General features: G+C 72.9%; 53 protein-coding genes, 2 tRNA genes and 1 pseudogene (1 of these 56 cut by a window edge). 33 read left to right on the top strand and 23 right to left on the bottom strand.

What is annotated here, in order from left to right; genetic code table 11:
• A protein-coding gene (lepA, locus tag MWU57_RS10685; RefSeq protein ID WP_106268423.1) for a translation elongation factor 4 crosses the window boundary here: on the top strand, nt 1-271 show its 3' end. 1604 nt of this gene lie to the left of the window's left edge; the window shows 271 of its 1875 coding nt (coding positions 1605-1875); its start codon lies beyond the left edge, outside the window; the stop codon is at nt 269-271.
• A 1-nt stretch (nt 272) separates the two neighbouring features.
• A complete protein-coding gene (hemW, locus tag MWU57_RS10680) occupies nt 273-1556 on the top strand; it encodes a radical SAM family heme chaperone HemW (RefSeq protein ID WP_106268421.1) in 1284 nt (427 codons plus the stop codon).
• A gap of 3 nt (nt 1557-1559) precedes the next feature.
• Here hemW and MWU57_RS10675 read toward each other — a convergent pair whose 3' ends face one another.
• Nucleotides 1560-2018 (bottom strand): DUF4870 domain-containing protein, encoded by a 459-nt coding sequence (locus MWU57_RS10675; RefSeq protein ID WP_106268419.1) that lies wholly within the window; start codon nt 2016-2018, stop codon nt 1560-1562.
• 120 nt (nt 2019-2138) lie between these two features.
• Complete coding sequence (locus tag MWU57_RS10670) at nt 2139-2537, bottom strand: DUF4870 domain-containing protein (RefSeq protein WP_106268417.1); 399 nt, start codon at nt 2535-2537, stop codon at nt 2139-2141.
• A gap of 118 nt (nt 2538-2655) precedes the next feature.
• On the opposite strand from MWU57_RS10670, the gene MWU57_RS10665 reads away from it, so the two are divergent.
• Nucleotides 2656-3192 carry a DUF4282 domain-containing protein gene (locus tag MWU57_RS10665; protein WP_106268415.1) on the top strand — a complete coding sequence of 179 codons (537 nt, stop codon included), beginning with the start codon at nt 2656-2658 and terminating at the stop codon, nt 3190-3192.
• On the opposite strand, the gene MWU57_RS10660 is transcribed toward MWU57_RS10665, so the two are convergent.
• Both MWU57_RS10660 and MWU57_RS18110 read right to left on the bottom strand, forming a co-directional pair.
• Nucleotides 3193-4074: a DUF3097 domain-containing protein gene (locus MWU57_RS10660; protein WP_106268413.1), complete on the bottom strand. Its 882-nt coding sequence runs from the start codon at nt 4072-4074 to the stop codon at nt 3193-3195.
• 72 nt (nt 4075-4146) lie between these two features.
• Nucleotides 4147-6987, bottom strand: coding sequence for an AAA family ATPase (locus MWU57_RS18110; protein WP_308221170.1), 2841 nt, complete (start codon nt 6985-6987; stop codon nt 4147-4149).
• A 524-nt stretch (nt 6988-7511) separates the two neighbouring features.
• Between MWU57_RS18110 and hrcA the strand changes: the two genes are divergently transcribed.
• From hrcA to MWU57_RS10585, 13 genes are all read left to right on the top strand, one after another.
• Nucleotides 7512-8543, top strand: a complete 1032-nt coding sequence (gene hrcA, locus MWU57_RS10645; protein WP_106268409.1) for a heat-inducible transcriptional repressor HrcA — start codon at nt 7512-7514, stop codon at nt 8541-8543.
• Nucleotides 8544-8592: 49 nt separating this feature from the next.
• Nucleotides 8593-9714: a molecular chaperone DnaJ gene (dnaJ, locus tag MWU57_RS10640; RefSeq protein ID WP_106268407.1), complete on the top strand. Its 1122-nt coding sequence runs from the start codon at nt 8593-8595 to the stop codon at nt 9712-9714.
• 1 nt (nt 9715) lies between these two features.
• Entirely contained in the window at nt 9716-10495 is a 780-nt protein-coding gene (locus MWU57_RS10635; RefSeq protein WP_246909144.1) for a 16S rRNA (uracil(1498)-N(3))-methyltransferase, read from the top strand.
• 10 nt (nt 10496-10505) lie between these two features.
• Nucleotides 10506-10859 carry an HIT domain-containing protein gene (locus MWU57_RS10630; RefSeq protein WP_106268705.1) on the top strand — a complete coding sequence of 118 codons (354 nt, stop codon included), beginning with the start codon at nt 10506-10508 and terminating at the stop codon, nt 10857-10859.
• 2 nt (nt 10860-10861) lie between these two features.
• Nucleotides 10862-11938, top strand: coding sequence for a PhoH family protein (locus MWU57_RS10625; protein WP_207767714.1), 1077 nt, complete (start codon nt 10862-10864; stop codon nt 11936-11938).
• Complete coding sequence (ybeY, locus tag MWU57_RS10620; RefSeq protein WP_106268402.1) at nt 11935-12387, top strand: rRNA maturation RNase YbeY; 453 nt, start codon at nt 11935-11937, stop codon at nt 12385-12387. The genes MWU57_RS10625 and ybeY overlap by 4 nt, the downstream gene beginning before the upstream one ends.
• Before the next feature lie 8 nt (nt 12388-12395).
• The gene (locus MWU57_RS10615) at nt 12396-13718 is read left to right on the top strand and encodes a hemolysin family protein (protein ID WP_246909141.1); all 1323 of its coding nucleotides are present in this window, start codon (nt 12396-12398) and stop codon (nt 13716-13718) included.
• The gene (gene era, locus MWU57_RS10610) at nt 13715-14665 is read left to right on the top strand and encodes a GTPase Era (RefSeq protein ID WP_106268400.1); all 951 of its coding nucleotides are present in this window, start codon (nt 13715-13717) and stop codon (nt 14663-14665) included. The genes MWU57_RS10615 and era overlap by 4 nt, the downstream gene beginning before the upstream one ends.
• Before the next feature lie 57 nt (nt 14666-14722).
• The gene (locus MWU57_RS10605; RefSeq protein ID WP_246909139.1) at nt 14723-16312 is read left to right on the top strand and encodes an alpha/beta hydrolase; all 1590 of its coding nucleotides are present in this window, start codon (nt 14723-14725) and stop codon (nt 16310-16312) included.
• Nucleotides 16313-16410: 98 nt separating this feature from the next.
• Entirely contained in the window at nt 16411-18189 is a 1779-nt protein-coding gene (locus tag MWU57_RS10600) for a hypothetical protein (RefSeq protein ID WP_246909137.1), read from the top strand.
• Nucleotides 18190-18373: 184 nt separating this feature from the next.
• Nucleotides 18374-20155, top strand: coding sequence for a 2-isopropylmalate synthase (leuA, locus tag MWU57_RS10595; protein WP_106268395.1), 1782 nt, complete (start codon nt 18374-18376; stop codon nt 20153-20155).
• Nucleotides 20156-20191: 36 nt separating this feature from the next.
• Nucleotides 20192-20926 (top strand): DNA repair protein RecO, encoded by a 735-nt coding sequence (recO, locus tag MWU57_RS10590; protein WP_246909135.1) that lies wholly within the window; start codon nt 20192-20194, stop codon nt 20924-20926.
• Nucleotides 20926-21717: an isoprenyl transferase gene (locus MWU57_RS10585; RefSeq protein ID WP_106268391.1), complete on the top strand. Its 792-nt coding sequence runs from the start codon at nt 20926-20928 to the stop codon at nt 21715-21717. The genes recO and MWU57_RS10585 overlap by 1 nt, the downstream gene beginning before the upstream one ends.
• 77 nt (nt 21718-21794) lie before the next feature.
• On the opposite strand, the gene MWU57_RS10580 is transcribed toward MWU57_RS10585, so the two are convergent.
• From MWU57_RS10580 to MWU57_RS10540, 9 genes are all read right to left on the bottom strand, one after another.
• Nucleotides 21795-22856 carry an iron-siderophore ABC transporter substrate-binding protein gene (locus tag MWU57_RS10580; protein WP_106268389.1) on the bottom strand — a complete coding sequence of 354 codons (1062 nt, stop codon included), beginning with the start codon at nt 22854-22856 and terminating at the stop codon, nt 21795-21797.
• 121 nt (nt 22857-22977) lie between these two features.
• Nucleotides 22978-23859: an ABC transporter ATP-binding protein gene (locus MWU57_RS10575; RefSeq protein ID WP_106268387.1), complete on the bottom strand. Its 882-nt coding sequence runs from the start codon at nt 23857-23859 to the stop codon at nt 22978-22980.
• Nucleotides 23856-24884 (bottom strand): iron chelate uptake ABC transporter family permease subunit, encoded by a 1029-nt coding sequence (locus tag MWU57_RS10570; RefSeq protein ID WP_246909134.1) that lies wholly within the window; start codon nt 24882-24884, stop codon nt 23856-23858. The genes MWU57_RS10575 and MWU57_RS10570 overlap by 4 nt, the downstream gene beginning before the upstream one ends.
• A gap of 1 nt (nt 24885) precedes the next feature.
• Nucleotides 24886-25923 carry an iron ABC transporter permease gene (locus MWU57_RS10565; RefSeq protein ID WP_106268383.1) on the bottom strand — a complete coding sequence of 346 codons (1038 nt, stop codon included), beginning with the start codon at nt 25921-25923 and terminating at the stop codon, nt 24886-24888.
• Nucleotides 25924-25980: 57 nt separating this feature from the next.
• Nucleotides 25981-26547 carry a DedA family protein gene (locus MWU57_RS10560; RefSeq protein WP_246909133.1) on the bottom strand — a complete coding sequence of 189 codons (567 nt, stop codon included), beginning with the start codon at nt 26545-26547 and terminating at the stop codon, nt 25981-25983.
• 33 nt (nt 26548-26580) lie between these two features.
• Entirely contained in the window at nt 26581-26988 is a 408-nt protein-coding gene (locus MWU57_RS10555) for a Fur family transcriptional regulator (protein WP_106268380.1), read from the bottom strand.
• Nucleotides 26985-27905 (bottom strand): metal ABC transporter permease, encoded by a 921-nt coding sequence (locus MWU57_RS10550; protein WP_246909158.1) that lies wholly within the window; start codon nt 27903-27905, stop codon nt 26985-26987. The genes MWU57_RS10555 and MWU57_RS10550 overlap by 4 nt, the downstream gene beginning before the upstream one ends.
• A 14-nt stretch (nt 27906-27919) precedes the next feature.
• A complete protein-coding gene (locus tag MWU57_RS10545) occupies nt 27920-28723 on the bottom strand; it encodes a metal ABC transporter ATP-binding protein (protein WP_246909132.1) in 804 nt (267 codons plus the stop codon).
• Nucleotides 28720-29721 (bottom strand): metal ABC transporter solute-binding protein, Zn/Mn family, encoded by a 1002-nt coding sequence (locus MWU57_RS10540; RefSeq protein WP_246909131.1) that lies wholly within the window; start codon nt 29719-29721, stop codon nt 28720-28722. The genes MWU57_RS10545 and MWU57_RS10540 overlap by 4 nt, the downstream gene beginning before the upstream one ends.
• Nucleotides 29722-29932: 211 nt before the next feature.
• Between MWU57_RS10540 and MWU57_RS10535 the strand changes: the two genes are divergently transcribed.
• Entirely contained in the window at nt 29933-31321 is a 1389-nt protein-coding gene (locus tag MWU57_RS10535; protein ID WP_246909128.1) for a glycine--tRNA ligase, read from the top strand.
• A 93-nt stretch (nt 31322-31414) separates the two neighbouring features.
• Here MWU57_RS10535 and MWU57_RS10530 read toward each other — a convergent pair whose 3' ends face one another.
• Nucleotides 31415-31564: a hypothetical protein gene (locus MWU57_RS10530; RefSeq protein ID WP_165800011.1), complete on the bottom strand. Its 150-nt coding sequence runs from the start codon at nt 31562-31564 to the stop codon at nt 31415-31417.
• A gap of 176 nt (nt 31565-31740) precedes the next feature.
• On the opposite strand from MWU57_RS10530, the gene MWU57_RS10525 reads away from it, so the two are divergent.
• Together MWU57_RS10525 and dusB are read left to right on the top strand one after the other, a co-directional pair.
• On the top strand, nt 31741-33198 hold the full coding sequence (locus MWU57_RS10525; protein ID WP_106268373.1) for a sodium:alanine symporter family protein: 1458 nt from the start codon (nt 31741-31743) through the stop codon (nt 33196-33198).
• A gap of 31 nt (nt 33199-33229) precedes the next feature.
• Entirely contained in the window at nt 33230-34483 is a 1254-nt protein-coding gene (gene dusB / locus MWU57_RS10520; RefSeq protein ID WP_246909126.1) for a tRNA dihydrouridine synthase DusB, read from the top strand.
• Between the two features lie 106 nt (nt 34484-34589).
• Here the strand turns inward: dusB and MWU57_RS10515 are convergent, their stop codons facing one another.
• Together MWU57_RS10515 and MWU57_RS10510 are read right to left on the bottom strand one after the other, a co-directional pair.
• On the bottom strand, nt 34590-36338 hold the full coding sequence (locus tag MWU57_RS10515) for a glycoside hydrolase family 13 protein (RefSeq protein WP_246909125.1): 1749 nt from the start codon (nt 36336-36338) through the stop codon (nt 34590-34592).
• A 139-nt stretch (nt 36339-36477) separates the two neighbouring features.
• Nucleotides 36478-37548: a LacI family DNA-binding transcriptional regulator gene (locus MWU57_RS10510; protein WP_246909124.1), complete on the bottom strand. Its 1071-nt coding sequence runs from the start codon at nt 37546-37548 to the stop codon at nt 36478-36480.
• A 146-nt stretch (nt 37549-37694) separates the two neighbouring features.
• Between MWU57_RS10510 and MWU57_RS10505 the strand changes: the two genes are divergently transcribed.
• The 10 genes from MWU57_RS10505 (at nt 37695) to MWU57_RS10460 (ending at nt 49524) form a co-directional block, all read left to right on the top strand.
• A complete protein-coding gene (locus MWU57_RS10505; RefSeq protein ID WP_246909123.1) occupies nt 37695-38942 on the top strand; it encodes an extracellular solute-binding protein in 1248 nt (415 codons plus the stop codon).
• Between the two features lie 67 nt (nt 38943-39009).
• The gene (locus tag MWU57_RS10500) at nt 39010-40668 is read left to right on the top strand and encodes an ABC transporter permease subunit (RefSeq protein ID WP_246909122.1); all 1659 of its coding nucleotides are present in this window, start codon (nt 39010-39012) and stop codon (nt 40666-40668) included.
• Between the two features lies 1 nt (nt 40669).
• On the top strand, nt 40670-41584 hold the full coding sequence (locus MWU57_RS10495) for a sugar ABC transporter permease (RefSeq protein ID WP_246909121.1): 915 nt from the start codon (nt 40670-40672) through the stop codon (nt 41582-41584).
• A gap of 54 nt (nt 41585-41638) precedes the next feature.
• On the top strand, nt 41639-42205 hold the full coding sequence (locus MWU57_RS10490; RefSeq protein ID WP_106268360.1) for a hypothetical protein: 567 nt from the start codon (nt 41639-41641) through the stop codon (nt 42203-42205).
• A 54-nt stretch (nt 42206-42259) separates the two neighbouring features.
• Entirely contained in the window at nt 42260-44140 is a 1881-nt protein-coding gene (locus MWU57_RS10485) for a glycoside hydrolase family 13 protein (RefSeq protein WP_246909119.1), read from the top strand.
• A gap of 63 nt (nt 44141-44203) precedes the next feature.
• Entirely contained in the window at nt 44204-44719 is a 516-nt protein-coding gene (locus MWU57_RS10480) for a DinB family protein (protein ID WP_246909118.1), read from the top strand.
• A gap of 28 nt (nt 44720-44747) precedes the next feature.
• Nucleotides 44748-45491 carry a metallophosphoesterase gene (locus tag MWU57_RS10475; protein ID WP_246909117.1) on the top strand — a complete coding sequence of 248 codons (744 nt, stop codon included), beginning with the start codon at nt 44748-44750 and terminating at the stop codon, nt 45489-45491.
• A gap of 33 nt (nt 45492-45524) precedes the next feature.
• Nucleotides 45525-46856: a deoxyguanosinetriphosphate triphosphohydrolase gene (locus MWU57_RS10470; protein WP_106268352.1), complete on the top strand. Its 1332-nt coding sequence runs from the start codon at nt 45525-45527 to the stop codon at nt 46854-46856.
• A 65-nt stretch (nt 46857-46921) separates the two neighbouring features.
• Nucleotides 46922-48880, top strand: a complete 1959-nt coding sequence (gene dnaG / locus MWU57_RS10465) for a DNA primase (protein WP_246909116.1) — start codon at nt 46922-46924, stop codon at nt 48878-48880.
• A 77-nt stretch (nt 48881-48957) separates the two neighbouring features.
• A complete protein-coding gene (locus tag MWU57_RS10460; protein WP_246909115.1) occupies nt 48958-49524 on the top strand; it encodes a Dps family protein in 567 nt (188 codons plus the stop codon).
• Between the two features lie 12 nt (nt 49525-49536).
• Here the strand turns inward: MWU57_RS10460 and MWU57_RS10455 are convergent, their stop codons facing one another.
• The 3 genes from MWU57_RS10455 to MWU57_RS10445 all read right to left on the bottom strand — a co-directional run bounded on the left by MWU57_RS10455 (nt 49537) and on the right by MWU57_RS10445 (nt 51778).
• Nucleotides 49537-50940: an MDR family MFS transporter gene (locus MWU57_RS10455; protein ID WP_281495567.1), complete on the bottom strand. Its 1404-nt coding sequence runs from the start codon at nt 50938-50940 to the stop codon at nt 49537-49539.
• Between the two features lie 174 nt (nt 50941-51114).
• Nucleotides 51115-51187: transfer RNA gene (locus MWU57_RS10450), tRNA-Asn, on the bottom strand.
• A gap of 75 nt (nt 51188-51262) precedes the next feature.
• Nucleotides 51263-51778 carry a hypothetical protein gene (locus MWU57_RS10445; protein ID WP_246909112.1) on the bottom strand — a complete coding sequence of 172 codons (516 nt, stop codon included), beginning with the start codon at nt 51776-51778 and terminating at the stop codon, nt 51263-51265.
• A 49-nt stretch (nt 51779-51827) separates the two neighbouring features.
• On the opposite strand from MWU57_RS10445, the gene MWU57_RS10440 reads away from it, so the two are divergent.
• Nucleotides 51828-52076: a toxin-antitoxin system YwqK family antitoxin gene (locus MWU57_RS10440; RefSeq protein WP_106268344.1), complete on the top strand. Its 249-nt coding sequence runs from the start codon at nt 51828-51830 to the stop codon at nt 52074-52076.
• 88 nt (nt 52077-52164) lie between these two features.
• Entirely contained in the window at nt 52165-52338 is a 174-nt protein-coding gene (locus tag MWU57_RS10435; RefSeq protein ID WP_106268342.1) for a CsbD family protein, read from the top strand.
• Nucleotides 52339-52365: 27 nt separating this feature from the next.
• Here the strand turns inward: MWU57_RS10435 and MWU57_RS10430 are convergent, their stop codons facing one another.
• From MWU57_RS10430 to MWU57_RS10420, 3 genes are all read right to left on the bottom strand, one after another.
• Complete coding sequence (locus tag MWU57_RS10430) at nt 52366-53754, bottom strand: hypothetical protein (RefSeq protein ID WP_246909110.1); 1389 nt, start codon at nt 53752-53754, stop codon at nt 52366-52368.
• On the bottom strand, nt 53735-54151 hold the full coding sequence (locus MWU57_RS10425; RefSeq protein WP_246909108.1) for a hypothetical protein: 417 nt from the start codon (nt 54149-54151) through the stop codon (nt 53735-53737). The genes MWU57_RS10430 and MWU57_RS10425 overlap by 20 nt, the downstream gene beginning before the upstream one ends.
• Nucleotides 54152-54202: 51 nt before the next feature.
• A tRNA-Ile gene (locus MWU57_RS10420) sits at nt 54203-54276 on the bottom strand.
• A 104-nt stretch (nt 54277-54380) separates the two neighbouring features.
• Here MWU57_RS10420 and def point away from each other — a divergent pair.
• Together def and MWU57_RS10410 are read left to right on the top strand one after the other, a co-directional pair.
• Nucleotides 54381-54866 carry a peptide deformylase gene (gene def, locus MWU57_RS10415; RefSeq protein WP_106268337.1) on the top strand — a complete coding sequence of 162 codons (486 nt, stop codon included), beginning with the start codon at nt 54381-54383 and terminating at the stop codon, nt 54864-54866.
• Between the two features lie 160 nt (nt 54867-55026).
• Nucleotides 55027-55527: a DUF3145 domain-containing protein gene (locus MWU57_RS10410; RefSeq protein WP_106268335.1), complete on the top strand. Its 501-nt coding sequence runs from the start codon at nt 55027-55029 to the stop codon at nt 55525-55527.
• 80 nt (nt 55528-55607) lie between these two features.
• On the opposite strand, the pseudogene MWU57_RS10405 reads toward MWU57_RS10410, so the two are convergent.
• Nucleotides 55608-56671: pseudogene (locus MWU57_RS10405) on the bottom strand (hypothetical protein); the annotation flags it as partial.

Here is a 56671-nt window from a genome sequence, read left to right as displayed (position 1 = left end):
CATCCCGCGCCAGCAGTTCGAGGTGCCCATCCAGGCCGCCGTCGGCGCTCGCGTCATCGCCCGCGAGACGGTGCGCGCGATCCGCAAGGACGTGCTCGCCAAGTGCTACGGCGGTGACATCTCCCGCAAGCGCAAGCTGCTCGAGAAGCAGAAGGAGGGCAAGAAGCGCATGAAGAACATCGGGTCGGTCGAGGTCCCGAAGGACGCGTTCATCGCCGCCCTGTCCTCCGACGGCGCGGGCGGCAAGGAGACCAAGGACAAGAAGAAGTAGCGTGCCGGCCCTTCCCGACGGCGAGGCCGTCCCGGCCGACGGCGCGCTGCCCTCCTTCGTGGCTCGGCACGGGGCGCACGACGCCGGCCGGTTCGGCGTGTACGTGCACGTGCCGTTCTGCTCGGTGCGGTGCGGGTACTGCGACTTCAACACCTACACGGCCTCGGAGCTGGGTGGTGGCGCCTCGCAGCTCGCCTACGCGACGACGGCGTTGCGGGAGGTCGACCTGGCCGCTCGCGTCCTGGACCGCGCGGGCCTGGGTGACCGGCCGGTGTCGACCGTGTTCTTCGGCGGGGGTACCCCGACCATGCTGCCGGCCACGGATCTCGCCCGCGTCCTGACCGGCGTGCGCGACGCGTGGGGCCTGGCGCCGGACGCCGAGGTCTCGACGGAGGCCAACCCCGACTCCGTGACCCCGGAGTCCCTGGCCGTGCTCGCCGAGGCGGGGTTCACGCGCGTCTCGTTCGGGATGCAGTCCGCGGTGCCGCACGTGCTGGCCACGCTCGAGCGCACGCACGATCCCGCCCGCGTCCCCGACGTGGTGCGCTGGGCGCGGGAGGCGGGCCTGGACGTCTCGCTCGACCTCATCTACGGCACGCCGGGGGAGTCCACCGACGACTGGCGGACCTCGGTGGAGGCCGCGCTGGCCACGGGCGTCGACCACGTCTCGGCGTACGCGCTCGTGGTCGAGGCGGGCACCAAGATGGCCGCTCAGGTACGCCGCGGCGAGGTCCGCCTGCCGGACGAGGACGACCAGGCCGTCAAGTACGAGATCGCGGACGACCTGCTCACCGCGGCGGGTCTCGGCTGGTACGAGGTGAGCAACTGGTCCCGCGGGCCCGAGCATGCCTGCCGGCACAACCTCGCCTACTGGCGGGGCGACGACTGGTGGGGCATCGGCCCGGGGGCGCACTCCTACGTCGGCGGACGTGCCGGGCCCGACGGCGGTGCCGCGGCCGGGGAGCACGCCGGCGTGCGCTGGTGGAACGTCAAGCACCCGCGGCGCTACGCCGCCGCGCTCGAGGCCGGCGGGTCGCCGGGTGCCGGACGCGAGCTGCTCAGCCGGGACGAGGCGCACCTGGAACGTGTCATGCTCGGGGTGCGGCTGGCCGAGGGGCTGGACCTCACGGTCCTGGACGCGGGCGGCCGCCGCGCCGTCGCCGGGCTCGTGGCCCGGGAGCTGCTGGACGGTACGGCGGCCGTGCGGGGGCGCGCGGTGCTCACGCGCCGGGGGCGGCTGCTCGCCGACACCGTGGTGCGCGAGCTGACCGCCGGCGTCGGCTGACCGCTACCTGATGAAGCGGATGGTCAACGGGTAGCGGTACCACTCGTCCCGCGAGGCGGCCATCGCTCCGAGGATCCCGAAGACGACCGCGCCGACCCACGCGACGAACACCAGGAACATCCCGAAGACGCTGAGCAGCCCGATGATCGGGATGACCGCGATCACGGTGGACACGATCGGGATGCCGACGTAGGCGAGCAGCAGGGTGAGCTGGAAGTTGAGTGCTTCCTTGCCCTGGTCGTCCAGGCGCCGGCTGCGGTCCTTGTAGATCAGCCACACGACGAGCGGGACGACGAACGACGTGACGATCCCGCCGGCGTGCGCGACGACCGACCAGGTCCGCTCGTCGGCCGGTGCGACCGGGGCCGGCGGGACGGCGGCGTACTGGGCAGGGGGCGGCTGGTGGGAATGGGGGTGGGGATGGGGCTGCTGAGGCTGCTGGGGCGGTGTCGGCTCGGTCAACGAGATCCTCCGTCGTGCGTCGTCATGCGTGGAATGTCCGCAGGCACGCTAGCCGGGCGCAGCGAGGCCGAGGGGTGACTTGACCCGGAGTTGAGGTCATTTCACCCGCTCGGCGGGCCGTCACTTCACGAGACGCAGGGTGAGCGGGTAGCGGTAGGCCTCGTACCGGTTGACGGTGATGGCCGCGATGATGGCCAGGACCAGTCCGGTGATCCAGGCGGCGACGAGGATCAGCCAGCCGATGAGGATCAGGGTGGTGATCCATCCGACGATGACCACGATGAGCAGCGTGATCTGGAAGTTCAGCGCCTCCTTGGCCTGGTCGGCGACGAAGGCGCTGCGGTCGCGCAGCACGAGCCAGATGATCAGCGGGGCCAGCAGCCCGAGCGTCCCGCCGGTCACGGCCGCCACCAGGAGGGGGCCGATGTGGGCGAGGATCGCCCACGTGCGCTCGTCGGACTGCGACAGCGGCCTGGGCCCGTAGGGCTGCTCGGGCGGCGGCGGCGGTGTGTGGGTCATGCATCCATCCTGGCAGAGGACGGTGCGCGTTCCCAGATGTCGGACGATTCGGGCGCTCCGGTGGCGCGTCCTGGCGGAGCACCGGAGAGTGGTCTCGGCCCACCGATGAGGAGGAATCATGAGCGAGAGCACGCCGAGGCCGCCGGGCGAGCCGGAGGACCCCTACAACCCGCCGCCGTCCCCAGGACCGCCGCCGCAGGAGCCCTACCCCCAGCAGCCGTACCAGCGGGAGCCCTCCCAGCAGCCCGCCCAGCCGTACCAGCAGCCGATCGGCGAGCGACCGGTGGGCGAGCCGCCCGCAGGCGAGCCGTCGTTCTACGCGGGGGCGGCGTCGTCGGCGGCGGACGTGGCGCGCAACGACACCAAGGGCTTCTTCGGTGCGCTGTTCGACTACTCGTTCCTGAACTACGTGACGCCCAAGGTCGTCAAGATCGTCTACGTCATCGTCACGGTGCTCATCGCCCTGGGCTGGTTGGTGGCCCTCGTCGCGGCGTTCTCCAACAGCGTCTGGGCCGGTATCGGGTTCCTGCTCTTCGGCTGGATCATCGCGCTCGTCTACCTGGCGATCGCCCGCATCACGCTCGAGTTCTACCTCGCCGTGGTGTCGATCTCCGAGAAGGTCAACCACTACGCCCGTCGCGACGGGATGCTCTGATCACGCCGTCACGAAGTCGATGAGCTCCTCGACCCGGCCCAGCAGGGCCGGGTCGAGGTCTCGGAAGTCCCGGACCGAGGCGAGGATCCGCTGCCAGGCCCGGCCCACGTCCGCGGGGCCGGACGCCGGCCACCCGAGCTCACGCAGGATGCCGATCTTCCACTCGGTGCCGCGGTCGATCGTGGGCCACGCCGGCAGCCCGACCCGGGCCGGCCGCACCGCCTGCCAGACGTCGACGTAGGGATGACCCAGCACGAGCACCGTGCCGGCGGGGACGGTGCGCAGCGCGGCGTCGGCCAGGCGCTGCTCCTTGGCCCCGGGCACCAGGTGGTCCACCAGCACCCCGACCCGACGCTCGGGCGTGGGGGCGAAGTCCGCCAGGGCGTCGGCGAGGTTGTCGACCCCGTCCAGCATCTCCACGACCACGCCCTCGACGCGCAGGTCGTCGCCCCACACCTTCTCGACGAGCTCCGCGTCGTGCTTGCCCTCCACCCAGATGCGCGAGCCGCGGGCCACCCGGGCGCGCGCGCCGTGGACGGCGACCGAGCCGGAGGCGGTCCGGGTTGGCGCCGCGGGGGCACGCGACGTCACGGGTGCGGTGAGCTCGACCGGCTGCCCGTCGACCCAGAAGCCCGGGCCCAGGGGGAACGAGCGCGTCCTGCCGCGCCGGTCCTCGAGCACCACCAGGTGCATCCCGCCCGACTTCTCCACGCGGACGACGGCGCCCACCCAGCCGGTCTGCACCTCCTCGACCACGAGGCCGTGCTCGGCGGGCTGCGGCCGGGACGAGGGGCGACGGCGGTGGTGCGCCGACCCGTCCGGGGCGCCCGGGGCGCGGTTCGAGGCGGCGGCGAGGACGTCGGATCCGTAGCGGTCGTGCACGCGGGTGAGCCTAGGCAGCGACGGCGCGGACCGCGGTGACCGACACGCTCGCCACCGCGGCGGGCCGGCGGGCTACCCGCCGACCGCCGTGCGGGCGACCACGGCCGCCTCGGTGCGGGAGGCGACGCCGAGCTTGCGCAGGATCGCCGAGACGTGCACGGACGCCGTCTTGCGCGAGATGTACAGCCGCTCGGCGATCTGGCCGTTCGTCAGGCCCGCGGCGACGAGCTCGAGCACCTGGCGCTCGCGGTCGGTGAGCCCGCCGATCCCCGTCCGGACGTCCTGGTGCGGGGCCCGGCGGGGGACCGCGGGACCGGCGTCGTCGAGGAGGGCTGCCGCGCGGTCCCGCACGTACCCCGCGCCGATGGCTCCGGCCGCCTCGACGGCGCGGGTCAGCAGGGCGCGGGCCTCGGCCTTGTCGCCGGTCTCGAGCCGCTGCCGGCCGTCGCGCCACAGGGCGTAGGGCCGCAGGTGTGCCGGCGCGCCGTCGTCGGGGCTCAGGCGCGCGACGGCGGCCCATGGCCCCTCGCCGAGCTCGGCGTCGAACACCGCCGACCACACGGGGTGGGTGGGCCAGAACGACGCGCGCTCCAGGGCGGCACGGAACGGCGCGGTGTCGGTCTCGCGACCGGCCTCCCTGGCCCGGGCGACGGCGCGGGCGGCGACGGCGAGGACCGGCAGGGCGTACGCACCGGAGAGCCACGCGGGTGCGGTGACCGGGGCGACCAGCTCGAGGGCGTCGTCGAGGTCGTCACGGGCCAGCGCGATCTCGGCGAGCGTGCTGCGCACGCGCGACCGCACCTGCAACTCCAGGCGTTCGTGCCGCAGCCACACCGCGCGGTGCCGCCGGGCCATCGTCACGGCGCGGTCGACGTCGCCACGCCACAGCGTGAGCCAGGTCCACCGTTCCGCGAGGTAGACCGCGTACGTGCTGGGCTCGACGAGCGTCGTGGCGCGTTCGTACCAGGCCGCCGCCTCGTCCCAGCGGCCCAGGGAGATCAGCGCCTCGGTGACGTTGCCCTCGAGCATGGCGAAGCTCACCCGGCCGGCCCCGCGCGCCCGGGCCCGGTCGGCGCCCTCCTGGGCGATGCGGCGTGCCTCGTCGAAGTGCCCGAGCTTGATCCGCGTGTCCGAGGCGTTGGTGAAGTACCGGGCGAGCGAGGGCCAGTCGTCGCCGGCCAGCCGCCGGCTCTCCTGGAGGTCGCCGACGGCGTCGAGGTCGCCGGCGTTGATCCGAGCCAGGGCGCGGGCGTTGACGAGCGCGGAGAGCGTCGAGGTGTCCCCGGCCGCCGTCGCGGCCTCGATGCCGGCCGTGGCCGCGCGCACCGCCTCGTCGGTCCGACCGGCGAGCATCGCCGCCCGGGCCTGGAGGCGGAGCATCGCCGCCAGCGCCGCCGGGTCGTCCGTCGGCGCGATGGCCAACGCGTCGCGCAGCATCTCCTCGCCGGCCACGTCGCCCGTGCGCAGCGCGTACGTCGCGGCGACCGCCAGCGACCACGCGCGGCCGGCGGGGTCGTCGGCCGGCCACTCGGCGTGGGCCTGGCGGGCCAACGTCCGCGCTCGGTCCAGCCGCGTCGCGTCCTTCTGCGCGTCGGCGACGCGCAGGAGCAGCTCGTGGTGCGTGGTCCCCGCCACCGAGGCGGCGTCGTCGACGGTCTCCCACAGCTCGAGGGCGCGCTCGCCGAGCGCCACGGCCGTGGACACCGCCGCGTCGTCGCCGGCCGCCGCCTGGGCCGCGACCGCCGTGGCCAGCGCCCGGTCGAGCACGCGCGCCCGCCACCAGTGGTCGGCGACCTCGGCCAGCCGGGCCACCGTGGCCGGGCCGGTCGAGAGCGCCTCGGCGTACGCCGTGTGCAGGCGGCGGCTCTCCGTGGGCAGCAGCTCGGCGTCGACCGCCTCCTGCATCAGGGCGTGCCGGAACCGGTAGCCGTCCGGCTCGACGACGAGCACGAGGGCGTCGACGGCCTCGCGGGCGGCCGGCTCGGCGGCGGCGAGCGCGTCTCCGCCCAGCACGGCCTCGAGCACGTCGTGGGTGGCGCGGGCGCCCCCGGCGGCCACGAGGCGGCAGAACGTCTGGGCGTCGGCCGAGAGCTGGGAGTAGCGCAGGAGCAGCACGTCGCGCAGCGAGGTCGGCATGTCCTCGTCCAGGCACGACGCGAGCTCCTCGACGTAGAACGGCACCCCCTCGGAGCGTTCGACGAGGTCGGCCAGGTCCGTGCCGTCCAGGATGTCGGCGTCGCCGTCGTCGAGCACGGCGCGGGCGAGCTCGGCGACCTCGGCCTCGCCGAGGCGCGGCACCTCGACGCGGGTGACGAGCCGGGCGCGGTCGAGCTCGGCGAGCGTCGCGCGCAACGGGTGGCGCCGGCCGACGTCGTCGCTGCGGTAGGTGGCCACGACGCACAGGGCGGTGGTGCGTGCGGCGCGGGCGAGGCGCGCCAGGACGGCGCGGGCGACGTCGTCGGACCAGTGCAGGTCCTCGATCACCACCAGCAGCGGCCGCTCGGTGGCGAGCGTGGCGAGGAGGTCGGCCAGGACATCGGGGGCGCGGCCGGCGCCGACGTCGGGCCGGACGTCGACGAGCCCGGGCACGACGGCGCCGAGCGCGTCCGCGGCGGGCCCCGCGGCCGCGAGGGCGTCGGCGGTGCCGAGGGCTGCGACGACGTCGCGCAGCACCCCCTCCACCCCGGCGTACGGCACGGGGCCGGACCCCGAGTCCGCGCACTGGCCGCGGACGACGAGGACGTCGTCGTCGACCGCGGCGAGGAGCTCGGTGACGAGCCGGGTCTTGCCGATCCCGGCCTCGCCGGACAGCAGCACGGTGTCGCCGTGGCCGTGCACGGCCGCCGCCAGGGTGTCGCGGAGGGTCGTGAGCTGGCCGGCGCGCCCGACCAGCGGGGAGGCATCGAGTGGCACCCTGCCATCGTGCCAGGTGATCCTGCCGCGCAGGTCCGGGCGCAGGTCCGGGCGCAGGTCCGGTCGCAGGGTCGCGCTCATGCCGGCCGGCGCCCCCGCACGGCGAGGCGGGGGAGCCGGAGCCACGACGGGCCTGCCGTCGCCGGGACACGGGGACCGGCTGCATCGCGCTCCCTGGCCTGCCGCACCCGCTCGGCGCGCCGGACCTGCTCCGACTCCTGCAGACGGTGGAGCGTGTGGTGCTCGAGGGGGTGCATAGTCGCCTCCGTGGTCAAGGCGGGCCGCCGCTCGGCCCTCCGTACGACGAGCCTGGGCGTCTGAGGCAGGCGTCGGCATCGGGCAGCCGCCTCGTCTCTCGCGACCGGCCGGGCCGTCGCTGCCCCTGAGGTACCTCACGCCGGCACGGGGGCCGGTCCGTGTCGGTGTCCGTGGAGACGCGTAGGATGGCACTCAGCGATCGAGAGTGCTAAAGGTACGGCCGCGCGAACGACAGCCAGATGTGCTCGGTGGAGGGAGGCGCAGGAGTGAGCGAGGAACGTCGTCTCGAGGTGCTGCGCGCCATCGTGGAGGACTACGTCACCACCCGGGAGCCCGTGGGCTCGCGCGTCCTGACCGAGCGGCACCGCCTCGGTGTCTCGCCCGCCACGATCCGCAACGACATGGCGGCGCTCGAGGAGGAGGGATACATCGCCCAGCCGCACACGTCGGCCGGGCGGGTGCCCACCGACGCCGGCTACCGGCTCTTCGTCGACCGTCTCGCCGAGGTGCGGCCCCTGACGATCCCGCAGAAGCGGGCCATCGAGACGTTCCTGTCCGAGGCCGTCGACCTGGACGACGTCCTGGTCCGGGCGGGCCGGCTGATCGCCCAGCTCACCGGCCAGGTGGCCGTGGTGCAGTACCCGTCGCTGCGCCGGTCCGGGCTGCGCCACCTCGAGATCGTCCCGGTGGCCCGCGACCGCCTGCTCGTCGTCGTCATCACCGACACGGGGCGGGTCGAGCAGCGCTTCTGCGAGCTGCCCGGCACCGCCGACGGTGTCAGCGCTCTCGACGAGGTCACCCTGGCCGAGCTGCGTGCCCGCTTCAACGCCGCCGCCGCCGGCAAGCGGCTCGCGGAGCTGCCCGTCGCCTTCGCCGCCGTGGTGGAGGCCGTCGGCCCGGACCTGGCGGGTGTCGCCGGCGCCGTGGCGGACCTGGTGGTCGACACCCTCGGCCAGGAGAACGAGGAACGGATCGTGCTCGCGGGCACGGCCAACCTCGCCCGTTCCGAGTCCACCTTCGAGCAGGGGCTCAGCCCGGTGCTGGAGGCGCTCGAGGAACAGGTCATCCTGCTGGGTCTGCTGACCGAGATGTCGAGCGACGGCGTGGGCGTGCGGATCGGTCACGAGAACCGGCTCGACGGCCTCACCGAGGCCTCGGTCGTCGTCTCCGACTACGGGTCCGGCGGCGACCCCGTCGCGACCCTCGGCTCGATCGGGCCCACCCGGATGGACTACCCCGGCACCATCGCCTCGGTGCATGCCGTGGCCCGCTACCTCTCCCGCGTGCTGCCGAGCTGAGCCACGCGGAAACCCTGACCAGACTGCGTACGTCACCGAAGAGAGAACTGTGACCGACTACTACGAGACCCTGGGCGTCCAGCGCGACGCCTCGCCCGAGCAGATCAAGAAGGCATACCGCAAGCTCGCCCGCGAGCTGCACCCGGACGTCGCCGGGGCTGCCGGTGAGGAGAAGTTCAAGGACGTCGCCCGCGCCTACGAGGTGCTGTCGAACCGCGAGAAGCGCGAGCAGTACGACCACGGCGTCGACCCGACGGCACCGGGCGGGGGCGCCGGCGGCGGCTTCGGCCAGGGCTTCGGCTTCCAGGACATCTTCGAGACGTTCTTCGGCGGCGGCCAGGCCTCCGGGCCCGTGCCGCGCGCCCGACGGGGCCAGGACGCGCTCGTGCGCATGGACATCGACCTCGTCGAGGCCACGTTCGGCGCCAAGCGCGAGCTGCAGGTCGACACCGCGGTGGTGTGCGGCACCTGCGGCGGCAACGGGTGCCGGCCCGGCACCGACGTGCGCACCTGCGACGTCTGCCACGGCCGCGGCAACGTCCAGCGCGTCGCCCGCTCGTTCCTCGGACAGGTCATGACGACGGCCCCGTGCGCCGCGTGCCAGGGCTTCGGCACGGTCATCCCGGAGCCGTGCGCGGAGTGCTCCGGCGACGGCCGCGTCCGCTCCCGCCGGAGCCTGACGGTCAACGTCCCGGCCGGCGTCGACACCGGCACCCGGATCAAGCTGACCTCGCAGGGCGAGGTCGGCCCGGGCGGCGGCCCCGCCGGGGACCTGTACGTCGAGATCCGCGAGAAGGCCCACGACGTCTTCGTGCGCCGCGGCGACGACCTGCACTGCACCCTCCCGGTGCCCATGACGGCCGCGGCGCTCGGGACCGTGCTCGAGCTGGACACCCTCGACGGCGTCGAGGAGATCGACCTGCGCCCCGGCACCCAGCCGGGCCAGATCCTCACCCTCAAGGGCCTCGGCGTCGGACACCTGCACGGCAACGGTCGCGGCGACCTGAACATCCACGTCGAGGTGCAGGTGCCCACCGAGCTGGACGAGGAGCAGACCACCCTGCTGCACCAGCTCGCCGGCCTGCGGGGGGAGGAGCGGCCCGAGCCGCGGCTCGTGGCAGCGCACCCCGGCGTCTTCTCGCGCCTCAAGGACAAGCTGAGCGGCCGCTGACGTGAGCGCGCCCGTCTTCCTCTCGACGGACGACCTGAGCCGGGTCGCCCCGGGCGAGGTCTTCGTGCTGGGCGGCGACGAGGGCCGCCACGCCGGGGTCGTCCAGCGGCGGGGCCCCGGCGAGAGCCTCGACGTGGTCGACGGCGCCGGCACCCGGCTGCGTGCCGTCGTCGACTCCGTCGACGGCAGCGACGTCCGGCTGCGGGTCGCCGAGCGCGTCACCGAACCCGCGCCCGCCGTCGTGCTCACCCTCGTGCAGGCGCTCGCCAAGGGCGACCGCGACCACCTCGCGGTCGAGGCCGCCGTGGAGGTCGGGGTGGACGCCGTCGTGCCGTGGCAGGCGGACCGGTCCGTCGTCGTCTGGCGCGGGCCGCGGGCCGCGAAGTCCCGGGCGCGGTGGGAGTCGACCGTGCGCTCCGCCGTGAAGCAGGCGCGCCGGGCCTGGCTGCCCGCCGTGTCCGAGCACGTCACCACCAAGCAGCTCGCGGCACGGACCCGGGAGGTCGTCGGCGCCGGGGGAGTCGTCGTCGTCCTCCACGAGGAGGCGACGACGGCGCTCGCGGAGGTCGCGCTGCCCGCCCCGGGGGCGGGCTCGCCGGCTGCCGCACCGGAGCTGCTCGTGGTCGTGGGGCCGGAGGGCGGCATCGGCGAGGCCGAGCTCGCGTCCCTCGCCGACGCGGGGGCGACGGCGGCGCGCCTCGGGCCGCACGTGCTGCGCACCTCGACCGCCGGGCCGGTCGCCGTGGCGCTCCTGAGCGAACGTCTGGGCCGGTGGCGGTAGCGTGGACGGTATGAACGACACCACCGACCCCGAGTGCCTGTTCTGCAGGATCGTCGCCGGGGAGCTGCCTGCCGACGTCGTGGAGACCACCGAGCGCGTCGTCGCGTTCCGGGACATCGACCCGCAGGCCCCCGTGCACGTCCTCGTCGTCCCCAAGGAGCACCACGGGGACGTCTCCGTGCTCGCGGCGGCCGACCCGGGACTGCTCGCGGAGGTGGTCGAGGTCGCCGACACCGTGGCGCACGACCTCGCGGACGGGCAGTACCGGTTCATCTTCAACTCCGGCCCGCGCGCGGGTCAGAGCGTCTTCCACGTGCACGGGCACGTCATCGCCGGAACCCAGCTCGGATGGAGCCCCGCCTGAGCATGTCGACCTCTGCTGCCTCCGACCGGCCCGTGGGCCGGCACCCCGCCGGGCGCAACGCCGGGCACACCGCCGAGCACCGCGTCGTCGTCCCCACCCACGTGCCGATGGTCGCCCTGCTGGGTAGCCGTGACTCCGTCCTGCGGGCGGTCGAGGACGGGTTCCCCGGCGTCGACGTCCACGCGCGGGGCAACGAGATCTCGGTGCACGGCCCGGCGGCCGAGGTCGCCGTCGTCTCCCGCCTGCTCGACGAGCTCGTCGAGGTGGTGGAGTCCGGGACGCCGCTCACGCCGGAGGTGGTCTCGCGGTCGGTGGCGATGCTCACCGCCCAGACCGTCCAGCTGCCGTCCGAGGTGCTGACCTTCGACATCCTGTCCAGCCGGGGCCGGACGATCCGGCCCAAGACCGTCGGGCAGAAGCGCTACGTCGAGGCCATCGACGCGAACACGATCACGTTCGGCATCGGGCCGGCCGGCACCGGCAAGACGTACCTCGCGATGGCCAAGGCGGTCCAGGCCCTGCAGGCGAAGCAGGTCAACCGGATCATCCTGACGCGACCGGCCGTGGAGGCCGGGGAGAAGCTGGGCTACCTGCCCGGCTCGCTCAGCGAGAAGATCGACCCGTACCTGCGCCCGCTGTACGACGCGCTGCACGACATGGTCGACCCCGACTCGATCCCCAAGCTCATCGAGTCCGCGACGATCGAGGTCGCCCCGCTCGCCTACATGCGGGGGCGCTCGCTCAACGACTCGTTCATCGTGCTCGACGAGGCGCAGAACACCTCGGCCGAGCAGATGAAGATGTTCCTCACCCGGCTCGGGTTCGGCTCCACCATGGTCATCACCGGTGACGCCACCCAGGTCGACCTGCCGGGCGGCACGACGTCGGGACTCCGGGTCGTCGAGGACATCCTCACCGGCGTCGACGACGTCGAGTTCTGCCGGCTGACCAGTTCCGACGTCGTGCGGCACCGCCTCGTGAGCGACATCATCGACGCCTACGCGCGGTGGGACACGGCCCGGCCGCAGGACGACGGCCCCGGCCGCGGTAACCGTCACGACCGAGGGGGACGCCGGTGAGCATCGAGGTCAACAACGAGTCGGGGCACGAGGTCGACGAGGCCGAGTTCGCCGCGCTGGCCCGGTTCGCTCTCGACAGCCTGCACGTGCACCCCGCCAGCGAGCTGTCGATCCTGTTCGTCGACACGGCCACCATGACGGACCTCCATGTGCAGTGGATGGACGAGCCGGGCCCCACCGACGTCCTCTCCTTCCCGATGGACGAGCTGCGTCCGGGACGCCAGGACGAGGAGACCCCGCCGGGCACGCTCGGTGACATCGTGCTGTGCCCGGACGTCGCGGTGCAGCAGGCGAAGGCGGCGGGCCACTCCACGGTGGAGGAGCTGCTCCTGCTCACCACCCACGGCATCCTGCACCTGCTGGGGTACGACCACGCCGAGCCGGAGGAGGAGAAGGAGATGTTCGCGCTGCAGCGGCGCCTCCTGCTCACCTTCCTCGCCGGACGGTGACGGGCGCGGTGGACGCCCCCGACGTCGTCCTCTGGACGATCCTGGCCGTCGCGCTGACGCTCTCCGCCCTGCTCAGCGCCGGGCGCACGGCCGTGCAGCGGGTGACCCGGGCGTCGCTCGGCGACGCCCTCGCCGAGGCGCTCGCGGGGGACGATGACGGTGCGGCACCACCGGCCCGCACCCGCCGGATCCGGCGTGCGCAACAGCTCGCCGCGGACCCGGGGGTGCCGGTGTCGCTGGCCCTGGTCGGGGTCCTCGCGGAGGCCGTCGCGGTCGGTTCGCTCACCCTCCTGCTGTCCGACTGGCTCGGCGGCTGGTGGGAGGCGCTCCTGGGCGTCGCGGTCGCCGGCCTGGCGGCCGGTGTGCTGCTGCTGCGCTTCAGCCCACGGACGTGGGCGCACCACCACCCGGCACGGGCGCTCATCGCGCTGTCCGCCCTGCTCGGCACGGTGCACAACGCCGTGGCGTGGGTCCCGCGGCGCCGGGCCCCGGGCGAGGCGTCCGTCCCCGAGGCCGACGAGCTGCGCGACATGGCCGACCGGGTGCGCGAGAACGAGGCCATCGAGGCCGAGGAGCGCGAGCTGCTCCGCTCCGCCCTGGAGCTCGGTGGCACGCTGGCACGCGAGGTGATGGTGCCGCGCACCGACATGGTGACGACGAGCGAGGACACGTCGCTGCGCAAGGCGATGCGCCTGTTCCTGCGGTCCGGATTCTCCCGGGTGCCCGTGGTGGGGCGCACCGTCGACGACCTGCTCGGCGTCGTCTACCTCAAGGACGTCGCCCGGCTGCTGGACGCCGACCCGTCGGCCGAGGAGCGACGGGTCATCGACCACGTCCGCGCGCCGGTGTTCGTCCCCGAGTCCAAGCCGGCGGACGACCTGCTGCGAGAGATGCAGGCGCGTCGGTCGCACATCGCGATCGTCGTCGACGAGTACGGCGGCGTGGCCGGTCTCGTCACGGTCGAGGACGTCATCGAGGAGCTCGTCGGCGAGCTCACCGACGAGCACGACACCGCACCGGAGCCGGAGCCGGAGGACCTCGGCGACGGGCTGTGGCGGGTCCCCGCACGGCTGCCCGTCGACGAGCTCGGCGACCTGTTCGACCTGCGGCTCGACGACGACGACGTCGACACCGCGGGCGGTCTGCTCGCCAAGGCGCTCGGCAAGGTGCCCCTCGCCGGGGCACGTGCCGAGGTCGGCCCCCTGCGGCTCGAGGCCGAGCGGGTCGAGGGGCGCCGCAAGCAGCTCGCCAGCATCCTGGTGCGCAGGAGCACCCCCGAAGCAGCGGACGACGACGTCGTGCCGCACGATCAGAAGGACGTCCCCGCATGACGCACGAGACACCCCACCGGTCAGGCTTCGCCTGCCTGGTCGGCCGGCCCAACGTCGGCAAGTCGACCCTCACCAACGCGTTGGTGGGGGAGAAGGTCGCCATCATGTCGGCGCGGCCGCAGACGACGCGGCACACCATCCGCGGGATCGTCCACCGCGAGGACTTCCAGCTGGTGCTGGTCGACACCCCCGGCCTGCACCGGCCGCGCACCCTGCTGGGCGAGCGGCTCAACACCCTGGTGCAGGACACGCTGAGCGAGGTCGACGTCGTGGCGTTCTGCCTGCCGGCGGACCAGAAGATCGGGCCGGGCGACAAGTACATCGCCGGCAAGCTCGCTCCGCTGATGCAGGGGCGCCGGCCCGTGCCCGTCGTCGCCGTCGTCACCAAGTCGGACCTGGTCGACCGGGCCCGGTTGGCCGAGCACCTGATGGCGGTCGACCAGCTCGCCCGGTCGATGGACCTCGACTGGTCGGCGATCGTGCCGGTGTCCGCCCGGGGCGGGTTCCAGGTGGAGGAGCTCACCGAGGTCCTGGCCGCCCACCTGCCGGAGGGCCCGGACCTGTACCCGGACGGTGAGCTCACGGACGAGCCCGAGGAGGTGATGATCGCCGAGCTCGTGCGCGAGGCCGCCCTGGAGGGCGTGCGCGACGAGCTGCCGCACTCCCTGGCCGTCTCGGTCGAGGAGATCGTCGCGCGCGAGGGCAGCGGGAACGACACGTCCGGTCGTCCGCCGTTGCTGGACGTGCGTGTCACGCTGTTCGTGGAGCGCCAGAGCCAGAAGGGCATCATCATCGGTCGCGGGGGCGCACGCCTGCGGGAGGTCGGCACGGCGGCGCGCGAGGGCATCGAGAAGCTGCTGGGTGCGCGCATCTACCTCGACCTGCACGTCAAGGTGGCGAAGGACTGGCAGCGGGACCCGAAGCAGCTCCAGCGCATGGGCTTCTGACCTCGCCGGCGGGCGGGGACCGCCCGCCGCGCAGGTCCGGCGAGTAGCATCCGACGAGTGGTGTTCCGGACGATCGCGACGAGCGCGGCACTGCTGGTCGGCCTGGCCGTCGCCGGTGCCGTCGCCGGGCCTCAGTGGCACCCGCAGCCGGTCACCGAGCACGTCGTGCCTGCCACGCAGGACACGACGATCGGCGGGGTGGACCCGGCCGCCGTCGCCGCCGGCGAGATCGGCGAGGTGGGCGACCACGAGGTGCTCGCCGAGCCGGTGACCATCCAGCTGGAGGGGGCCACGATCGGCGGCCTGCTGCGCCGACCCCTGGAGGCCGACGGCAGCCTGATGACGGGGCGGCCGGGCGTCGTGTTCGTCCACGGGGCGGGCACCGGCAAGGCCGTGGAGGCCTTCGCGCGCACCGCGGCGGACCTGGCCAGCGCCGGGGTGGTGACCCTCGTGCCGGACAAGCGGCTGGACACCTACTCCCTGCGCGAGCGGGACTACGAGGCCATGGCGCTCGACTACGACCGGTCGGTCGATCTGCTCCGCACCGTCGACGGGGTGGACCCTGCGCGGGTGGGGCTCTACGGCGAGTCGGAGGGCACCTGGATCGTCCCCGTCCTGCAGGCCGACGACCCCACGATCGCGTTCACGATCCTGACGTCGGCACCGGTGGTGCCTCCGCGCGAGCAGGCGGCGTTCGCCGCCGACAGCTACCTGCGGCACACGGGCGTGCCCGACCAGGTGTTCCGTGCCATCCCGCGCGCGGTCGGGATGCAGTTCCCCGGCGGCGGATTCACCTACGCCGACTTCGACGTGCGGCCGTGGCTCGCGGCCCAGACGGCGCCGGTGCTGGTGGTGTACGGCACCGCCGACGCCTCGATGCCCATCGAGCAGGGCGCCCGGATCATCCTGACGGAGACCGGCGCCGTGCCCGGCGAGGCTCCCGTGACCGTCCGCTACTACGCGGGTGCCGACCACGGGATCCGGGTGCGCGAGGGCACGCCCGAGGGGGCCACGGCTCCGCTGCACCCCGACTTCGTGCCCGACCTCGCGGCGTGGGTCCAGGGCCAGCCGGGCACGGCGGACGCGGCGCCGCAGGTCGCGGGGGCCACCCCCGAACAGCTCTTCCGCGCCGTCCCCGTGCCGCAGCCCCGCTGGTGGGGGAACGGCGACGTGGTCGTGGCCGCGGTGCTCGGCGGGACGGGCCTGGTCCTGCTGGCTCTCGTGGCATGGGGCGTCGTGGCGCTGGTGGTGCCGCTGGTCCGACGGCGCCGCGACGGCCCGGCACCGCCGTTCGCGCCGGGGGTGGGCCCCGCGCTCGTGGCGCTGGGAGCGGGCGCGGTCGCCACGACCGGGGCGCTCGCCGTGTACCTGCTGCTCGTCGCGCGCCTGGCGTTCGACTACCAGCGCAACGACGTGATCGTCCAGGGCGGCTGGGTGACCGTCCGGCTGCTGGGTGTCCTCACCGCCGTGGCGGCGGCGGTTCTGCTGCAGCGTGTCGCCGACGTACGCTCGGCACGGCGGGCGGGTGGCGACGTCGTCGTGGCCCGTGGCGTACCGGCCGGCATCGTGCTGTGGTGCGTCGTCGCCGGGTCGGTGTCGCTGCTGCTCACGCTCGCGTACTGGGGCGTCTACCAGCTCGGCATCTGACGCGCCGCCGCGCCCGACCTGACGCGAGGGGGTCGCGTCGGGTAGAAACGACCCGACCGGTCCTTTCGGTCGTCCACTCATGCAGGGAGTCAGCACCCATGTCCGACGTCGCTCATCCCCGGTCCCCGTTCGCGGGCGTCCCGACCCGCGACATCGTGCGTGACGTCGTCGCCGCCGTCGCGCTCCTCGTGGCGCTCCCGCTGCCCTGGGACGCGACGCTGCGCGGGAGCGACCTGCTGTGGGTGGTGCTGACGACCGTGGTCGCCCTCCTGACCGTCGCCGCGCCGTACGCGCAGCGCGCCGGCCTCGTGCCGGAGGGCTGGGCGCGGGTCGCGACACCGCGCGCACGCCTGGTCGGCCTCGCACCCTATGCGCTCGTGGCGCTCCTCTACGTCGTGCTCGACCTGCTCGCGGTGGGTGACGGCGGGATCGGTGCGGGCCTCGCCCTGGGCATGTCGGGTGCGGTCCTGGCCGCGGCGCTGCCGACGACGCGCGGCATGGTCGCGTCGTCGGTGCTGGTGGCCGTGGTCGCGGTGGCGACCCCGTTGACCACGGCCGTGGCGGGGCTGCCCTGGCCGGTCGTCGTCGGGGCGATCCTGGCGGCGTTGCTCGTGATCGGCATCCTGTGGCTGACCGCCGGGGCGTTCCTGCGCCGCCACGACGACGCCGCGGGCATGGTGCTCCTCGCGGTCGGCGGCGCGGTGGCGCTCGAGCTCGCGCTGCTGGGCGGCGGCGCGCAGCACGGCTGGGTGGAGTCGCTGCACGCCGACCGCTACGGCCTGCTCCTGCTGCCGGTGGTCGCGGCCTTCGCGGTGCCGGCCGTGCTCGAGCGGGCGTCGACGTGGGTCGGCGAGCCGGCGGAGGTGGGTGCGGCCCGCTGGGTCCGCGTCGCGGTGCGGGCGCTGGACCTGGTGATCGTCGTGGCCGCGTTCGTCGCGCTGGTGGCCGTCGTGCGGCTCGTCGCCGCGGCGACGGCCGACCTCCCGGGCTTCGGGTTCGGTGTGGAGCCCGTCCTGCGACTGATCGTCGGCGTGCTCGTGATCGTCATGGCGTTCCTGGCGCGACGTGCCCTGGTGCGCGACGCGCGCACGGCGCACGCCACCGCCGTCGGCGCCGCCTGCGTGATCGTGGTGCTGGGCCTCGTGATCCTGGTGGCGCGCGCCGGCGTCGGGACCCGGTCCCACGTCGAGGAGCTGCTGCTGGCTCTCGCGCTGCCCGGCGTGGTGCTCGTCGCGCTGCTCGTGCCGCCGTCGGTGCGCGAGCTCGTCGGCTCCGGCAGCCCGAGCGCGACCACACCGGCCGGCGGTACCCCGACGGGAGGATGGCTGGCGGCCGATCCGTCGACGTCGCCCGTCTCCGTGGGCCAGGTGGCGGCGCCCACCCAGCGGCCCGCCGGCGCCCAGGAGCCGGCGTACCAGCAGGAGACGTACGAGCAGGAGACGTACCAGCGGCCGAGCTCCGCGCAGCCCGTGGACGACCGCGCCGCCGTCGAGGAGACGGCGGTGCAGCAGCCGGTCGTCGCGCCGGCGGCCGAGGCGGGTTCGCGCTGGCGCGGCACCTGGGCGGCAGGGACCGACGCGACCCAGCAGATGGCGCCCGTCGAGGCCGCGCCGGCGGCTGCCGACGACCGGCCGGCCCAGCGCCCGGACCAGACCCAGGTGCTCCAGCCCGTGGGGGACGGGCCGGGCTCCCGGTGGACGCCGGAGCAGGCGCTCGACCCCACGACGCCGTTGGCGGACCTCGCGCAGATCGTCCAGGAGGCGCCGCACCTGCGTCCCCACGTGGCGGCGAACCCGTCGACGTACCCGGCGCTCCTGGACTGGCTCGGCGCCCTGGGCGACCCGGCCGTCGACGCCGCGCTGCGCACCCGTCGGTGACCGCTCCGCGGTCGGCGGGCGCCGACGTGACGTATCGCACGCACGGTGTACGGTGTGTCTGTGCAGCACGTGGTGAGCCTCCTCCTTCGGTGCCGCGGCGAGGCCTACTAAGAGGCCGGATCCTCGCCGCGGTGGATCCTGGTGCGCCGGCCGATCGTGAGCCCCACACCGAAGGACACCCCTGATGCAGACCGCCGAACCCTCCACCACCGGGATCGCCGCCGCCAACCCGCAGCGTCCCTCCGGGATGCCGTACCACCGCTACGTGCCGTTCCACGAGCAGATCACCGTCGAGCTGCCGGACCGTACGTGGCCCGACCGCCGGATCGAGAAGGCGCCGCGCTGGTGCGCGGTCGACCTGCGTGACGGCAACCAGGCGCTCATCGAGCCCATGGACGCCGAGCGCAAGCTGCGCATGTTCGAGCTGCTCGTGCGGATGGGCTACAAGGAGATCGAGGTCGGGTTCCCGTCGGCCTCGCAGACCGACTTCGACTTCGTACGGACCCTCATCGAGTCCGACCGGATCCCCGACGACGTCGTGATCCAGGTGCTGACCCAGTGCCGCGACCACCTCATCGAGCGCACCTACGACGCGATCCGCGGCGCGAAGCAGGCGATCGTGCACATCTACAACTCGACGTCGATCCTGCAGCGTGAGGTCGTCTTCCGTTCCGACATGGACGGCATCGTGGACATCGCGCTGCAGGGCGCCCGCCTGTGCCGCAAGCTCGAGGAGACGGTCCCGGAGACCACGGTCTACTACGAGTACTCGCCCGAGTCCTACACGGGCACGGAGCTCGAGTTCGCCGCACGGATCTCCAACGAGGTCCTCGACGTGCTGGAGCCCACGGCGGACCGGCCGGTCATCGTCAACCTGCCGGCCACGGTCGAGATGGCCACCCCGAACGTCTACGCCGACTCCATCGAGTGGATGAGCCGGCACCTGAAGTACCGCGAGCACGTGGTGCTGTCGCTGCACCCGCACAACGACCGCGGCACGGCGGTCGCCGCCGCCGAGCTCGGGTACCAGGCCGGCGCCGACCGCATCGAGGGGTGCCTGTTCGGCAACGGCGAGCGCACCGGCAACGTCGACCTGGTCACGCTCGGCATGAACCTGTTCGGCCAGGGCATCGACCCGCAGATCGACTTCACCGTGGGCGGCGGCATCGACGCGATCCGCCGCACGGTGGAGTACTGCAACCAGCTGCCCGTCCACGAACGGCACCCGTACGTGGGCGACCTGGTCTTCACGGCGTTCTCCGGCTCGCACCAGGACGCGATCAACAAGGGGTTCGACCACATGGCGGCCCGTGCCCGGGCCGAGGGCAAGGACGTCGACGACCTCACGTGGGGCGTGCCGTACCTGCCGATCGACCCGAAGGACCTGGGTCGCTCCTACGAGGCCGTGATCCGCGTCAACAGCCAGTCCGGCAAGGGGGGCGTCGCCTACCTGCTCAAGACCGAGCACCACCTCGAGCTGCCGCGGCGCCTGCAGATCGAGTTCTCGGCCGCCGTGCAGCGGCACACCGACACGGCGGGCAAGGAGGTCACGGGCGAGGACATCTGGCGGATCTTCTCCGACGAGTACCTGCCCGTCGACCCGTCCTCGGGCCTGGAGCCGTGGGGCCGGCTGCGCCTGCGGCGCACGCGGACCTCGTCGGCGGAGGACGGCGCCACCCTGCTCGAGGTCGACGTGGTCGACCGGGGCGAGGAGCACACCCTGACCGGTACCGGCAACGGTCCGCTCGCGGCGTTCGTCGACGCGATCGCGCACGTGGGCCTCGACGTCCAGGTGCTGGACTACGCGGAGCACGCGCTGTCGGAGGGCGGGGACGCCTCGGCCGCCGCCTACGTCGAGTGCGCCGTCGGCGACGACGTGCTCTGGGGCGTCGGCGTCGACCCGTCGATCACCACCGCGTCGCTCAAGGCGATCATCTCCGCCGTCAACCGCGCCGAGCGTCGCTGAGCCCTGCGTGTCGGCCGCACCTGGGACAATGGCACGGTGCCCCTGTACCGAGACGACGCGATCGTGCTGCGCACCCACAAGCTGGGTGAGGCCGACCGCATCATCACGCTCCTGACGCGGGAGCACGGCAAGGTGCGGGCCGTCGGCCGGGGGGTGCGCCGGACGTCCTCGCGGTTCGGCGCGCGCCTCGAGCCCTTCATGGCGGTCGACGTCCAGCTCCACACGGGCCGCAACCTCGACTCGGTCACCCAGGTCGAGACCCTCGGGGCGTACGCCGGCCAGATCAGCGCGGACTACGGGATGTACACCGCGGGCGCCGCGATGCTCGAGGCCGCGGACCGGCTGGTGGCCGCCGAGCACGAGCCCGCCGTCCAGCAGTACTGGCTGCTGGCCGGCGGGCTGCGCGCCCTCGCCGGACGCGCCCACGCGCCGGGCCTCGTGCTGGACTCCTACCTGCTGCGGGCGCTGTCCGTGGCCGGTTGGGCGCCGTCGTTCGCGGCCTGTGCCCGGTGCGGCGAGCCGGGGCCGCACCACGCGTTCGCCGTCGCCCAGGGCGGGGCGGTCTGCCTGCGCTGCCGCCCGCCCGGCTCACCGTCGCCCGCGCCCGAGACCTTCACGCTCCTGGCCGCCCTGCTCGCCGGGGACTGGGAGGTCGCCGACGCCGCGGACCGGCGGCACCGTTCCGAGGCGGCCGGGCTGGTGGCCGCCTACTCGCAGTTCTACCTCGAGCGCACCCTGCGCTCCCTGCGCATGATCGAGAGAGAGGCCTGATGCCCCGCGCCCCGCAGCAGTACGCCGAGCCGTACCCGCACCCGTCCGGAGCGACCCCGCCGGCCATCCCGGCCGAGTTCGTCCCGAACCACGTCGCCGTGGTGATGGACGGCAACGGGCGATGGGCGAACGCGCGCGGCCTGCCGCGCGTCGAGGGGCACAAGGAGGGCGAGAAGTCGCTGCTCGACGTCGTCGCGGGCGCCGTGCAGATCGGCGTCAAGCACGTCTCGGCGTACGCGTTCAGCACGGAGAACTGGAAGCGGTCGCCCGACGAGGTGCGGTTCCTGATGAACTTCAACCGCGACGTCATCCGCCGACGCCGGGACGAGATGTCGTCGTGGGGGGTGCGGATCCGCTGGGCGGGGCGCCGGCCCAGGCTGTGGGGGTCCGTGATCAAGGAGCTTCAGGTCGCCGAGGAGATGACCCGTGCCAACGACCGCTGCACGCTGACGATGTGCGTCAACTACGGCGGGCGGGCCGAGATCGCGGACGCCGCTGCCGCGATCGCGCGGGAGGCGGCCGCCGGTCGGCTCAACCCCGACCGCGTGAGCGAGAAGACGGTGCAGAAGTACCTCGACGAGCCCGACCTGCCAGACGTCGACCTGTTCCTGCGGTCCTCGGGCGAGCAGCGCACGAGCAACTTCATGATCTGGCAGGCCGCCTACGCCGAGATGGTGTTCCTGCCGGAGCCGTGGCCGGACGTGGACCGCCGGCACCTGTGGCGCGCGGTCGAGGAGTACGCCCGGCGCGACCGCCGGTACGGGGGAGCCGTCGACGTCGCCACCTCGTAGACGCCGAATGTCCCGGTTCGGACCGGATAGACGTCGCTATCCGGTCCGAACCGGGACATTCGGCACGGGATCGCTGGTCAGCCGCCGTAGATCGCGGCGAGCTGGTCGGCGATCGCCGGTACGCCGTCGGGCCAGTCGTACGAGAGCGCCGTGGGAGGCGACACGGACGACACCGCGACGTTGCCGACGACCTTGACGACGTCGCCCGCGGCCACGGCGGGGATCGCCTGGAGCTCGTCGCTCTCGCCGAAGGTCGCGGCCTCCTCCTCGGTGTACGTGTAGGCGATGACGAAGTCCGACTCGAGCTTGTCCAGCTCCTCGTAGGACAGCGTGTAGAAGAACCCGCCGTCGGAGGTGTCGAGCTCGGCCACGGAGGGTGCCGACGCGATGCCGAGGTTCTCCAGGACGGCCACACGCGGGTCGGCCGGGGTGTAGACGTACACCAGGCCCTCGGACGGCGAGTCCACGATGGCGGCGAACGTCTTGCCCTCGGCCTCGGGGATCTCGGCGGCGAGGTCGGTGAGGTAGGTGTCGATGTCGGCGAGGACCTGCTCGCCGGCCTCCGAGCGGCCGAGGGCCTGCGCGGTGATGGTGACGATCTCGTCCCAGGGGGTGACCCAGGGGGACTCGGGGTAGGCCACCACAGGTGCGATGTCGGAGAGCACGTCGTACTGCTCCTGGGTCAGGCCCGAGTACGGGGCGAGGATGAGGTCCGGGTCGGCCTCGACGAACTCCTCGTACGGGACGCTGGCGCCGCCCTCGGCGTCGGTGAAGATGACCGGGTGCTCGGCGCCGAGCGCGTCGTACTCCTCCTCGACCCACGGCAGCAGCGCCTGCTCGCCGACGGTGAAGATCTGCTCGCTCACACCGATCGGCTCGACGCCGACGGCGAGGGCGGCCTCGGTGGAACCCCAGCCCCAGGTGGCCACCCGCTCGGGCGCGGACTCGATCACGGTCTCGCCCAGGGCGTGGGTGATCGTGACGGGGAACTCGTCGGTGGCACCGTCGGCGCTCTCGGTGGCGGCCGTGTCCTCGGCCGTGCCCGCGTCGTCGGTCGTCTCGGGCGCACAGGCAGTCAGGGCGAGCGCGCTGACGACGGCGAGGCCGACGGCGGTGGTCAGGGAACGGGGAAGGCGCACGGGTACTCCTCGGTTGCACGCGCTCGGAGCGCGGGACGGCTAATGAGGCAAGGCTAACCTCACTCGGAGGCCCGGCGGAACCCCGTGACCACTCCGTGAGCACCCGGCGGTGTGAGGTCGCTCACGGCGACGGCTCGGCGGACCCGTCGGGCGCCGGCGTGCCGTCCGGTCGGTGGTGGCGACCGACGGGCACGATCATCGGGCTGCCGGCCACCGGATCGGGCACCACCCGGGCATCGAGGCCGAACGCGGACAGCACCGTCGCCTCGTCCAGCACGTCCGCCGGAGCGCCCTGCGCCACCACGCGGCCCGCGCTCATGACCACCAGGTGGTCCGCGTAGCGGGCGGCGAGGTTGAGCTCGTGGAGCACCATGACCACCGTGGTGCCCCGCTCACGGTTGAGGTCGTGCAGCAGGTCGAGCAGCTCGACCTGGTGGGTGACGTCGAGGAACGTGGTCGGCTCGTCCAGCAGCACCACGTCGGTCTCCTGGGCGAGCACCATCGCGATCCAGACGCGCTGGCGCTGGCCGCCGGACAGCTCGGCCACCGGCCGGTCGGCGAGGTCCGCCACGCCGGTCGCCTCGAGCGAGCGCTGCACCACGACGTCGTCGTCGCTGGTGTGCCGCCCGAACCATCCCTGGTGCGGGTAGCGGCCGCGGCCGACGAGCTCGGCCACCCGCACGCCGTCGGGGGCGACCGACGACTGGGGCAGCACCCCGACGAGGCGTGCCAGCTCCTTGCGGGGCATCCCCGTCACGTCGCGGTCCCCGAGCGTGACGCGCCCCGCCGTCAGCGGGTGCAGCCTCGCCAGCCCGCGCAGCAGCGTGGACTTGCCGCAGGCGTTCGGCCCGACGATGGCGGTGATCCGGCCCTGCGGCAGGGTGAGGTCGAGGCCGTCGATCACCGGGCGGCCGTCGTACCCGATGGCCACACCGTGGGCCGTGAGGTCGCCGGCACCCGTGGCCGAGCGGGGCGTGTCGAGGGCGTGCGGTGTGTCGATCATGCGCGGGATCTTCTCTCGTGGGTGGCGAGCAGCCACAGCAGGTAGGGGGCGCCGACGAGTCCCGTCACGATGCCGGTCGGGGCGGCGACCCCGAGCAGGCCGTGCTGGGCCACGATGTCGGCGGCCAGGACCAGGGTGGCACCGGTGCCGACGGAGACCGACAGGGCGGCACCGCCGTCGTCGGTGAGGCGGCGGGCGATGGCCGGTGCGACGAGGGCGACGAAGGCCAGCGGCCCGACGGTCGCGGTGGCGAGGGCGACGAGGGCGACGGCCACGAGGAGCGTGACGACGCGGGCGGAGTCGGTGGCGACGCCCAGGCCTCGTGCGTGGTCGTCCCCCAGGGCCAGGGGGTGCTGCCAGCGGGACACGACGGCGGCAGCGAGGGTAAGCACGGCGAGCCCCCCGCCGAGGACCGCCAGCTCGGCGCCCCGGACGTCCGCGACGCTGCCGACCGTCCAGACCAGGGCCGAGGCCGCGTCGCGCTGGTCGGCGCTCGCCAGCATCCAGGCGAGCACGGAGGACGCCAGGTACGCGAACCCGACGCCGACCAGGACGAACCGGATCGAGTGCAGACCCTGGCGCCAGGCGAAGAACCAGATGAGCAGGGCGATGGTGCCGGCGCCGAGGAAGGCGCCCACCGAGACGGCCATCCCCGTCATGCCGAGGACGAGGAGCACCGTCACGGCGCCGACGGAGGCCCCGCTGGCGATCCCGAGGATGTCCGGGCTGGCGAGCGGGTTGCGCAGCGTGGACTGGAACAGGGCACCGGCGAGGCCGAACGCGGCACCGGCGAGCAGCGCGGTGAGGAGCCGGGGGAGCCGCAGGCGCTGGACGATGAAGAGGTCACCGGCGTCGCCGACCCCGAACAGCGCGAGCAGGGCGCGCCCGGGAGGAAGGGACGCGGCGCCGATCGTGAGGGCGAACGTGGCCAGCACGACGACGAGCACGGCGAGGGAGGCGAGCACGGCGGCCCGGCGGCGGCTGCGGCGCACGCGGACGGCCTGGACGGCGGTGAGCGACGTCATCTCACACCCCCGCGACCTTGCGGCCGCGCGCGACCGCGACGAGGACCGGGGCGCCGATGGCGGCCGCCACCACACCGGCCTCCAGCTCCGTGCCGGGCAGGAGCAGGCGGCCGATGACGTCGGCGCCGAGCAGCATGACGGGGCCGAGCAGCGCGGAGAGCGCGAGGACCCAGCGATAGTCCGTCCCGACGAGGCGCCGGGCGGCGTGCGGGACGGCGAGGCCCACCAGAGCGACAGGTCCGGCGAGCGCGGTCGCAGCGCCGGCGAGGAGCACGATCGTCAGCCCGGCGACGGCCCGGGTGACGCCGACGCGTTGGCCGAGCCCGCGGGCGACGTCGTCCCCGAGGGCGAGCATATTGAGGCGTTGCGCCAGCCCGGCGGCGAGCACGGCCCCGACGGCGACGAACGGGACGACGACCGTCAGGGTCTCGAGGCCGCGGCCGGTGAGCGAGCCGACGGCCCAGAACCGGTAGAGGTTGAAGGCCTGGGGGTCGCGCAGCAGCACGAGGGTGATGAGCGGCGTGATGAGCGCCGTGACGGTGGCACCGACGAGGGCGAGCCGGACCGGTTGGCCGGAGCCGATGGAGAACACGAGGGCGGCTGCGGCGGCCGCCCCCAGGAACGCGAACCACACGAACTGCGAGGGCGCCGTCAGCCCGAGCAGCCAGACCGCGCAGACGACGGCGAGCGACGCGCCGGAGTTGAGCCCGAGCAGCCCGGGGTCGGCGATCGGGTTGCGGGTGATCCCCTGGATGACGGCGCCGGCGACGCCGAGGGCGAGGCCTGCGGCGAGCCCGACGAGTGCGCGCGGCACGCGCTGCCCCACGATGACCTGGTGGTCCACGTCGCCGGCCACGGGGGCGGTGAGCGCCTCCCAGACGACGGGCAGCGAGACGTCGCGGACGCCGAGCACCAGGCTCGCGACCACGATGAGGGCCAGCGCCCCGAGGGCGATCGCGCAGGCCGCGATCTTGCGCCGGGTCCGCTGTCCCACCTGACGGGCCGCGTCCGAGGACGTGACCTGCGGTGAGGTAAGCATTGCCTAAGTCTGACACAGGGCCCGGGGTGCTTCCGCAACCGTCCGGTCCGCGGGAGGTCAGGCCTGCTCGGTCGCCGCCTCGGCGGCGTCGGCGGCGGACTCCGCGGCGCGGACCCGGGCCCGACGGCGTCGCACCAGCCAGGCGGCGAGGCCGGCGACGAGCGCGGCGGCGGCCGCCAGAGCGGCCGGGTGGAGCAGGAAGAGCAGGATCGCGCCGTACACGACGGCCGTGCCGACGGTGGTCCACACGGCCGCCCAGATCAGGCAGCCGAAGGTCAGTGCCACCAGGTAGCGCCCGAACGGCATGCGCAGGTAGCCGGCCGCCAGGTTGACGACCGTCTGCACGCCGACGGTGAGGAACGACACCGTCACCGCCGGCGGCCCCCACCGGTGGATGCGGTCGATCACCTCGACCGCGCGCGGGGAGGCGAGCAGACGGGCCACACGGGTGCCCCCCATGCCGCGGGCGACGCCGCGGCCGAGCCAGTAGGTCGCCTGGGCGCGCGCCATGACGATGCAGAACGCGACGACGTAGACGGCCCAGAAGGGGAAGCCGTCCAGCGTGAAGACACCGTGGCGCCCGGCGTCGTCGGCCGCAGCGGCGACGGTCAGGGCGACGAGCATGACCCCATCATGCCCTGCTGAGGTATGGCTGGCCTAACCTGCCGTCGCGGACGCGCGGCAGTCCGCGCACGTGCCCCAGAGCTCGACGGTGTGCTCGATCTCCGTGAACCCCTGCGACGCGCCGACGCTCGCCGCCCAGGACTCGACGGTGGGGCCGTCGATCTCGACCGCGCGGCCGCACGAGCGGCACACCAGGTGGTGGTGGTGCTCGGTCCGGGCGCACCGGCGGTACAGGGCCTCGCCGTCGTCGGTGCGCAGCACGTCGACCTCACCGCCGGCGGCGAGCGCCTGCAGCGTCCGGTAGACGGTGGCGAGCCCGACGGCGTCCCCGCGGTCGCGGAGCTGCTCGTGGAGCTGCTGGGCGCTGCGGAACTCGTCGGTGGCGTCCAGCGCGCCGGCCACGGCGGCTCGCTGCTTGGTCATGCGCAGCTGCTGGTTCATCTCTCGCACTCTCCTTCGGTGCCGGTGGTGGTGGCGGCGACCTCGACCTCGACGTCGTCGGGGATGTCGGGGTGCGGGTCTCGCGCCGGCCGACGGCGGGCCAGCAGCGGGTGCAAGCCTGCCACGACGGCGTACACGGCGATGGCGAGGACCACGATGAGGGCCCCGGGGGAGACCGGGTACCAGTAGGTGATGCTCAGCCCGACCACGCACACGACGACCCCGACAACCGAGCCGACCGCCATGGTGCGCCGGAACGAGTGGGTGACGAGCTGGCCGATCGCCACCGGCACGATCATCAGGGCGGAGACGAGCAGCAGCCCGACGACGCGCATCGCCACGGTGACGGTCAGGGCGGCCAGGACGGCGACGGCCATGTTCAGCGCCCAGACGGGCAGCCCGGAGGAGATCGCGAACTCCTCGTCGTGGCTCACGGAGAACAGGGCGGGTCGCAGCCCGACGCCGACCAGCAGGATGAGCGTGCACAGCACGACGGTGAGGACGAGGTCCGTCGAGGTCACCGTCGAGATCGATCCGAACAGGTAGGCCATCAGGTTGCCGGAGGAGCCGCCGGCGATACCGATGATGAGCACGCCGCCGGCGATGCCGCCGTAGAACATGATGGCCAGGGCCAGGTCGCCGGAGGTGCGTCCGCGCCGCCGGACCACCTCGATGAGGACGGAGCCGACGACGGCGGCCACGACCGCGCCCGGGACGGCCAGGACGTCGTCGGGCACCAGGCCCAGGGCGGCGCCCACCAGCCAGCCGAGCGCCACGCCGGTGAGGGCGACGTGCCCGATCCCGTCGCCGAGCAGGGCGAGGCGGCGCTGGACGAGGTAGGTGCCGACCACCGGGGCGCTCACCCCGACGAGGAGCGCCGCCAGGAGCGCCCGCTGCATGAGCGGGTCGGTGAGCATGTAGCCGATCTCGCTCACGGTCCCACCTCCGTCGAGCCGGTCCCGAGGGGGCCGTCGGTGAGGCCGACCTCCGTCGTCAGCACGGGCAGCTCCGAGGTGTGCGGGTGCACGTGCTCGTGACCCGTCGCGTCGTGGCCGCCGTGCGGGCGGGGCGGGGCGCCGTCGTGCACCACCTTGCCGTGCCGCAGCACGACGGCGCGGGTGACGAGGCCGGCGAGCTCGCCGAGCTCGTGCAGGACGACGAGCACCGTCAGGCCGCTGCCGATCAGTCGCGTCATGGTGGCGGCGAACGCTTCCTGGCTGGGGCGGTCGACGCCGGCCACGGGCTCGTCGAGGACGAGCACCTCGGGCTCGCGCACCAGCGCACGGGCGATGAGGACGCGCTGCTGCTGACCGCCGGAGAGCTGGCTGGTGGCGTCGTCGGCGCGGTCGGCGAGCCCGACCTGGTCGAGCGCCTCGCGCGCCCGGTCGCGCCAGCCCCGCGGAAGGGCGAGGCGGCGGCCGTGCAGCAGGCCGGAGGCGACCACCTCGGCCGCGGTCGACGGGACGCCTGCCGCTGCGCTGACCCGCTGGGGGACGTAGCCGACGCGGTGCCACGGCACGCCGTTGCCGAGCGGGTGACCGAGCAGGCTGACCGCGCCCTGGGACGGGGTCAGCACGCCGACCACGGTGCGCACGAGGGTCGACTTGCCGGACCCGTTGGCACCCAGGAGAGCGACGACCTCGCCGGGGTCGACGCGCAGGTCCACGCCGCGCAGCACGTGGCTGGCGCCCAGGCGGACGTGCACGCCGCGCGCGTCGATGACGGGAGAGGTCACGCGCAGCCCAGTCCTTCGGTGATGGCGGCGAGGTTGGCATCCATGACTGAAATGTAGTCCGACCCGCTCTCCGCGGCGTCGGTGGACAGGCCTTCCAGCGGGTCGAGGACGGCGGTGGACACGCCGAGGTCGGCCGCGAGGGTCTCGGCGACCTTCGGGCTGGTGAGCGTCTCGGTGAAGATGGTCTGCACGTCGTTGTCCTCGACGACGGCGCCGATCTCGCGGAGACGGGCCGGGGACGGCTCGGCCTCGGGGTCGAGGGCGGAGATGCCGACCTGCGACAGGCCGTACCGCTCGGCGAGGTAGCCGAACGCGGCGTGGCTCGTCACGAGGGTCTCACCCTGGCAGGGCTCCAGCGCCGCGGCGTACTCGGCGTCGAGGTCCTCCAGGGTCGCCGTGAGCGCCTCGGCGTTGGCCGTGTAGGTGGCGGCGTTGTCCGGGTCGGCGGCGCCGAGCTCGGTGGCGACCTCGTCGGCGACCGGGATCAGCAGGGTGGGGTCGAGCCAGAAGTGCGGGTCGAGATTGCCGTGATCGTGCCCGTCGCCGGCCGCCTCCTCGTCCTCGTCGGCGTGCGCCGCGTGCTCCTCGGCGGTCTCGCCCTCGTGCTCGTCGGCGTGCTCGGCGGAACCGGGGCTCTCCTCCAGCGTGACGATCTCGGCGGCGTCGACCACGTGCTCGGGTGCACGAGCCTCGACCGCCTCGTCGACGGCCGGCTGGAAGCCGGACTGGAAGACGACCAGGTCGGCGTCGCCGACCTCGCGCACCTGGGACGGGGCGAGCTCGAGGTCGTGCGGCTCGGCGGCCGGGGGAGTGAGGTTGTCGACGGTCACCAGGTCGCCGCCGACCTGCTCGGCCACGTACTGCAGCGGGTAGAAGGAGGCGAGCACCTGGACGGTGCCGTCGTCGTCGCCGGCGCCGCCGCCATCGGTGCCGCAGGCGGCCAGGACGAGGGCGAGCGGGAGGGCGGCTGCGACGGGCAGTGCGAGGCGTCGGGTCATGAGAACGATTCTCAGGCCTGGTGAGAACCGATGTCAAAGCGCGAGGCTGCGGCGTTGGTCACCTCCCGCTCCGGTGACCGCCTCCCCGGGGCGCCCTCGCCCCGCCCGGTAGGCTGGCAGACCGGCGCCCGCCGTCCCTCGACGGACGCCGTCCTACCGTGCACACCCGCCCCGCCGGAGCCACCTGCGGGGTCGACCTCAGGAGTGATCCGTGGCTGCATCCGCGACCGCCCAGCTCGACGCCGTCGTCTCCCTCGCCAAGCGCCGGGGGTTCGTCTTCCAGTCCGGCGAGATCTACGGCGGGACCCGCTCCGCGTGGGACTACGGCCCTTTGGGCGTGGAGCTCAAGGACAACATCAAGCGCCAGTGGTGGAAGGCGATGACCCGCCGGCCCGACGTCGTCGGCCTGGACTCGTCCGTCATCCTGCCCACGCCCGTGTGGAAGGCCTCCGGTCACCTCGGCGCCTTCACGGACCCGCTGACCGAGTGCCTGAGCTGCCACAAGCGGTACCGCGAGGACCAGATGATCGAGGAGTTCACCGAGCGCAAGGGCCGTGCGCCCGAGGGTGGCCTCGCCGAGATCGCCTGCCCGAACTGCGGCACCCGCGGTGAGTGGACCGAGCCGCGCGACTTCAACATGATGCTCTCGACGTACCTCGGCCCGGTCGAGGACGAGTCCGGCCGCCACTACCTGCGCCCGGAGACGGCGCAGGGCATCTTCGTGAACTTCGCCAACGTGGCCGCCGCGTCCCGTCAGAAGCCGCCGTTCGGCATCGCGCAGATCGGCAAGTCGTTCCGCAACGAGATCACGCCCGGCAACTTCATCTTCCGCACCCGCGAGTTCGAGCAGATGGAGATGGAGTTCTTCGTCGAGCCCGGCTCGGACGCCGAGTGGCACCAGTACTGGATCGACACCCGCATGGCCTGGTACACCGACCTGGGCATCGACCCGGAGAACCTGCGCCTGTACGAGCACCCCGAGGACAAGCTCTCCCACTACTCGACGCGGACCGTGGACATCGAGTACCGCTTCGGGTTCACCGGCAGCGAGTGGGGCGAGCTCGAGGGCATCGCGAACCGCACCGACTTCGACCTCAGCACGCACGCGGAGCACTCCGGCAAGGACCTGATGTACCGCGACCCGGTGACGAACGAGAAGTACTTCCCGTACGTCATCGAGCCGGCTGCCGGCCTGACGCGCTCCCTCATGGCGTTCCTCATCGAGGCCTACGCCGAGGACGAGGCGCCCAACACCAAGGGCGGCGTCGACAAGCGCACCGTGCTGCGCCTCGACAAGCGCATCGCGCCGGTCAAGGCCGCCGTGCTGCCGCTGTCGAAGAGCGCCGACCTGCTGCCCACGGCGGACAAGCTCGCCGCCGAGCTGCGCCAGCACTGGAACGTGGACCACGACGTGACCCAGGCCATCGGCAAGCGGTACCGCCGACAGGACGAGATCGGCACGCCGTACTGCGTGACGGTCGACTTCGACACCCTGGACGACCAGGCCGTCACGATCCGGGACCGCGACACCATGGCTCAGGAGCGCGTCGCCCTGGACCAGGTCGCGGGCTACCTCGCCCAGCGGATGCCCGGCGTCTGACCTCGACCAGCCGGAGCAGCAGAACGGGGGCCGCCCCGCAGGGCGGCCCCCGTTCTGCTCCCGCTCGTCGGCGGGGTCACGTCGAGACGACGATCAGGTCTTGGCGCGCCTCATCAGTGCCAGCACCAGGCTGACCACCAGGACAATGACGCCGATCCAGAGCAGGAACTGTCCGATCTCGGTGGCAACACCGAGGACGACCAGCACCACGCCGATCAAGATCAGAATCAGCCACAGGGGCATGTCGACCTCCTTCGTCCGTCGCGACAGTTTTGTCGCGACATGTTCCGAACCTGCCACAGGATCGCTGTGCAGGCATGTCGAGACGGACGGCGGCACGCTCGGGCACCCCGGGACCGCCGCCGGCTGACGGCTGCCTTCGATTCGTCAGCCGTCCGTCGACACCTCAGACTGTCCGGATGAACGTGCTCAACGACTGGATCCTCGCCGGCGGGGACGTGCTCTGGACCTGGATCGTGCTGCCCGTCGTGGCGGTGCTCGGTGTCTACTTCACGGTGCGCAGCGGGGTGGTGCAGGTCCGCCTGCTGCCCGAGATGTTCCGGACCCTGACGGATCCGGCGCCGAAGGACGAGAGCGGCCGGTCGCAGTCGGTCTCCGCGTTCGGCGCGTTCACGATCTCCGCGGCCTCCCGCGTCGGGGTCGGCAACATCGCCGGCGTCGGGACGGCGATCGCCGTGGGTGGTGCCGGCGCGGTGTTCTGGATGTGGCTGATGGCCTTCATGGGTGGTGCGTCGGCGTTCGTCGAGTCCTCGCTGGCCCAGCTCTTCAAGACGCGCGACGCGGACGGCTTCCGCGGCGGCCCGGCGTACTACATGCAGCGCGGGCTCCGGGCCCGCTGGATGGGCATCCTGTTCGCGGTCATCCTGATCCTCTGCTTCCCCTTCGCCTTCTCGTCCCTGCAGGCCAACACCATCACCGCCACGGTGGCCTCGACCGCCGGGGTCGAGTCCGGGGGCACGCTCGCGTGGGGCGTCGGCATCGTGCTGGCGATCCTCACGGGCCTGGTGATCTTCGGCGGTGTGCGCCGGATCGCGCACGTCACGCAGGCGGTGGTGCCGGCGATGGCGCTGCTCTACCTCCTCACGGGCCTGGTGGTGGTCGCGCTGAACGCCGATCGCGTCCCGGACGTCGTCGCGACCATCGTCAGTGACGCGTTCGGGTTCAACGAGGTGCTCGGGGCCACGTTGGGCACCGTGATCATGCAGGGCGTCAAGCGCGGCATGTTCTCCAACGAGGCGGGCCTCGGCTCCGCCCCGAACGCCGGCGCGACGGCGGCGGTCACCCACCCGGTGAAGCAGGGCCTGGTGCAGTCGTTGGGCGTCTACTTCGACACCTTCGTCGTGTGCTCGGTGACGGCGTTCATCATCCTCGTCACCAACCCGGACCTGGCGAACGCCGCCCCGGGCATCACGCTGACGCAGGAGGCGCTCGTGGCCAGCCTCGGTACCTGGGCCAACGGCCTGCTGACCGTGATCATCTTCCTGCTCGCGTTCAGCTCGATCCTCGGCAACTACTACTACGGCGAGTCCAACATCGAGTTCATCACCGGCTCCCGCCGCGTGCTGCAGGGCTACCGCACCCTGGTGGTGCTGGCGATCCTCGGCGGCTCGGTCGCCTCGTCGGACCTGATCTGGAACACCGCCGACGGCATCATGGGCCTCATGGCGCTGGTGAACCTCGTGGCCATCGCCCTGCTGTCCGGGCTGGTGTGGAAGCTGCTGGGGGACTACCTCGAGCAACGCCGCTCGGGGATCGACCCGGTCTTCACGCGCGACCGGCTGCCGGGCGTCGTGGGCATCGAGTGCTGGGAGGACGAACGCACGGTGACCGGAGTCACGCCGGTCGTGAAGCTGTAGCCCTCGGTACCGGCCCGGGGCGTTTGCGACAATGGCGGATGTGACTTCCACGCTCGAACCCGTCAGCACGACGACGCCGCAGCCCACCTCCGCGACCGGGGCTCCGTCGTCGGGCACGCGCGTGCTGCCGCCGCTGCAGATCGGGCCGATCACCGTCGGCACGCCGGTGGTGCTCGCGCCGATGGCCGGCGTCACCAACCGTGCCTTCCGCACGCTGTGCCGCGAGGCCGGGCGCTCCACGGGCTTCGACCCGGGCCTGTACGTCGCCGAGATGGTCACGAGCCGCGCGCTCGTCGAGCGCAACACCGAGGCGCTGCGCATCGTGACCTTCGGCGAGGACGAGACCCCCCGCTCGGCGCAGGTCTACGGGGTCGACCCCGCGACCGTCGGCGCCGCGGTGAAGATCATCGCCGGCGAGGACCGCGCGGACCACGTCGACCTCAACTTCGGCTGCCCGGTGCCCAAGGTCACCCGCAAGGGCGGCGGGTCCGCGCTGCCCTGGAAGAAGCAGCTCTTCACCGACATCGTCCGCGCCGCCGTCGACGCCGCCGAACCGTACGGCGTCCCGGTGACGGTCAAGATGCGCAAGGGGATCGACGACGACCACCTGACGTACCTGGACGCCGGCCGGACGGCCGAGTCCCTCGGGGTGGCCGCCGTCGCGCTGCACGCCCGCACGGCCGCCGAGCACTACTCCGGCACGGCCGACTGGTCGGCCATCGCCCGCCTCAAGGAGGCCGTGACCACGGTCCCCGTGCTCGGCAACGGCGACATCTGGGCCGCCGAGGACGCGCTGCGGATGGTCCGCGAGACCGGGGCCGACGGCGTGGTGGTCGGCCGGGGCTGCCAGGGCCGTCCGTGGCTGTTCGCCGACCTCGCCGCCGCCTTCAACGGGTCCGACCAGCGCGTGCGCCCCGGTCTGCGCGAGGTCGCCGAGACGATCTACCGCCACGGCGAGCTGATGATCGACTACTACGACGGTGACGAGTCCAAGGGCATGCGCGACCTGCGCAAGCACATGGCCTGGTACCTCAAGGGCTACGCCGTCGGTGGCGAGACACGTCGCGCGCTGGCGATGGTCTCCTCGCTCGAGGAGCTGCGGGCGCACCTCGACGCGCTCGACCTCACGATCGGATACCCGGGGGCCGACGCCGAGGGGCCGCGCGGTCGCGCCGGCTCGCCCAAGAAGCCGCACCTGCCGTACGGCTGGCTGGACTCGCGGGAGCTCGACGCCGAGTTCGAGGCGAAGCTGCGCGAGGCCGAGCTGAGCGTCTCCGGCGGCTGAAGCCCCCGCGAGGTAGTGGCCCGCCCGCCGAGGTAGTGGCGCACCACTACCTCGGCGGACGGGCCACTACCTCGCGCGGCGGGCCACTACCTCGCCGGGCGAAGCGTCAGGCGCGCAGCCAGACCGTCGTGTCGGCCGGGATCGCGCCGTCGTCCAGGTCGCCGGACGCCAGGAGCACCTCGGTGCCCGGCAGCGGGACCGGGGTCGAGCCCAGGTTGGCGACGACGGCGACGCCGCGGTTGACGAACGCCACGACGTCCGGGGCATCGGACCAGGCCTCGAGCCAGGTCAGCCCGCCGTGACCGAGACCCTCGGTGCTGCGCGTCGCCAGCGCCGCTCGGTACAGCTCGAACGTGGAGCCGTCCACGCCGTACTGGACGTCGGCGGCGTAGCGCTCGTAGGACTCCGGCTGGGGCAGCCACGTCTTGCCGGTCGGCCCGAACCCGTACCCCGGGGCGTCGGCCTCCCACGGCAGCGGCACGCGGCAGCCGTCACGGCCGGCCTCGGCGCCTCCCGTGCGGAAGTGTCCGGGATCCTGCCGCACCTCGTTCGGCAGGGTCGTGTGCTCGGGCAGCCCGAGCTCCTCGCCCTGGTAGAGGTACGCCGAGCCCGGCATGCCGAGCATGAGCAGCGAGGCGGCGCGTGCACGGCGCAGGCCCAGCGCCTCGTCGGGCTGCGGGTCGGTCGCGAAGACGCCGTTGGGCCGCACGCCCACCTCCGGGAGCCCGAGGCGGGTGGCGTGGCGCACCACGTCGTGGTTCGACAGCACCCACGTGGTGGGCGCGCCCACCTCGTCGTTGGCGCGGTACGACGCCGCGATCACCCGGCGCAGCGCGGCGGCGTCCCACGCCGTGGTCAGGAAGGAGAAGTTGAACGCCTGGTGCATCTCGTCCGGACGCACGTAGCGGGCGAGGCGGGAGAGTGGCTCCACCCAGGCCTCGGCCACGAGGCAGCGGTCGCCGTCGTACTCGGCCAGCACGCGGTGCCAGGACCGGTAGATCTCGTGGACACCGTCCTGGTCGAACATCGGGCCCTGGTTGCCGGCGCCGGTGGAGCCGTCCTCGGGTGCGCCGGGGTCGACCGGCTGGTCGTCCTCGGTGGCGCTGCCCTCGACCATGGAGACGTGGCCGTGCCAGTCCGGCAGGCCGTCGGCCTTGACCATGCCGTGGGCGACGTCGATGCGGAAGCCGTCCACGCCCTTGTCGAGCCAGAACCTCAGCACATCCTCGAACTCGGCACGGACCTCGGGGTGGTTCCAGTCGAGGTCGGGCTGGGACGCGTCGAACAGGTGCAGGTACCACTGGCCGTCGTCGACCCGCGTCCAGGCGGCGCCGCCGAAGATCGACTGCCAGTTGTTGGGCGGCTCGGTGCCGTCCGGCCCGCGGCCGTCACGGAACATGTAGCGTTCGCGCGCCGCCGAGCCGGGACCGGCGGCCAGCGCCTCCTGGAACCAGGCGTGCTGGTCCGAGGTGTGGTTCGGGACGAGGTCCACGATGACCCGCATGCCGCGGTCGTGGGCGCCGGCGAGCATCGCGTCGAAGTCGGCGAGGGTGCCGAACAGCGGGTCGACGTCGCGGTAGTCGGCGACGTCGTACCCGGCGTCCTTCTGCGGCGACCGGTAGAACGGCGAGAGCCACACGGCGTCGACGCCGAGGGTCTTCAGGTGGTCGAGCCGGGACGTGATCCCGGGGATGTCACCGATGCCGTCGCCGTCGCCGTCGGCGAACGAGCGCGGGTAGACCTGGTAGATCACGGCGTCGCGCCACCACTCGCCGGCGGCGTCGGAACCGACGTGCACGGTGCCGTCGGCGGCGAGCGGCGCAGGTGTCGGAGTGGTCGGCTCGGTGGTGGCCATGGGGGTCCTCGAGGAGTCGGCGGTAGGTACGGCGGTCGAGTGTATGCCTTGCTGCAAGGTTTTCAACGCTGGCCGGGAGCACGCCCGGGCGTGTCGCGCTCGCAGACCAGCCTGCGTGGTGGCTGCGAGGGCCGCAAACTCAGTCGCGCGGGGCGACGCCCGTGGAGCCGCGCACCACCAGCTCGGGGGCGAACAGCAGCTCGGTGCGCGGCGCCAGGTCCCCGCCGATCTCGGTGAGCAGGGCGCTCACCGCGGCGTGCGCCATCGCCTCGACCGGCTGACGCACGGTCGTCAGCGGGGGGTCGGTGAAGGCGATCAGGGGGGCGTCGTCGTACCCGACGACCGACACGTCCTGCGGGACGCGCAGGCCGCGGGACCGGGCGGCCCGGACGACGCCCAGCGCCATCAGGTCCGAGCCGCACACGACGGCGGTGTGGTCGGAGGCGAAGAGCTCGGCGGCCGCGGCCTGGCCGCCTTCCAGGGTGTAGAGCGTGCTGGTGACGTGCCGGCGCGCCTCGGTCTCGTCGTCGGCCAGCCCGTGCCGCACGAGCGCGGCCGTGAACGCTGCGACCTTGCGCTGGGCGGGCACGTACCGCTCGGGTCCGATCGCCAGGCCGATCCGGCGGTGGCCGAGCGAGACCAGGTGCTGGACCGCGACGTCGATGCTGGCGGCGTCGTCGGGCGAGACGAACGGGGCGTCGATCCCCGGTGCGTAGCCGTTGACGAGCACGATGGGGATGCCCTGGCCGCGCAGCAGCTCGTAGCGGGTGTGGTCCGCCCGGGTGTCGGCGTGCAGGCCGGAGATGAAGACGATGCCGTCGACCGAGTGGTCCACGAGCGTGGAGACGTACTCGTCCTCCGTGGTGCCGCCGGGGGCCTGGGTGCAGAGCAGCGGCGTGTACCCGCGTTGTGCCAGGATCGACTCGACGGCCTGGGCGAACGCGGGGAAGACGGGGTTGGTGAGCTCGGGCACGACGAGGCCGACGAGGCCGGCCGAGCGACCGCGCAGGGCGGTGGGCCGCTCGTAGCCGAGCACGTCGAGGGCGGCCAGGACCGCCTGCCGGGTCGAGCTGGCGACTCCCGGCTTGCCGTTGAGCACGCGCGAAACCGTTGCCGTGGAGACGCCGGCCTGCTCGGCCAGGTCGCTCAGTCGGGTTCGCACGCCGCCGATCGTAAGTGACAACGGACCTCCTCGTCCTTCGACGACCATCGTGTGGACGCCAGTTCGTACGTTGTGTTGCAGGAACGTTATTGCAAGATCTTGCAAAAGGCGACTGAACCTCCTAGATTCTCCGCCAGCAGGGCCCACCGGCATGCAAGCCGTCGGGCCATCCTTCTGATGCTGGGAGTACCACGATGCGACGGAGCATCCTTCTTGCCTCCGCCCTGGTCACCACCCTCGCCCTGTCGGCGTGCGGCGGGACCGACGACACCGGCGAGGCGCCCGAGGGCACCACCGAGGAGTCGGCCGCCGAGGAGTCCGCCGCAGCCGGCGGTGCCCTGACGGTCTGGGTCGACGAGACGCGCCAGGCAGCGGTCGAGGCCGCCGCCGAGGACTTCGAGGCCGAGACGGGCGCCGAGGTCGAGCTCGTCCTGAAGCCCTTCGAGGACATCCGCGCCGACTTCGTGGCGCAGGTCCCCACGGGCGAGGGCCCCGACGTCACCGTCGGCGCCCACGACTGGCTCGGCGAGCTCATCACCAACGGCGTCGTCGCACCCGTCGAGCTCGGCGACAAGGCCGCCGAGTTCGAGGAGGTCGCCGTCCAGGCGTTCACCGCGGACGAGCAGGTCTACGGCCTGCCCTACGCGATCGAGAACATCGCCCTGATCCGCAACACCGAGCTGGCCGACTCCGCCCCGGCCACGTGGGACGACGCGATCGCCGCCGGGGAGAAGGCCGGGACGAAGTTCCCGTTCCTCATCCAGTCGGACGGTGAGAACGGTGACCCGTACACCTACTACCCGTTCCAGACGTCGTTCGGCGCCCCGGTGTTCGAGCAGAACGCCGACGGGTCGTACTCGCCCGAGCTCGCCATGGGTGGCGACGCCGGCGAGGCCTACGCCCAGTGGCTCGCCGACCAGGGCGAGGCCGGCAACCTGACCATCGACACCTCCTACGACATCGCGGTCGAGGCGTTCGCCAACGGCGAGTCGCCCTTCATCGTGGGCGGGCCGTGGATGCTCGAGCAGTTCGCCGACCTCGACCTGGCGATCGACCCCGTCCCGGCCCCCGGTGACGAGGCCGCCCAGCCGTTCGTGGGCGTGCAGGGCTTCTACGTCAGCTCCCAGAGCGAGAACACGCTGCTCGCCAACGACTTCCTGGTCAACTACCTGTCCACCGAGGAGGCCCAGACGGCGCTCTTCGAGGCGGGTGGCCGCCCGCCGGCCCTGACCGCTGCCGCCGACGCCGCGTCGTCCGACCCGATCGTCGCGGGCTTCCGCGAGGTCGGTGCCGAGGCCGTGCCGATGCCCTCCATCCCCGAGATGGGCTCGGTCTGGGCCTTCTGGGGTGTCACCGAGGCCAGCATCATCTCCGGCAAGGCCGAGCCGGCCGAGGCCTGGGACAAGATGATCTCGGACATCGAGGGAGCCCTCGGCTCCTGACGTACCAGCATCCGACGGGCCGTGGCACCGCGCCACGGCCCGTCGTGCGACCTCGGAAGGCACAGCGATGACCGATCTGCAGCACCCGGGCGCCACGAGCGCCACCGTCGACCGCCCGGACCCGGGCGCCGACGCCGCGACCCCCCCGAAGGCTCCGAGGGAGCGTCGGGTCCGTCCCGACGAGTCCCCGGCCGGCCGCTACGGCCCCGGCTTCCTCGTCAAGCTGGCCCTCATGGCGGTCGTGGACGCCTTCGGCGCCTACGTCGTCTGGTCGGCGTGGGTCGCCGAGTCGTGGGTCGTGCTCGGCGCGATGGTCGCCATGCTCGCGGTGGCCAACTGGGTGTACTTCTCCCGGCGCACCGTGCCGCTGAAGTACGTGCTGCCCGGCCTGATCTTCCTGTTCACCTTCCAGATCTTCACCATCGCGTACACCGGGTGGGTGGCCTTCACGAACTACGGCGACGGCCACAACTCGACCAAGGACGACGCGATCAGCGCGCTGCTGACGCAGAACGAGCGCCGCGTCGAGGGTTCGCCCAGCCTGCCCCTGACGGTCGTCACCGACGGCGACGCCCTCGGTTTCGCCGTCGTCCGGCCCGACGGCACGACGGCGGTGGGCGACGCCGACGACGCGCTCGCCCCCGTCGAGGCGACCGTCACCGAGGGGCGCATCGCCGCCGTCGACGGCTGGGAGGTCCTGGACCGCCAGGAGATCCTCGAGCGGCAGGGCGAGGTCACCAACCTGCGGGTACCCCTCTCCGACGACCCGAACGACGGGTCGGTCCGGACGCAGGACGCCCGCACGGGGTATGTGTTCACCCCGACGCTCGTCTACGACGAGGCCGCCGACACGATGACGGACACCACGACGGGGACCGTCTACACGCCCAACGACGAGGGACAGTTCGAGGCCGCCGACGGCTCCACGCTCCAGGTGGGCTGGCGCGTGTTCGTCGGGTTCGACAACTTCACGACGGCGTTCAGCGACTCCCGGTACGCCGGCCCGTTCTTCCAGGTCGTCGTGTGGACGTTCGTGTTCGCCTTCCTGTCCGTGGCCACCACGTTCCTGCTCGGCATGTTCCTGGCGACGGTGTTCAATGCCCCGCACCTGCGCGGGCGCAAGATCTACCGCACGCTGCTGATCCTGCCGTACGCCATCCCGGGCTTCGTGGCGCCGCTGCTGTGGTCCGGCCTGCTCAACCGCAGCTTCGGGTTCGTCAACCAGGTGCTCCTGGGCGGTGCCGCGATCCCGTGGCTCACCGACCCGTGGCTGGCGAAGTTCTCGATCATCGCGGTCAACCTGTGGCTCGGGTTCCCCTACATGTTCCTCATCTGCACCGGCGCGCTGCAGTCGCTGCCCACGGACGTGCTGGAGGCCGCGAAGATCGACGGTGCCGGGCGCCTGCGCACCTGGCGGTCGGTGACGATGCCGCTGCTGCTGGTCTCGACCACGCCGCTGCTCATCTCGAGCTTCGCGTTCAACTTCAACAACTTCGCGCTGATCTACATGCTCACCGGGGGAGGTCCGAGGTTCGCCGACGCCTCCGTCCCGCTGGGCCACACCGACATCCTCATCACGATGGTCTACTCGGTGGCCGGGCTCGACGGCTCCGCACCGAAGAACTTCGGTCTCGCCAGCGCGCTGTCCATCGTCATCTTCGTGATCATCGCGACGATCTCGGCCATCGCCTTCAAGCGGACCCGCTCGCTCGAGGAGATCAACTGACATGACCGCCACCACGCTCTCCGAGGGCCGCGCGGCCGATCGCCGCGCACCCGCGCCCGCCCGCCGTCGCAGCGCGGGCCGCTGGTTCACCGACACCGGCTGGCGGCACGTCGTCGGCGTCGTGTTCATCGTCTACGCCGTCTTCCCGATCGTCTACGTCCTCTCGGCGTCGCTGTCCGCGGGCGGCACGCTGACCGGCTCGAACCAGCTCTTCGACACGATCTCCGGGACGAACTACGCCGCCCTGGCCGACACGGCGTTCTGGTCGTGGTTCGCCAACTCGGTGCAGGTCGCCGTGGTGACGGCGATCGGCACCGTGCTGATGGGTGCCGCCGCGGCGTACGCGTTCAGCCGGTTCCGGTTCCAGGGCCGCCGGGCGGGACTGACGACGCTGCTCATCGTGCAGATGTTCCCGCAGATGCTCGCCTTCGTGGCGATCTTCCTGCTGCTGATCAGCCTGGGCGAGGTGGTGCCTGCCCTCGGCCTCAACTCGAAGGTGGCGCTGGTCTGCGTGTACCTGGGCGGGGCGCTGGGCGTGAACACGTTCCTGATGTACGGGTTCTTCAACACCATCCCGCGCGAGCTGGACGAGGCCGCGAAGATCGACGGCGCCACGCACGCCCAGACCTACTGGACCATCATCCTGCGCCTGGTCACCCCGATCCTGGCCGTCGTGGCACTGCTGTCGATCATCGCCACCTTCGGCGAGTTCGTCATCGCGCGCGTGCTGCTGCAGTCCGAGTCGAACTGGACCCTCGCCGTCGGTCTCTACTCGTGGGTGTCCAGCCTGCTCGAGGCCAACTGGGGACTCTTCGCCGCGGGCGCGGTGATCTCGACGATCCCGATCCTCGCGCTGTTCATGTTCCTGCAGAAGTACATCGTCGGCGGGCTGACCGCCGGGTCGGTGAAGGGCTGACGAACATCGGGCCGGGCTATGGCGTGGGTCACACCCCGGCCCTAGCCTGAGCACATGACGGATGACACGCGCAGCTTCACCCCGGATCTCGGGCGGCTCACCGACGCCGCCGACGACTCGTTCTCCGTGCGCCGCGCGTACGGGGAGCCCTACGAGCACCAAGGCCACCTCATCATCCCGGTCGCGAAGGTCTGGGGCGGGATCGGCACCGGTTCCGGGGGCGGGGCCGGCACGGGCGCCGGTCACGGCTCCGGGCAGGGGACCGGCACGGGCAAGGGCTCGGGCCACCTCGCCGGATGGTCCCGCTCCTTCCAGCGTGGCACCCGCCCCGAGAGCTCCGGTGCGGGGGACGACGGCGACGGTTCCGACGCCGGCGACGCCTCGGGTGACGCCCAGGGCGAGATCCGTGGCGAGACCCACGGCGAGGGCTCGGGCGAGGGCGGTGGCGGTGGCGGCGGTTACGGTCTCCAGGTCAAGCCGCTCGGCGTCTACGTCGTCTCGGCGGAGGGAGCCCGCTGGCAGCCCGTGCTCGACCTGAACAAGGCGATCCTCGGCGGACAGGCCGTCGGGATCGCGATCGCGCTCGCCGCCGGGTGGGCGATCGGCCGCCGCCGCCGCTGAGCGTCGCGGTCGAACGGCTCGGTCGGCGGCGCGGCTCCCGACCGAGAGGATGGCATGACCCACGCTTCCCACCTGCTCGACCTGCCGCACCACGACGGGTCGGCCCTGCACGTGCCCGAGGGCACCCCCGCCGTCGGCGACACCGTGCCCGTCCGGCTCCGGGTGCCCCAGGCATCGGGGGTGCGGGACGTCTGGCTGCGGTCCGTGCGCGACGGCGAGCCTCGCCTCACGCCCGCGCGGCACGACGGCGGCACGGCGGGCGAGGACTACTACGTCGCCGACGTCGTGGTGCACAACCCCGTCACGCCCTACCGGTTCCTCCTCGACGCCCCGGGCGGCTACCGCTGGCTGGACGGTCGTGGCGTGCACGACCGCGACGTCCCGGACGCCGGGAGCTTCCGCCTCACGACGCACGCCCCGGCGCCGGCCTGGCTGGCGGACGGCCCGGTCTACCAGATCTTCCCCGACCGGTTCGCCCGCTCGGGCGAGGCGACGTCCCGTCCGGTGCCGGACTGGGCCGTCCCGGCCGCCTGGGACGACGAGCCCGCGGGCGACGGGGTGCTGGCCGGCACCCAGCTCTACGGCGGCGACCTCGACGGCATCGTGGCGCACCTCGACCACCTGGCGGACCTCGGGGTCGGCACCGTCTACCTCACTCCGGTGTTCCCCGGCCGGTCCAACCACCGTTACGACGCCTCGACGTTCGACCGCGTGGACCCGCTGCTCGGTGGGGACGCGGCCTACGCCCGGCTCGCGCGTGCGGTCCACGCCCGGGGGATGCGGTTGATGGGGGACATCACCACCAACCACACCGGCGAGGGTCACGAGTGGTTCGCCCGGGCGCTCGCCGACCCCTCCGCCCCGGAGCACGAGATGTACGTGTGGGCGCCGCCGGGCGGGCCGGACGTGGCGACGGCGCCGGACGGGACGGGGTACGCCGCCTGGCTCGGGTTCGGGTCCCTGCCCAAGCTCGACTGGTCCGCGCCGGAGACCTGGCGGCGCATGGTGACGGGCGACGGCGCGCCGATCACCCGGTACCTGCGCGAGCCGTTCGGGCTCGACGGGTGGCGTGTCGACGTGGCCAACATGACCGGCCGGTGGGGGAGCGCGGACCGGGCGCACGCCGTCGCGCGCGAGCTGCGTGCCGCCGTCGTCGGTGCACGCCCGGACGGCGCGCTCGTGGCGGAGCACTTCCACGACGCGACCGCGGACCTCCAGGGCGACGGCTGGCACGCCAACATGAACTACACCGGCTTCACCCGCCCGGCCTGGTCGTGGCTGGCGGTGGACGGGTCGCCGGCCGGCGCCCACGGGCTCCCCGTCGGTGCCGTGCGCCGGCCCGGCCACGCGATGGTGGCCACGATGCGCGAGTTCGACTCGGCGGTGCCGTGGACCGTGACCGCTCGGCAGTGGAACCTGCTCGGCTCGCACGACACGCCGCGGCTGCGCACCGTCGTCGGCTCCGCGGAGGCGGCCGAGGTGGCCGCGACGCTGCTGTTCACCTACCCGGGCACCCCGGTGGTGTTCGCCGGCGACGAGGTCGGCGCCACCGGCGACAACGGCGAGCACGCGCGGACCACCATGGCCTGGGACCAGGGCGCTCGCGGCGGCGGGCCGCGCTGGGACACGGCCACGCTGGACGTCTACCGGCGGCTGTCCGCCGTGCGGCGGGGCTCGTCCGCCCTGCGGGACGGCGGCATGCGGTGGGCCGTGGTGGCCGACGACGCGGTGGTGTTCCTGCGCGAGTCGACCACCGAGCGCGTGCTCGTCGTCCTGGCGCGCGGTCCGTGGGAGGGCGCCGTGCTGCCGCACCACCTCCTGGCGCCGGGCGCGTCTCCCGAGCGGCTGTACGGCGGCCTCGGCCTGCGTGTCACCACCGACGGCATCGTCGTGCCCGGCGACGGGCCCGGGGTCGCCGTCCACCGGCTCGCCTGATCCGGCCGGACCTGATGCACTCGACCTGAAGCACCCGAGCAGCACCACCGGACGGAGGAACCGATGAACGACGTCGCCGTGCTCCAGGACCTGTACTCCCGGATCGGCCCGACGGTCCGTCGGGGCGTCGAGGGGCTCTCCGACGACGCCCTGACGACGCGCCTCGACCCCGGGGCGAACTCGATCGCCTGGCTCGCCTGGCACCTGGCCCGCGGCCAGGACCTCCAGGTGGCGGCCGCCGTGGGCCGCGGGCAGGTGTGGACCGCGGCGGGTTGGGACGACCGGTTCGGGCTCCCCTTCGCCGCGGACGACTCCGGCTACGGGCACACGCCCGACGACGTCGCGCAGGTCCGGGTGCCGGCGGCGCTGCTGCTGGGCTACGTCGACGACGTGCAGAACGAGTCCCTCGACGTGCTCACGGACCTGAGCGACGCGGACCTGGACACGGTGGTCGACCGGGCGTGGGACCCGCCGGTGACGCTCGGCGCCCGGCTGGTCAGCGTCGCGGTCGACTCCCTGGAGCACGCCGCGCAGATCGCCTACGTGCGCGGCGTGCTCGAGCGCGGCGACCGGACGTAGCCGGCTCGGTCTGTGGCAGCATCGGGGCGTGGCCACCGAGCAGATCGCGATCATCTCCGACGTCCACGGCAACCTCACCGCGCTCGAGGCGGTCCTGGCGGACATCGCGGCGCGGGGGATCGAGCGCATCGTCAACCTCGGGGACGACGCCGGCAAGGGTCCGCGCGGCAGCGCCGTCGTCGACCGGCTCGCCGCGGTGTGCGAGGCCGACGTCCGCGGCAACTGGGACGACTTCCTGCCGCAGACCGCCGACGACGGAGCGCCCGAGATGGTGTGGTGGCGCGACGAGCTGCGCCCCGCGCAGCGCGAACGGATCGCCGCCAAGCCCCTGTGCCACGACCTGCTGCTCTCCGGGCGCCGCATCCGGTTGTTCCACGCCTCGGCGACCAGCGTCCACGTCCGGGTGCACGTGGACCACACGCGGGAGGAGTTCGACGGCATGTTCGCCGCCACCGAGCTCACCGGGCCGGGGCCGGAGCCCGTCATGGTCGGCTACGGCGACGTGCACGCGGCCTACCAGCGGACCCGGCGCGGGCGCACGCTGTTCAACACCGGCAGCGTCGGCAACCCGCTCGACGAGCCCACGCCGGCGTACGCGATCCTCGAGGGCGACCCCGACGCCGACGGCCCCGCACCGTTCGGGCTGCAGCACGTCCGCGTGCCCTACGACGTCGACGCGGAGCTGGCCGTCGCACGCGACGTGGGCATGCCGCAGTACGACGCCTGGGAGCGGGAGCTGCGCACCGGCGTCTACCGCCAGCTGGCGCTCTGAGGTCCGTCGGTCCCGCTCGGTAGGCTGACCTGCGTGCAGACGTTCTCGCAGGACGCGTTCGACCCGACCGTCGTCGGGACCGAGCCCCGCCCGGCCCCGGGCGAGGAGGGCACGGCGTCGTACACCGACGCCGACACCGAGCGGTGGGCGGCCGAGCCGGCCAAGTCCAAGCACCGCACACCCTTCGAGCGGGACCGGGCGCGGGTGGTGCACTCCTCGGGGCTGCGCCGCCTCGGCGCCAAGACCCAGGTGCTCACCCCCGGCAGCGACGACTTCGTGCGCACCCGGCTGACCCACTCCCTGGAGGTCGCCCAGGTGGGACGCGAGATGGGTCGCGCGCTGGGCTGCGACCCGGACCTCGTGGACACCGCCTGCCTGACGCACGACCTCGGCCACCCGCCGTTCGGCCACAACGGCGAGCGGGCGCTCGCGGACATCGCGGCCGGCATCGGCGGGTTCGAGGGCAACGCGCAGACGCTGCGCCTGCTGACGCGGCTCGAGCCCAAGATCATCGCGGACGACGGCGCCCCGCGCGGCCTGAACCTGACCCGCGCCTCGCTGGACGCCAGCGTCAAGTACCCGTGGCGGCTCGGCGAGGGGCCGCCGCGCCCCGACGGGCGGTCCACCCACAAGTTCGGCGTGTACCCGGACGACGCCCCGGTGTTCGCGTGGCTGCGCCAAGGAGCGCCGCGCGGGGGAGTGCGGTGCATGGAGGCCCAGGTGATGGACCTGGCCGACGACATCAGCTACTCGGTGCACGACGTCGAGGACGCCGTCGTCGGCGGCCGGGTGGACCTGCGCCTGCTCGACGACGAGGCCGAGCGTGCCCGCGTCGTCGAGCACGTGCGCTCCTGGTACGGCGGTTGGCACGACCCCGACGCGCTGGACGCCGCCCTGTGCCGGCTGCGGGACACCGGCTACCTGGTCACCGACTTCGACGGGTCGCGCGGGTCGCTCGCCGCGCTGAAGGACGCCACCAGCCAGCTCATCGGCCGGTTCAGCGGCGCGGCGCAGCGCGCCACGCGTGACGTCTACGGCGACGGCCCGCTCACCCGGTACTCCGCCCGGCTGGTCGTGCCGGACGAGACGGCCGACGAGATCCTCGCCCTCAAGGGCGTCGCCGTCACCTACGTCATGGCGCCGCGCGAGGCCGAGCCCGTCTACGGGGCGCAGCGCGAGATCGTCGCCGACCTCGTCACGGCGCTCGCGGACCGGGCGCCGGTGGCGCTCGAGCCGGCCTTCGCCGCGGACTGGGCCGAGGCGGCCGACGACGACGCCCGGCTGCGCGTCGTCGTCGACCAGGTGGCCTCGCTCACCGACGTCTCCGCGATGCAGCTGCACGCCCGCCTGGTCCGCAAGCCCTGACGGCGGCACGGGGCGCCTCTGTGCACGGCCGCAGGATCATGCTCTGCCGGGCATAGACTCCCTGCGTGGCTGGGCTGATCAAGCGGGAGGACGTCGAGGCGGTACGTGAGCGCGCACCGATCGAGGAGATCGTCTCGGCGCACGTCACCCTCAAGTCCGCCGGCGTCGGCTCGATGAAGGGCCTGTGCCCCTTCCACGACGAGCGCACGCCGTCGTTCCACGTGCGGCCCGGCGTCGGACGCTGGCACTGCTTCGGGTGCGGCGAGGGCGGTGACGTCATCTCGTTCGTGCAGAAGATCGACGGCATGGGCTTCACCGACGCCGTCGAGCACCTCGCCGACCGGGTCGGCGTCCAGCTGCGCTACGAGGACTCGCGCACGGGAGGTGCCGCCCAGCGCGGCCCCCGGGAGGAGCCCGGTCGCCGGCAGCGGCTGATCGAGGCCCACCGGGTCGCCGCGGAGTTCTACGCCGACCAGCTCTTCGCCCCCGGCGCGCAGGCGGCACGGGCGTTCCTCGCCGAGCGCAGCTTCGGCCGCGCCGACGCCGAGACGTTCGGCCTGGGGTTCGCCCCCACCGGCTGGGACGCGCTGATGCGGCACCTGCAGGGCCGCGGCTTCACCCAGCCGGAGCTGATCGCGTCCGGCCTCGTGAGCCAGGGCCAGCGCGGCGTCTACGACCGGTTCCGCGGCCGGCTCGTCTGGCCGATCCGCGACGTGACCGGCGCGGTCATCGGGTTCGGAGCGCGCAAGCTCTTCGACGAGGACCAGGGCCCGAAGTACCTGAACACCCCGGAGACCAGCCTCTACAAGAAGGCGCACGTGCTGTACGGCATCGACCTGGCCAAGCGCGCGATCGCGCAGTCCAAGCGCGTGGTCATCGTCGAGGGGTACACCGACGTCATGGCGGCCCACCTGTCCGGCGTCGAGGTCGCCGTGGCCACGTGCGGCACCGCGTTCGGCGGCGACCACGCCAAGGTGGTGCGGCGCCTCCTGGGCGACACCACGGCCGGCGGCGGGCTCCAGCTCGCCTCGGGCGCCTCCCTGGGCGGCGAGATCATCTTCACGTTCGACGGCGACGCGGCCGGGCAGAAGGCGGCGATGCGAGCCTTCGGCGAGGACCAGCGCTTCCACGCCCAGACGTTCGTCGCCGTCGAGCCGAGCGGCATGGACCCCTGCGACCTGCGCATGGCCCGCGGTCCCGAGGCGGTCAAGTCCCTCGTGGACGGCCGCGTGCCGCTGTTCGAGTTCGTCATCCGCACCACCCTGGACGGCTTCGACCTGGAGACGGTCGAGGGCCGGGTCGGCGCGCTGCGAGCCGCGGCACCGCTCGTGGCGGGCATCCGCGACCGCTCGATGCAGCTCGGCTACAGCCGGTCGCTGGCGCGCTGGATCGGTCTCGACCCGGACGAGGTCCGCCGCGAGGTGGCCAGCGCCTCCGGACGGCCCGGACCGGCCCGACGGCGGGACGAGCGCGACGTGCGAGGCTCCCGCGACGGGGGGCCGGCGTCGGGCACGGAGCAGGGCCCGGCCGCACCGCTGGTGACCGCGCCGGACCCGCGCGACCCCGTGGCGCGCATCGAGCGGCTGGCCCTCGTGGTCGCGCTGCAGTACCCGCAGCACGTCCCCGGCACGTTCGACGGGCTGGACGAGGACGCGTTCGCCACGCCCGCCTGGCGGGCCGTGCACGCGGCGATCCGGGCGGCCGGCGGTGTCGGGACGGGTCGAGGTCTCGGGGGGAGCCGCTGGGTCGAGACGGTGGTGGAGGAGGCGGGTGACGCCGTCGGCCCGCTCGTCACCGAGCTCTCCGTGGCCCCCGTGCCCGAGGACCGGGAGAACGTCATCGCGGCGTACGTGGCCGACGTCGTGCGCAAGGTCATCGACCTGGGCCTGACCCGCCGCATCGCCGACGCCAAGAGCCGCGTCCAGCGGCTCGACCCCGCCGCGGACGCCGACGCCTACCGGGAGGCCTTCGAGCGGCTCGTCGCGATCGAGAAGGAGCGTCGGGAGCTGCGCGACAGCGCGTGAGACCCGTGCGGTCGCGGCGACCGGGACACGTGGGCACGATGGGCGCACCCGACACCGCCCGACAGAAGGAGCTGCTGATGTCTGCTGCCAAGCACGTGCCCACCTACACGGTGCCGTCGCTGACGGCCGAGGACGGCGCGAAGGTCGCCGAGATCCTTCAGGACCGGCTCAACTCGCTCACGGACCTGCACCTGACCCTCAAGCACGTCCACTGGAACGTGGTGGGGCCCCACTTCATCGCGGTGCACGAGATGCTCGACCCGCAGGTGGACGCGGTGCGCCTCATGACGGACGCCACCGCGGAACGGATCGCGACCCTCGGCGCGGAGCCCCTGGGCACACCGGGAGCCCTCGTCGCGGCACGCAGCTGGGAGGACTACCACCTGGGCCGGGCGACGGCGATCGAGCACCTCGGGGCCCTCGACGAGGTGTACCAGGGCGTCATCACCGCGCACCGGGAGGCTGCGAAGGCGACCGAGGAGCTCGACGACGTCACGAACGACATGCTGATCGGCCACCTGGGCGAGCTCGAGCAGTTCCACTGGTTCGTGCGGGCGCACCTCGAGTCGGCCACCGGCAAGCTGTCGACGGAGGGAGAGACCTCCGAGCTCGGTGCGGCGCGCGCCGCCCGTGAGGCGGGCTGACCTCCCGACGCCCTACGCCGCGCGGGTCGGAGCGGCCGCGTCCGCCGCCGCACCCGCGCGGCGTTCGCGCGCCTGCCGGCGGTCCGTGGGCATGAGGGTGGCCAGGACCACGAGGACCGCGGCGCACACCGCGAGCAGGATGAAGACGACGTGCATCGCGGACATGAGCCCGGGCCCCTCCGGGACGCCGTCGGCCCCCACCGTGGTGCGGGAGTTGACGATCGCGCCGCACACCGCGACGCCGACGGCGGAGCCCAGGGACCGGGCGAACATGTTGGTCCCCGTCACCGCCCCACGCTCGGAGAACGACGCCGACGACTGGGCGGCGATGAGCGTCGGCACGGCGGTGAGCCCCATTCCCACGCCGACGAGGAAGCACACGCCGGCGACGGCGACGACCGCTGTCGAGGCGCCGAGCAGCAGGGCGAGCGCGAGGCCGACGAGCACCAGCGACGAGCCGATCATCGCCGTCAGCCGGAAGCCGATGCGCAGGTAGACGCTGCCCGCGTTGGTGGCGGCCAGCGGCCACCCGACCATCATCGCCGCCAGCGTGAAGCCGGCGACCAGCGGTCCGACGCCGAGCACGCCCTGCGCGTAGATCGGGATGTAGGTGGACAGGGCCAGCACGATGACGCCGACCATCAGCGAGACGGCGGACGGGACGGCGACGACGCGCCGGCGCAGGATGGACAGGTCCACGATGGGGTGCCGCGCGCGGCGGACCCGCAGGACGAACCCGGTCAGCAGACCGGCGGAACCGGCGAAGATCGCCACCGAGGCGGGGGAGTCCCACGGCCACGCGCTGCCGCCCTCGAGCAGGCCGAGGAGCAGGAGGGTGCTGCCGCTCGCCAGCAGTGCCGCACCGAGGTAGTCGATGGGTTCGCGGGCGCCCTCGCGAGGCGACTCGTGGTAGCGACGCACCAGCATCCAGGCGGCGAACGCGCACAACGGGATGTTGACGAAGAAGATCCAGCGCCAGCTCACGAACTCGGAGAACACCCCACCGAGCGTGGGGCCGACGACCGACGAGATCGCCCACACCGACGCGAGGTATCCCTGGGTCTTGGCCCGCTCCTCGAGCGTGTAGATGTCCGACGCGATGGTGAGCGACGCCGGCATGACGGCACCCGCACCGAGCCCCTGGAGGACGCGTCCCACGATGAGCGCGCCCATCGACCAGGCCGCACCACAGAGGACGGAGCCGAGGAAGAACAGCGCGACACCGGCCAGCATCATGCGCTTGCGGCCGAGGACGTCCGCCAGGCGGCCGGACAGCGGCGTCCCGACCGCCTGGGCGAGGAGATAGGTGGAGAAGAGCCACGGGAGCTGCTCGAACCCGCCCAGGTCCCGCGCGATGGTCGCCGACGCGGTGGCGATGATCGTCGCGTCCAGGGCGACCAGCGCCGTGGAGAGCATGAGGGCGAGGAGGATCGGTCCGCGCTCGGAACGCAGTCCGACAGAGGTGTTGGTGGCCACGTCACTGGCAAGTGCCGGACGGCGGTGCCGTATTCCGCGGGGGAGAGGTCGGCGGAGTTGCCTCCACAGCAGAGGCCCTGTCACCCGTTGCGGGTGACAGGGCCTCTCTTCGTGCTCCCGCGACTGGACTTGAACCAGTGACCGTCCGATTAACAGTCGGATGCTCTGCCAGCTGAGCTACGCGGGATCGCGTGGTCCGAGTCGATGATCGTCCTGGTGGACGTTCCTGCCGACCGGCGAACCGGAAAAAACAATACCAGGTTCACAGGGGTAGTCCGCACGCCCCGCGGAGGCTGGACTCGGTGGCGTTCACCACGTCGGCGACGTCCGGACGGGCCAGGTCCACGCCCTCCTCGGCGAGCGCCTGGGAGAACAGCGAGCCGTCGAGGCGACGGCGTACCGCGACCCGCACGCGGCCGCCGGGCACGTCGACCGTCTCGGCCAGCAGCACGGACCACAGGACGCGCTCGTGCAGCACGGCGGGGAGATTCGTCGCGACGGGGTCGGTCAGGCTCAGGTGCAGGTCGGGTTCGGCGTCGACCCACTCGACCGTCAGCACCGACCGCTCCGGGTCGAACGCCGCGCGGTCGACGTCGCACCACGGGCGGCGCAGCGCCAGCCGGGGTGCGGCGTCGTCCGTGAGCACCGCCAGCCCGGCCGTCGTGGCGACGGCATGTCCGCCGTCGGCGAGCTCGGCCGCCGCCAGGTGGCGTTCGCCGCCCGCGAGAGGGACGGCGCGGCGGGCGGCGGGGGTGAGCTGACGGCGGCGCGAGAACATGAGGCCACGCTAGCGCTCGGGCGGGGTCGACCTGCGGCACGATGGACCCATGGCACCGCAACACTCCGGGGACAAGGATGCGCCGGGACTCGTCGAGCACACCGAGTACCACCGCGACGGCAGCGTCCGGGGCACCGGCCAGTTCCTGGACGGCGAGCTCCACGGCTACTGGGAGTGGTTCCGCGTGGACGGGACGCGGATGCGCTCCGGGCACTTCGACCACGGCCGCAAGGTGGGGGAGTGGACCACCTACGACCGCGGCGGCGAGGTCTACAAGGTCACGACGATGAACTCGTAAGGCCGGGCCGGGCCGGGCCCGGCCCGGCCCGGGTGCGTCGTGCGCCGCACGCTCGTATGGTCGGAGCCCCCGACGAAGGAGGTCGCTCATGGGAATCGGCGACAAGGCCAAGCACGCGGCGGAAGAAGCCGCCGGCAAGATCAAGGAAGGCGCCGGCAAGGCGTCGGACGACGAGCAGCTGCAGGCCGAGGGCGAGGCCGACCAGTCCAAGGCCAACCTCAAGCAGGCCGGCGACGACGTCAGGGACGCCTTCAGGAAGTAGTGGCGACCGGAGTGCTCATGACGCGTGTCAGTGGGCACGCGTCGTGAGCGCCTCCGTCGGGAAGCCCGCGACGACGTAGTCCCACACCGCCTTGGCCTCGTCCAGCACGAACTTGGGCTGCTGCTCGAGGACGAGCAGGGAGGGCAGCGTCCACCAGCGGATCGCCTTGGTTCCGGCGGCAGGGTTGGCTGTGTACATGATCCGGTGATAGCCGTCGACGTGCGTCAGCCCGAAGTAGTGCCCGAGCTCGTGGGCGAGGACGTACTCGTAGATGAGATCGGGAACCCGGTCACGGACGGAAACACCCGACGTGAAGCTCCCGGGGAACGGGGTGCCGTCGACGCCGGTGGCGTCGTCGAGGTGTGCGCTCAGCCCGATGAGCGTCCCCTCGTACGCGAAGACCGTCCCGGCGTGCGGCGTCGGCAGGTCCTGACGCGCACCCACCGGGTCGACGCGCTCGTTGACCCGGCCCAGCACGTCGATGTCGTAGTCGTCCTGGCCGGCGGTGAGGACGACGTAGGCCGGGTCGGTGACCTCGCGCTCGTCCACCGTGAAGCGATAGATGAGTCCCAGCTCGCGCGACCGTTCGGCGCAGACGGAGAGCTTGTGCCGCAGGGTGCTCTCGCTCATCGGGTAGATGCGGAAGCTGCGGCCACCGCGATCCCGCAGGTAGGCGTCGACCTGACCCTCGTCGGCCCCGACGACCTGCGGCCGCCCCCGCTTCCAGAAGTCCTCGCTGTCGTACCCGGCGAGCACGCGGACGTCGATGTCCAGCGACGGGTCCTCGTGCCACCGCACCAGCTCCGGCACGCCGCTGTCGGGTCCGATGCGGTCAGAGCGGACGAAGGTCCGCGTGGCGCGGCCCTGGAGGCGCAGCCCGAACGCCCCGTGGTCGACGCCCGTGGCGCGGCGAGCCGCGGCGAGCGCCTCGGGGTCCCGGGCGAACCGGCGGGCCAGCAGTGCGCGGACGTGGTCACGGAGCTGCGACTCCTGGATCTCCTCGCGCACGAAGTCGACGGTGTCCACCAGGAAGACCACCCGCAGCAGCCCGAGGACGGCCACGATCACGCCACCCACGATCGACACCAGGCCGTCCCACACGCGCTCCCAGTCCCAGGTGAAAATCCCCGCGACGACGTCCCACAGGCCGGTCAGGACCGCCACCACCAGGTCGACGACGATGGCGATCACGGTGCACACGGTGCGGGTCACCCACCGCCCCACGGTGACCAGGACCCAGCGGACGACCTTGACCACCACCGTCACCAGCCAGCAGAAGAGCTTGTTCAGGCAGAGGGTCCACCAGTTGCACTCCTCCTCGCGGCACCGTTCCTCCTGCCGCTCCTCCCACTCCTCGATCGGACGGGAGACCTCTTCCTCGATCCACTCGTCGATGTCACGGCAGATCTCTGCCATCGAGCTCACCTCGACCGGTCAGGGCGCCGAGCCGCCGCAGCTCGGAGCGGAGTCGGGCCCGGCTCGCGGCGAGGCCGGCCAGCTTGCCGCCCACGGCGGCGGTGAGCAGGAGCAGGATCGACCCGAGGACGCCGGGTCGGGTGACGTCCGTGGCGACCGGCACCAGCCAGAGCGCGAGGGCCGTCAGGGCCAGCAGGCTCTCGCCCCACCGGCACCCGCAGTCGTTGGTGGTGCGCCGGATCCGGTGCGCGGCCACAGCCGCCTCGTCAGCGGTCAGCGCATGCAGGTGGACCTGGACGTCGTCGACGCGCTGCCGGCCCAACCAGCGGGCGTTCTCCCGCAGCTCGGCGAGGTCGGTGGTGTCGTCGAGGACGAGCACGGAGCGTGCGATGTCCATACCCCGAGGGAGCCTCAGCAGCGCGCTCCTGATACCACGGTGGCGGCGTCGTGCCCCGTGCGGGACTTGAACCCGCGACCGATCGATTATGAGTCGACTGCTCTGACCAGCTGAGCTAACAGGGCGCGGCGCGAGCCTACCGGAACGGGCCCGACCCGCCGGTGCGAGGTGCCGCCGTCGGGCGCCGGCGTGCCCTGGGCCACGGCGTTGACATGGAAGAATGGCGCCCATGGCGATGCGAGAGATCCGGGTGGTGCCCGACCCCGTGCTGCGCACGGCGTGCGACGAGATCACGACGATCGACGACCGGGTCCGTGGGCTCGTCGACGACCTCCTCGAGACCGTCGACGCCGACGGGCGCGCCGGCTTGGCCGCCAACCAGATCGGTGTGAACCTGCGGGCGTTCTCCTGGAACGTGGACGACGAGATCGGTTATGTGCTCAATCCGCGGATCGTCGCCCTGTCGGAGGAGACGCAGGACGGCGACGAAGGCTGCCTGTCGGTGCCCGGCCTGTACTACCCGACCGAGCGCGCCTGGTACGCCCGGGTCGAGGGGATCGACCTGGACGGTGAGCCTGTCGTGGTCGAGGGGACCGAGCTCATGGCCCGCTGCCTGCAGCACGAGTGCGACCACCTCGACGGCAAGCTGTACCTGGACCGTCTCGAGCGCGGCACGCGGAAGAAGGCCATGCGGGAGCTGCGCGAGCGCCTCTGAGGTGCCTCAAATGTCTGGATTCCCCTCGCACCGACGGGGACCGTCCGGCAGACTGTGACCCAGAACGCAATGCGACACGCCGGTGCAACGCGCTGACCAGGAACTTCATGGTGGTCGAGGACGTAGGGGAAGACGGACCTCGAAACCCAGGGAGGACAAGATGGCTGGCGCAATCACTCGTGGCGTGCTGTTCGTGCACTCTGCGCCACGCGCGCTCTGCCCCCACCTCGAGTGGGCGGCAGGCAACGTGCTGGGCGGAGAGGTGTCGCTCGACTGGTCACCCCAGCCGGCGGCGAGGGGGCTCTACCGTGCTGAGTACCCCTGGCAGGGCACTCAGGGGACGGGTGCCCGGCTGGCCTCTGCCCTGCGGGGGTGGGACCACCTCCGCTACGAGGTGACCGAGGACGCCAGCCATGGTGCCGACGGCGCCCGGTGGTCGCACACACCGGACCTCGGCCTGTTCCACGCCATGACGGACGTGCACGGCAACGTCGTCGTACCGGAAGACCGTGTCCGGAACGCGATGGAGTCCATCCACGACCCCCACGCCCTGCGCGCCGCGATGGACCTGGTGCTGGGCAGTGCGTGGGACGACGAGCTCGAGGCCTTCCGCTACGCGGGCGCCGGGGCGCCGGTTCGCTGGTTGCACCGCGTCGGCTGATGGGTTGACCATCCCGCCACACGCACGAAGACCCGGCGCGAGATGTCTCGCGCCGGGTCTTCGTGCGTCGTGCCGAGCGATCAGACCTCGCTGATCACCGACTGCGGACGCCGTCGGGACACCCGCAGCGCGACCGCGCCTGCACCCGTCAGGAGGAAGGCGAGCGCAAGGTACGTCGCGATCTCCGAACCGGTGCGGGGCAGCGTGCCGCCGCCACCGCTCATGGTGGGCGAGCCGCCGGTGGCGGTGCCGTCGTCGCCGCCGTCACCGCCACCGTCACCGCCGCCGACCTGGCCGGTCGTCGTCAGGTAGACCTCGAACGAGGCGACGACCGAGTCGCCGACGTCGACGCTCGTGGCGGTCCCGGTGTGCGGGCCCACCTCGAAGTCGGCCGGGACGACGAAGGTCCAGCTGACGGTGCCGTCGTCGTCGGCGGTCTGAACCGTGAGGTTGAGCGGCTCGGAGTTGATCCGTGCCTGGACCTCCTCGCCGGGCTCGAAGCCCGAGGCGGTGAAGACCTGCTCCTCGCCACGCTGGACCTGGTCCTTCGAGAACTCCGCCGCCAGCTCGCGGTCTGCCCCGTCGCCGGCGCCGTCGGTCTCGATGACGAGGTCGTCCTCCGCCGAGTTCTCGTTCTCGTCGCTGGCCTCCACGACGTAGTCGCCGGCCTCGGCGTCGTCCGGCACCGTGATCGGGGTGGTGAAGTCCCCGTTCTCGTCGGTCTCGACCTCGACCGTGACGACGACGTCGCCGTCCGGATCGACGAGCTCGACCGTCACGGTCGTGTTCGGCGGCCACTGCTCGCCGTCGACCGTCACGTCGTCGCCGGGCCCGGCAGTGTCGGGCTCGACGGTGATGGTCTCCTCGCCGGGCTCCTCACCGCCCAGGCCGCCATCGATGGTCAGGGGTGCGTCTGCTTCCTGACCGGTGGTGTCGTCGATGCCCGCGGCGGTGTAGTCACCTTCGGGGGTGCCGTCGGGGATGGTGACGTCGGTGGTGAAGCTACCGTCGCTGTCGGTGACGACGTCCTCGATGGTTTCGATGACGTTGCCGTCGGTGTCGCGGATCTCGACCGTGGCGGTCGAGTCCGGGGTGTAGCCGGTGCCGTCGACGGTGACGGTGTCACCGGGTGCGGCGGTGTCCG

Origin of the sequence: Isoptericola sp. S6320L (assembly GCF_023015685.1) — a bacterium.
GTDB classification, from domain to species: domain Bacteria; phylum Actinomycetota; class Actinomycetes; order Actinomycetales; family Cellulomonadaceae; genus Isoptericola; species Isoptericola halotolerans_A.
This window is presented reverse-complemented; position numbering and strand designations above follow the sequence as displayed.

Excerpts from the sequence above, each read along its gene's own strand:
- MWU57_RS10670 (WP_106268417.1), bottom strand. The coding sequence starts at position 2,537 with ATGACCCACACACCGCCGCCGCCGCCCGAGCAGCCCTACGGGCCCAGG.
- MWU57_RS10665 (WP_106268415.1), top strand. The coding sequence starts at position 2,656 with ATGAGCGAGAGCACGCCGAGGCCGCCGGGCGAGCCGGAGGACCCCTAC.
- MWU57_RS10630 (WP_106268705.1), top strand. The coding sequence starts at position 10,506 with ATGAACGACACCACCGACCCCGAGTGCCTGTTCTGCAGGATCGTCGCC.
- MWU57_RS10625 (WP_207767714.1), top strand. The coding sequence starts at position 10,862 with ATGTCGACCTCTGCTGCCTCCGACCGGCCCGTGGGCCGGCACCCCGCC.
- era (WP_106268400.1), top strand. The coding sequence starts at position 13,715 with ATGACGCACGAGACACCCCACCGGTCAGGCTTCGCCTGCCTGGTCGGC.
- MWU57_RS10600 (WP_246909137.1), top strand. The coding sequence starts at position 16,411 with ATGTCCGACGTCGCTCATCCCCGGTCCCCGTTCGCGGGCGTCCCGACC.
- leuA (WP_106268395.1), top strand. The coding sequence starts at position 18,374 with ATGCAGACCGCCGAACCCTCCACCACCGGGATCGCCGCCGCCAACCCG.
- MWU57_RS10585 (WP_106268391.1), top strand. The coding sequence starts at position 20,926 with ATGCCCCGCGCCCCGCAGCAGTACGCCGAGCCGTACCCGCACCCGTCC.
- MWU57_RS10575 (WP_106268387.1), bottom strand. The coding sequence starts at position 23,859 with ATGATCGACACACCGCACGCCCTCGACACGCCCCGCTCGGCCACGGGT.
- MWU57_RS10570 (WP_246909134.1), bottom strand. The coding sequence starts at position 24,884 with ATGACGTCGCTCACCGCCGTCCAGGCCGTCCGCGTGCGCCGCAGCCGC.
- MWU57_RS10565 (WP_106268383.1), bottom strand. The coding sequence starts at position 25,923 with ATGCTTACCTCACCGCAGGTCACGTCCTCGGACGCGGCCCGTCAGGTG.
- MWU57_RS10560 (WP_246909133.1), bottom strand. The coding sequence starts at position 26,547 with ATGCTCGTCGCCCTGACCGTCGCCGCTGCGGCCGACGACGCCGGGCGC.
- MWU57_RS10555 (WP_106268380.1), bottom strand. The coding sequence starts at position 26,988 with ATGAACCAGCAGCTGCGCATGACCAAGCAGCGAGCCGCCGTGGCCGGC.
- MWU57_RS10550 (WP_246909158.1), bottom strand. The coding sequence starts at position 27,905 with ATGCTCACCGACCCGCTCATGCAGCGGGCGCTCCTGGCGGCGCTCCTC.
- MWU57_RS10540 (WP_246909131.1), bottom strand. The coding sequence starts at position 29,721 with ATGACCCGACGCCTCGCACTGCCCGTCGCAGCCGCCCTCCCGCTCGCC.
- MWU57_RS10530 (WP_165800011.1), bottom strand. The coding sequence starts at position 31,564 with ATGCCCCTGTGGCTGATTCTGATCTTGATCGGCGTGGTGCTGGTCGTC.
- MWU57_RS10525 (WP_106268373.1), top strand. The coding sequence starts at position 31,741 with ATGAACGTGCTCAACGACTGGATCCTCGCCGGCGGGGACGTGCTCTGG.
- dusB (WP_246909126.1), top strand. The coding sequence starts at position 33,230 with ATGGCGGATGTGACTTCCACGCTCGAACCCGTCAGCACGACGACGCCG.
- MWU57_RS10515 (WP_246909125.1), bottom strand. The coding sequence starts at position 36,338 with ATGGCCACCACCGAGCCGACCACTCCGACACCTGCGCCGCTCGCCGCC.
- MWU57_RS10510 (WP_246909124.1), bottom strand. The coding sequence starts at position 37,548 with ATGGTCGTCGAAGGACGAGGAGGTCCGTTGTCACTTACGATCGGCGGC.
- MWU57_RS10505 (WP_246909123.1), top strand. The coding sequence starts at position 37,695 with ATGCGACGGAGCATCCTTCTTGCCTCCGCCCTGGTCACCACCCTCGCC.
- MWU57_RS10500 (WP_246909122.1), top strand. The coding sequence starts at position 39,010 with ATGACCGATCTGCAGCACCCGGGCGCCACGAGCGCCACCGTCGACCGC.
- MWU57_RS10495 (WP_246909121.1), top strand. The coding sequence starts at position 40,670 with ATGACCGCCACCACGCTCTCCGAGGGCCGCGCGGCCGATCGCCGCGCA.
- MWU57_RS10490 (WP_106268360.1), top strand. The coding sequence starts at position 41,639 with ATGACGGATGACACGCGCAGCTTCACCCCGGATCTCGGGCGGCTCACC.
- MWU57_RS10485 (WP_246909119.1), top strand. The coding sequence starts at position 42,260 with ATGACCCACGCTTCCCACCTGCTCGACCTGCCGCACCACGACGGGTCG.
- MWU57_RS10480 (WP_246909118.1), top strand. The coding sequence starts at position 44,204 with ATGAACGACGTCGCCGTGCTCCAGGACCTGTACTCCCGGATCGGCCCG.
- MWU57_RS10460 (WP_246909115.1), top strand. The coding sequence starts at position 48,958 with ATGTCTGCTGCCAAGCACGTGCCCACCTACACGGTGCCGTCGCTGACG.
- MWU57_RS10455 (WP_281495567.1), bottom strand. The coding sequence starts at position 50,940 with ATGCTCTCCACGGCGCTGGTCGCCCTGGACGCGACGATCATCGCCACC.
- MWU57_RS10445 (WP_246909112.1), bottom strand. The coding sequence starts at position 51,778 with ATGTTCTCGCGCCGCCGTCAGCTCACCCCCGCCGCCCGCCGCGCCGTC.
- MWU57_RS10440 (WP_106268344.1), top strand. The coding sequence starts at position 51,828 with ATGGCACCGCAACACTCCGGGGACAAGGATGCGCCGGGACTCGTCGAG.
- MWU57_RS10435 (WP_106268342.1), top strand. The coding sequence starts at position 52,165 with ATGGGAATCGGCGACAAGGCCAAGCACGCGGCGGAAGAAGCCGCCGGC.
- MWU57_RS10430 (WP_246909110.1), bottom strand. The coding sequence starts at position 53,754 with ATGGCAGAGATCTGCCGTGACATCGACGAGTGGATCGAGGAAGAGGTC.
- MWU57_RS10425 (WP_246909108.1), bottom strand. The coding sequence starts at position 54,151 with ATGGACATCGCACGCTCCGTGCTCGTCCTCGACGACACCACCGACCTC.
- def (WP_106268337.1), top strand. The coding sequence starts at position 54,381 with ATGGCGATGCGAGAGATCCGGGTGGTGCCCGACCCCGTGCTGCGCACG.
- MWU57_RS10410 (WP_106268335.1), top strand. The coding sequence starts at position 55,027 with ATGGCTGGCGCAATCACTCGTGGCGTGCTGTTCGTGCACTCTGCGCCA.